47 protein-coding genes and 2 pseudogenes (1 of these 49 running past the window's edge) are annotated in these 57671 nt (G+C 50.9%); 43 read left to right on the top strand and 6 right to left on the bottom strand.

Annotated elements, in window-relative coordinates; all coding sequences use genetic code 11:
• From PXY01_RS17165 to PXY01_RS17050, 24 genes are all read left to right on the top strand, one after another.
• Positions 1 to 610: the 3' portion of a hypothetical protein gene (locus tag PXY01_RS17165; RefSeq protein WP_127571514.1), read on the top strand. 383 nt of this gene lie to the left of the window's left edge; the window shows 610 of its 993 coding nt (coding positions 384-993); its start codon lies off the left edge, out of view; the stop codon is at positions 608 to 610.
• The gene (locus tag PXY01_RS17160) at positions 600 to 830 is read left to right on the top strand and encodes an acyl carrier protein (RefSeq protein ID WP_127571575.1); all 231 of its coding nucleotides are present in this window, start codon (positions 600 to 602) and stop codon (positions 828 to 830) included. Before PXY01_RS17165 ends, PXY01_RS17160 begins: the two co-directional genes overlap by 11 nt.
• Entirely contained in the window at positions 827 to 2077 is a 1251-nt protein-coding gene (locus tag PXY01_RS17155) for an ANL family adenylate-forming protein (protein ID WP_127571512.1), read from the top strand. The genes PXY01_RS17160 and PXY01_RS17155 overlap by 4 nt, the downstream gene beginning before the upstream one ends.
• Positions 2074 to 2799, top strand: a complete 726-nt coding sequence (locus PXY01_RS17150) for an SDR family NAD(P)-dependent oxidoreductase (RefSeq protein WP_127571510.1) — start codon at positions 2074 to 2076, stop codon at positions 2797 to 2799. The genes PXY01_RS17155 and PXY01_RS17150 overlap by 4 nt, the downstream gene beginning before the upstream one ends.
• Before the next feature lie 16 nt (positions 2800 to 2815).
• Positions 2816 to 3658 (top strand): hypothetical protein, encoded by an 843-nt coding sequence (locus tag PXY01_RS17145; protein ID WP_127571508.1) that lies wholly within the window; start codon positions 2816 to 2818, stop codon positions 3656 to 3658.
• Positions 3659 to 3670: 12 nt separating this feature from the next.
• A complete protein-coding gene (locus PXY01_RS17140) occupies positions 3671 to 3922 on the top strand; it encodes an acyl carrier protein (RefSeq protein ID WP_127571506.1) in 252 nt (83 codons plus the stop codon).
• Between the two features lie 25 nt (positions 3923 to 3947).
• A complete protein-coding gene (locus tag PXY01_RS17135) occupies positions 3948 to 4211 on the top strand; it encodes an acyl carrier protein (protein WP_127571504.1) in 264 nt (87 codons plus the stop codon).
• A gap of 24 nt (positions 4212 to 4235) precedes the next feature.
• A complete protein-coding gene (locus PXY01_RS17130) occupies positions 4236 to 5123 on the top strand; it encodes a glycosyltransferase (protein ID WP_127571502.1) in 888 nt (295 codons plus the stop codon).
• Positions 5124 to 5160: 37 nt separating this feature from the next.
• Positions 5161 to 6828, top strand: coding sequence for an alpha/beta fold hydrolase (locus PXY01_RS17125; RefSeq protein ID WP_127571499.1), 1668 nt, complete (start codon positions 5161 to 5163; stop codon positions 6826 to 6828).
• Positions 6818 to 7090 (top strand): acyl carrier protein, encoded by a 273-nt coding sequence (locus PXY01_RS17120; RefSeq protein ID WP_127571497.1) that lies wholly within the window; start codon positions 6818 to 6820, stop codon positions 7088 to 7090. Before PXY01_RS17125 ends, PXY01_RS17120 begins: the two co-directional genes overlap by 11 nt.
• The gene (locus PXY01_RS17115) at positions 7090 to 8931 is read left to right on the top strand and encodes an HAD-IIIC family phosphatase (protein ID WP_127571495.1); all 1842 of its coding nucleotides are present in this window, start codon (positions 7090 to 7092) and stop codon (positions 8929 to 8931) included. The genes PXY01_RS17120 and PXY01_RS17115 overlap by 1 nt, the downstream gene beginning before the upstream one ends.
• Complete coding sequence (gene pabB / locus PXY01_RS17110; RefSeq protein WP_127571493.1) at positions 8912 to 11062, top strand: aminodeoxychorismate synthase component I; 2151 nt, start codon at positions 8912 to 8914, stop codon at positions 11060 to 11062. The genes PXY01_RS17115 and pabB overlap by 20 nt, the downstream gene beginning before the upstream one ends.
• 12 nt (positions 11063 to 11074) lie before the next feature.
• A complete protein-coding gene (locus PXY01_RS17105; protein WP_246027990.1) occupies positions 11075 to 11806 on the top strand; it encodes a class II aldolase/adducin family protein in 732 nt (243 codons plus the stop codon).
• Positions 11803 to 14754 carry an AMP-binding protein gene (locus tag PXY01_RS17100; RefSeq protein ID WP_246027989.1) on the top strand — a complete coding sequence of 984 codons (2952 nt, stop codon included), beginning with the start codon at positions 11803 to 11805 and terminating at the stop codon, positions 14752 to 14754. The genes PXY01_RS17105 and PXY01_RS17100 overlap by 4 nt, the downstream gene beginning before the upstream one ends.
• Positions 14754 to 15998 carry an LL-diaminopimelate aminotransferase gene (locus PXY01_RS17095; protein WP_127571491.1) on the top strand — a complete coding sequence of 415 codons (1245 nt, stop codon included), beginning with the start codon at positions 14754 to 14756 and terminating at the stop codon, positions 15996 to 15998. Before PXY01_RS17100 ends, PXY01_RS17095 begins: the two co-directional genes overlap by 1 nt.
• Before the next feature lie 13 nt (positions 15999 to 16011).
• On the top strand, positions 16012 to 16977 hold the full coding sequence (locus PXY01_RS17090; RefSeq protein WP_127571489.1) for an MBL fold metallo-hydrolase: 966 nt from the start codon (positions 16012 to 16014) through the stop codon (positions 16975 to 16977).
• Positions 16978 to 16990: 13 nt separating this feature from the next.
• Entirely contained in the window at positions 16991 to 18811 is a 1821-nt protein-coding gene (locus PXY01_RS17085; protein ID WP_127571487.1) for a sialidase/neuraminidase family protein, read from the top strand.
• Between the two features lie 25 nt (positions 18812 to 18836).
• A complete protein-coding gene (locus PXY01_RS17080) occupies positions 18837 to 19853 on the top strand; it encodes a hypothetical protein (protein WP_127571485.1) in 1017 nt (338 codons plus the stop codon).
• Complete coding sequence (locus PXY01_RS17075) at positions 19853 to 20116, top strand: acyl carrier protein (protein ID WP_164744475.1); 264 nt, start codon at positions 19853 to 19855, stop codon at positions 20114 to 20116. The genes PXY01_RS17080 and PXY01_RS17075 overlap by 1 nt, the downstream gene beginning before the upstream one ends.
• A gap of 88 nt (positions 20117 to 20204) precedes the next feature.
• Positions 20205 to 21209, top strand: coding sequence for a hypothetical protein (locus PXY01_RS17070; protein WP_127571481.1), 1005 nt, complete (start codon positions 20205 to 20207; stop codon positions 21207 to 21209).
• Positions 21203 to 21913, top strand: coding sequence for a 4'-phosphopantetheinyl transferase family protein (locus PXY01_RS17065; protein ID WP_127571479.1), 711 nt, complete (start codon positions 21203 to 21205; stop codon positions 21911 to 21913). Before PXY01_RS17070 ends, PXY01_RS17065 begins: the two co-directional genes overlap by 7 nt.
• A gap of 155 nt (positions 21914 to 22068) precedes the next feature.
• Entirely contained in the window at positions 22069 to 24099 is a 2031-nt protein-coding gene (locus PXY01_RS17060; RefSeq protein WP_246027988.1) for a serine hydrolase domain-containing protein, read from the top strand.
• Between the two features lie 72 nt (positions 24100 to 24171).
• Positions 24172 to 24864: a response regulator transcription factor gene (locus PXY01_RS17055; RefSeq protein ID WP_127571477.1), complete on the top strand. Its 693-nt coding sequence runs from the start codon at positions 24172 to 24174 to the stop codon at positions 24862 to 24864.
• Positions 24851 to 26239: a HAMP domain-containing sensor histidine kinase gene (locus tag PXY01_RS17050; protein WP_246027986.1), complete on the top strand. Its 1389-nt coding sequence runs from the start codon at positions 24851 to 24853 to the stop codon at positions 26237 to 26239. The genes PXY01_RS17055 and PXY01_RS17050 overlap by 14 nt, the downstream gene beginning before the upstream one ends.
• Positions 26240 to 26545: 306 nt before the next feature.
• Here PXY01_RS17050 and PXY01_RS17045 read toward each other — a convergent pair whose 3' ends face one another.
• Positions 26546 to 28066, bottom strand: coding sequence for a DHA2 family efflux MFS transporter permease subunit (locus tag PXY01_RS17045; RefSeq protein WP_127571475.1), 1521 nt, complete (start codon positions 28064 to 28066; stop codon positions 26546 to 26548).
• Between the two features lie 206 nt (positions 28067 to 28272).
• Between PXY01_RS17045 and PXY01_RS17040 the strand changes: the two genes are divergently transcribed.
• From PXY01_RS17040 to PXY01_RS17010, 7 genes are all read left to right on the top strand, one after another.
• On the top strand, positions 28273 to 28872 hold the full coding sequence (locus tag PXY01_RS17040; RefSeq protein ID WP_127571473.1) for a TetR/AcrR family transcriptional regulator: 600 nt from the start codon (positions 28273 to 28275) through the stop codon (positions 28870 to 28872).
• 169 nt (positions 28873 to 29041) lie between these two features.
• Complete coding sequence (locus PXY01_RS17035) at positions 29042 to 29284, top strand: hypothetical protein (protein WP_127571471.1); 243 nt, start codon at positions 29042 to 29044, stop codon at positions 29282 to 29284.
• A gap of 132 nt (positions 29285 to 29416) precedes the next feature.
• Positions 29417 to 31150: an endo-1,4-beta-xylanase gene (locus tag PXY01_RS23460; protein WP_307719392.1), complete on the top strand. Its 1734-nt coding sequence runs from the start codon at positions 29417 to 29419 to the stop codon at positions 31148 to 31150.
• Between the two features lie 175 nt (positions 31151 to 31325).
• Positions 31326 to 31934, top strand: coding sequence for a molybdenum cofactor guanylyltransferase (gene mobA / locus PXY01_RS17025; protein WP_127571469.1), 609 nt, complete (start codon positions 31326 to 31328; stop codon positions 31932 to 31934).
• 204 nt (positions 31935 to 32138) lie between these two features.
• On the top strand, positions 32139 to 32486 hold the full coding sequence (locus PXY01_RS17020) for a PadR family transcriptional regulator (RefSeq protein WP_127571467.1): 348 nt from the start codon (positions 32139 to 32141) through the stop codon (positions 32484 to 32486).
• On the top strand, positions 32487 to 33059 hold the full coding sequence (locus tag PXY01_RS17015) for a DUF2812 domain-containing protein (RefSeq protein WP_127571465.1): 573 nt from the start codon (positions 32487 to 32489) through the stop codon (positions 33057 to 33059).
• A gap of 124 nt (positions 33060 to 33183) precedes the next feature.
• Positions 33184 to 35259, top strand: a complete 2076-nt coding sequence (locus PXY01_RS17010) for a serine hydrolase domain-containing protein (RefSeq protein WP_127571463.1) — start codon at positions 33184 to 33186, stop codon at positions 35257 to 35259.
• A gap of 89 nt (positions 35260 to 35348) precedes the next feature.
• Here the strand turns inward: PXY01_RS17010 and PXY01_RS17005 are convergent, their stop codons facing one another.
• Positions 35349 to 35960: a TetR/AcrR family transcriptional regulator gene (locus PXY01_RS17005; protein ID WP_127571461.1), complete on the bottom strand. Its 612-nt coding sequence runs from the start codon at positions 35958 to 35960 to the stop codon at positions 35349 to 35351.
• Positions 35961 to 36207: 247 nt separating this feature from the next.
• Here PXY01_RS17005 and PXY01_RS17000 point away from each other — a divergent pair, with 247 nt between their 5' ends.
• The 5 genes from PXY01_RS17000 to PXY01_RS16980 all read left to right on the top strand — a co-directional run bounded on the left by PXY01_RS17000 (position 36208) and on the right by PXY01_RS16980 (position 43343).
• Positions 36208 to 37668 carry a 4-hydroxyphenylacetate 3-hydroxylase family protein gene (locus PXY01_RS17000; protein ID WP_127571459.1) on the top strand — a complete coding sequence of 487 codons (1461 nt, stop codon included), beginning with the start codon at positions 36208 to 36210 and terminating at the stop codon, positions 37666 to 37668.
• Positions 37669 to 37762: 94 nt separating this feature from the next.
• Positions 37763 to 38923 (top strand): FMNH2-dependent alkanesulfonate monooxygenase, encoded by a 1161-nt coding sequence (gene ssuD, locus PXY01_RS16995; protein ID WP_127571457.1) that lies wholly within the window; start codon positions 37763 to 37765, stop codon positions 38921 to 38923.
• 74 nt (positions 38924 to 38997) lie between these two features.
• Positions 38998 to 40071 carry a dimethylsulfone monooxygenase SfnG gene (gene sfnG, locus PXY01_RS16990; protein ID WP_127571455.1) on the top strand — a complete coding sequence of 358 codons (1074 nt, stop codon included), beginning with the start codon at positions 38998 to 39000 and terminating at the stop codon, positions 40069 to 40071.
• Positions 40072 to 40246: 175 nt separating this feature from the next.
• Complete coding sequence (locus tag PXY01_RS16985; RefSeq protein ID WP_164744474.1) at positions 40247 to 42184, top strand: AAA family ATPase; 1938 nt, start codon at positions 40247 to 40249, stop codon at positions 42182 to 42184.
• A complete protein-coding gene (locus PXY01_RS16980; RefSeq protein ID WP_127571451.1) occupies positions 42171 to 43343 on the top strand; it encodes a hypothetical protein in 1173 nt (390 codons plus the stop codon). Before PXY01_RS16985 ends, PXY01_RS16980 begins: the two co-directional genes overlap by 14 nt.
• A gap of 41 nt (positions 43344 to 43384) precedes the next feature.
• On the opposite strand, the gene PXY01_RS16975 is transcribed toward PXY01_RS16980, so the two are convergent.
• Positions 43385 to 44143, bottom strand: coding sequence for a CAP domain-containing protein (locus tag PXY01_RS16975; RefSeq protein WP_127571449.1), 759 nt, complete (start codon positions 44141 to 44143; stop codon positions 43385 to 43387).
• Positions 44144 to 44311: 168 nt separating this feature from the next.
• Here PXY01_RS16975 and PXY01_RS16970 point away from each other — a divergent pair, with 168 nt between their 5' ends.
• Positions 44312 to 45355 (top strand): lactonase family protein, encoded by a 1044-nt coding sequence (locus PXY01_RS16970; RefSeq protein ID WP_127571447.1) that lies wholly within the window; start codon positions 44312 to 44314, stop codon positions 45353 to 45355.
• A gap of 126 nt (positions 45356 to 45481) precedes the next feature.
• Positions 45482 to 46432, top strand: a complete 951-nt coding sequence (locus PXY01_RS16965) for a CapA family protein (protein ID WP_127571445.1) — start codon at positions 45482 to 45484, stop codon at positions 46430 to 46432.
• A 172-nt stretch (positions 46433 to 46604) separates the two neighbouring features.
• Here PXY01_RS16965 and PXY01_RS16960 read toward each other — a convergent pair whose 3' ends face one another.
• Both PXY01_RS16960 and PXY01_RS16955 read right to left on the bottom strand, forming a co-directional pair.
• Positions 46605 to 48128 carry a sensor histidine kinase gene (locus PXY01_RS16960; RefSeq protein WP_127571443.1) on the bottom strand — a complete coding sequence of 508 codons (1524 nt, stop codon included), beginning with the start codon at positions 48126 to 48128 and terminating at the stop codon, positions 46605 to 46607.
• Positions 48125 to 48811 (bottom strand): response regulator transcription factor, encoded by a 687-nt coding sequence (locus PXY01_RS16955; RefSeq protein ID WP_127571441.1) that lies wholly within the window; start codon positions 48809 to 48811, stop codon positions 48125 to 48127. Before PXY01_RS16955 ends, PXY01_RS16960 begins: the two co-directional genes overlap by 4 nt.
• Positions 48812 to 49219: 408 nt before the next feature.
• Here PXY01_RS16955 and PXY01_RS16950 point away from each other — a divergent pair, with 408 nt between their 5' ends.
• The 5 genes and pseudogenes from PXY01_RS16950 (at position 49220) to PXY01_RS23355 (ending at position 56738) form a co-directional block, all read left to right on the top strand.
• Positions 49220 to 52930, top strand: a complete 3711-nt coding sequence (locus PXY01_RS16950) for a fibronectin type III domain-containing protein (protein ID WP_164744473.1) — start codon at positions 49220 to 49222, stop codon at positions 52928 to 52930.
• A gap of 24 nt (positions 52931 to 52954) precedes the next feature.
• Positions 52955 to 54088, top strand: coding sequence for a vWA domain-containing protein (locus PXY01_RS16945; protein ID WP_127571437.1), 1134 nt, complete (start codon positions 52955 to 52957; stop codon positions 54086 to 54088).
• 491 nt (positions 54089 to 54579) lie between these two features.
• Positions 54580 to 54996: pseudogene (locus tag PXY01_RS16940) on the top strand (polymorphic toxin-type HINT domain-containing protein); the annotation flags it as partial.
• Between the two features lie 306 nt (positions 54997 to 55302).
• Positions 55303 to 55656, top strand: a complete 354-nt coding sequence (locus PXY01_RS16935; protein ID WP_127571435.1) for a histidine kinase — start codon at positions 55303 to 55305, stop codon at positions 55654 to 55656.
• A 788-nt stretch (positions 55657 to 56444) separates the two neighbouring features.
• Entirely contained in the window at positions 56445 to 56738 is a 294-nt protein-coding gene (locus tag PXY01_RS23355; RefSeq protein ID WP_127571433.1) for a DUF2247 family protein, read from the top strand.
• Between the two features lie 240 nt (positions 56739 to 56978).
• Here PXY01_RS23355 and PXY01_RS16925 read toward each other — a convergent pair.
• Positions 56979 to 57671 (bottom strand): annotated as a pseudogene (locus PXY01_RS16925) (IS3 family transposase); the annotation flags it as partial.

Below are 57671 nucleotides of genomic sequence, written 5' to 3'. Positions count from 1 at the left end.
TGCGGGCCGGGAGCAGCAGGGAGGAGCGGCGACACATTACGTGCTGGATGATAACGCCAGCGCAATGGGCGACTTTATTGTACAACCGTTACCTGATCATCTGCTGAAGCAGACGTTCGAGAACTCGGATAAGAGAGTATTCTGGCTTCTATTTCGACAGCCCCCGGAAGAAGCGGTTATTCGGGACCAAATTAGCAGACGGCTTCATGACCGGATTAAGGAATTCCCGGACGATCATCGCTTCTATCTAGAGGTGGACAGCTTGCTGGATGACAGAGAGGATGCTTTGTTCGAGCCAGGCGGAATGATCGATCGCTTGGTGAATGCTTTTACATTGCTTGCTGGCTCCCGTTATGTATTTTCTCGTTTTCTTCAATATTATGGGGGCTTTGAGGTTCAGGCGTCACGGTTTAGCGATTGTTCGCTGCAGGCTGAGATTATTACGAATACGCTCGTCAAATTTAAATTGTCCCGGAGAGTAAATCGGCCGTCGATTAGAGACAAGTGCATCCATCTTCAACAAGCGGAGCTGGCGGCCCAAACAAGCTTAAGACAAGCTATATTCGAATCCATAGAGGGGAGGGAATTACGTGGAAGCAATGCTGTTTGACATTCTAAGGGAGATTTCCAGCCGCAAGGGGCTTACGGTCAGAGAAACCTATGCGGAAGACTTATCCCTTCGCGGTCATCTGGGCATGGATTCCTTCGATCTGGCAGAATTAACGGTTAAATTGGAGGATCAGGTCGGTATCGATATATTTGTGGAAAATATGCAGGTGAACACGGTTGGGGACGTGCTGAGCATTCTTGGCAGAGGAAGGGTGCAATGATGAGCTTCTATGCCGATTATGCGCAAGAGATGATCTGGTCGTATGAAGATTTGTTATCCGATCTTAATACTTTGGAGACAACGGGCCGCTATATCTATGAACGAAGCACCTACCGTCTGCTGCTAAGGCTGATCCATAGCATGGCTGTTGGCTGCCCGGTCACCGTATTGGATGGGGATCTTTCACCGGAGGAGCTGGCGAGCCTGGGGATCGGCTGCACGGATGAGCTGTATCAGACGGTGCCGACGCCGTGTCTGGCATTGAAAAGTGTCTCCGAGCTGATGGAGCGAATCCGATCTGGTCAAGACAGCTGGTCCTTAGGACTGTTCACGTCAGGGACGACAGGACGGCCAAAGCTGGTGCACCAAACCTTTGAGAGCTTGACCCGCAATGTGAGGTACGGCACCAAATACGCCCAGGATGTATGGGGACTCGCATACAGTCCGACTCATATCGCAGGGATACAGGTGTTTCTGCAAGCCTTTCTGAATGGGAACCTGATTGTGGACCTGTTCAGCAAACCGAACAAGCTTGCGGCGGCCGAGATTGTGCGTCGCTACGGGGTTAATCGCATTTCAGCGACTCCAACTTATTACCGGACGCTGATTAGTCAGCTGAAGGAGCCTCTGACGCAGGTGGCTAACCTGACGTTTGGCGGAGAGCGGTTCGATTCGCAGCTGGTTGAGCAGCTTCGGACTTATTTCCCGAATGCGGTCATTCGGAACACTTATGCGTCAACGGAGCTGGGCACGCTGCTTCAAACCGAAGGGGAGACGTTTACGATCCCGTCTTGGCTGCAGAACGATATTCGGATAAGTGAGGATATGGAGCTGCTCATTCACCGTCGGTTTCTAGGAAAGGTAGCGGGCGGCGGGGAGCTGTCGCTTATTGATGATGTGTGGTACCCAACAGGGGATGTAGTGGAGCGAGCGGACAATGGACAGTTCCGATTCGTACACCGTAAGTCCGAGCTGATTAGCGTTGGGGGATACAAAGTCAATCCGAATGAAGTGGAGGATGAAATTAAGAGGCTGGACGGAGTGACGGATGCGGTCATTAAGGGCAGGAGCAATAAAATGGTCGGCCATATTTTGGTCGCAGAGATCGTGTTACGAGAGGATGTGTCGAGAGAGACGATGGCAAGAAAGATTAGTGAGCTTCCTTTGCAGCCTTGGAAAATACCGCGCCAAGTCTATTTTGTGGACGAGCTGTACCGTAACCGTTCCGGAAAGAAGAGCCGCTTATGAGGTGGGTCATTGTAACGGGCGACACAGGCCGACTAGGCGCATGTATCGTCGAGACGATTCTGAAGCTTCCCGAATATAGAGTCATTGGATTAAGCCGAGGCTCAACGCCATGGACTCAGCAGATGGAAGAGGCCTCCGCCGGTAGATATATACGCTTCGCTTGCGATCTATCCGATCCGGACAGACTTGAGACCTTCTTCAAGTCGAGCATTCAGCCGCTAGGAGCAGTCTACGGGCTCGTCAATAACTCCGCGCACGCTTATGACGATATTGTAACGAACGCTAATCTGGAAGAGCTTAAGACGATGTTCAATGTCAACGTATTCTCCCCTATGATGCTGACGAAATTATGTATTCGCAATATGCTTCTGCATCGAACAGCCGGCTCCATTGTACATATTACCTCTGTCAGCGCTTCAACGGGCTACAAGGGACTAAGTATGTATGCGGCAACCAAAGGGGCGCTGGAATCCTTCTCGAAGGGTGTGGCAAGAGAGTGGGGAGGATGGGGAATCCGCTCCAATTGTATTGCGCCAGGCTTTATGGACACGGCGATGACAGCCTCTCTATCCGGGGAACTGAAGGAGAAAATATACAGCCGCACATCATTAAAGAAGGAAACCGACCCGTATTGTGTGGCAGAAAGCGTCTCCTTCCTGCTTCAAGACCGTTCGAACTCGGTTACAGGCACGGTCATTCATGCGGATAATGGTTCCCTATAAGTGTGGAGGAATGAGTATGGGTGACAATTGGACTCCAATCTATGGCGATTTTGATTGCGAGGCGAATGCGGTTGCGTATTGGCTTCATGAGAACGGCTTATCTCAGGAGGCATTCATTCAGTATAACTGGGATTTTTATTATGACGAGGATGAAGAACTATTAAGAGGCTGTATTCAAGTTCCACAGCTGATCGAATTTCTAAGAGCAAAGTATGAGTTAAGCGTCACGGAGCTCACCTTTGATGACCTGCCGGTCCACGAGCTGGTCATCATTCCAGGGAATGCGTACTGGCTTCCATATGCTGCCGATTATTACTTGACTCAGCGGCTGGTCCATTATTACCCCGCCTGTAAGGCAAGCGACGGCACGATTAAGGTGTGGGACCCGATCTTCAGCAATATGGGAGGGGAGGTGAAAGAATATGTGCTGCGCAAGGCCTTTGAGGAGCTGGATCGCACCGCCTTACGGCTTCAGCGAAAGCAGCTTGTCGTGCCGAAGGAGCAGCTGGTCCCGCATATTCTATCGACGGACTATGAAGCTTCGTATCGCAGGGCGGTAGAGCAGGTGCTTCCTCGAGTCTATGAACTGCTGGGTAGACAAGGAGACTTGAGGAAGGACCTCGATTATAAGCGGTATTTCGGAAACCTACAAAGCATTCTTATTGGACGCGAGAGATACTTTCAGACTGTTTCTTCCTCTCTTGCGGACAGCATTCTAAATGCTTGGAGAAACGTTGTTAAACGGTGTATGCGTCTCTCCTATTTGAGGCAAGAAGGCTGGGAGGCCTTCGTCAATTCGATCACACAAGCGATAAAGACAGAGATTATTTTTTTAAGGGGCTTAACCAACTCGAATTAAGGAGGGCATCACATGCATCAGGAACATTTAAAGGATGAGATTGTTGCCATGCTGACCGAAATTTTAGAGACGCCTGTTGACGATTCGCATGTCGACCTAAGCAGCCTCGGGATGAACTCGATGAAGGCCATTCAGTTGATCGTAGAGCTGGAAACACGCTATGACATTGAATTTGAAGATTCAGAGCTGCTGTTGAAAAACTTTAATACGATTAACAGCATTCTTACGAAAGTGGAGGAGAAGCGCAGTAATTTAGCTGTTTAAAGACGAATAGGGGAGGAAAATGAGAATGAGTGCGATTGATTTGAAGGGGATACATGCATTGATTAAGGAAGCGGCGGATGGAGCGGTGACCGACGAGGATCTTGAGCAAATCGGAACGCAGTTTAAGGATCTGGGCATGGACTCGTTAACGCAAATGCAGCTGATGGTGCTGTTAGAGGAAAAATATAAATTCGAAGTGGATTTCGAGGAAGCGATTAATGATGGTGTACTTGACAGCTACGATAATTTGGCCGCATTCATCGAGAAATATGCGGTTAACATCCCATAAGAGAGGCAGGTTATAGAGAAAACGATGAGCGTTGATATTATTGTGCCTCACTATAATCAAACCCAGTCTCTGCTGATGACGCTGGAAGGGTTCACTAGACAAGAGGAAGTTAGCGGCCTTCATATTATTGTGGTGGATGACGGCTCGACGGATTCTCCTGATTCGATCGTGGAGAAGCTGCAGGGGCGGCTGGATATTAGCTATGTCAAGCAGCCGAACCGCGGCAGAGCCGGCGCTCGCAATGCAGCCTTCCAAGCTTTACGACATGATTATGTCATCTTTAACGATTGCGACCGAATACCGCATCCGCTGTTTGCAGCCAGGCATCTGCAACGGCTGAAGAACAATCCGCAGGCTGTGAGCATCGGCTCTATTAAGGAGCTTTATTTCAAGAACCCAGCTGCAAATGAAGCTAGAATCAATCAAATCGTCGCAACGGACAGCAAAATCGCTAAGGAAACCTACTATTCCAAGCTGGTCGATCATCTGTATGACGTGGAGGGCCGCAGTCGAAGCGGCATCCCTTGGATCTCGACATTCAGCGGCAATATGGCTATGCATGTTGAAGCTATTGAGGCGACGAAGGGCTTCGATGAGCAGTTTACGGGCTGGGGCTTTGAGCATTTTGAGTTCGGCTACCGGCTTCATCGTCATGGCTTCTTATTCGAGAGGGAAAGAAAGGCGATCAATTATCATCTTGCTCACCCTAGAGAAAGCAACTTTTATGAATCTTCGATTCGAGCTAGCCATGATTATTTCTACAATAAATTTCCCGAGCGCGAGGTGGAGCTGTTAAAGCCGTTTGTGCTAGGCGAGCTGTCGCTGCAGGATTACGAGAAATCGGCAGGCGGCGGGCCAATAAGATGGCTGGAGGATGCAGCGCTGACGCCGCTGTTCAATAAACTGGTGTGATGATGCTTGACTACTTGTTGATAGGGGAGAGGAAGAGATGGAGGCTACTTATCGAGTTCATGTTCCAGAGGGGATTCTGCATGGCGTATTGACTCAGCCCATCAGTGCCGGTCCTGTGCCCATCGTCGTCATGTGCGCAGGCTTTCAATCGAATCGGATCGTTGAGAATAAATTTTTTGTGACAGCGGCGAGAAGGCTGCGAGATATCGGAATTGCGAGCTTAAGGTTCGATTTCCTCGGCTGCGGAGTGAGCTCCGGATTAAGCCATGCCTTTACCTATCAGGATAAGGTTAGGCAGCTTCGCGCTGTAGTGAATCGATTGCTGGACGAGCCCGGCATTGATGGGGAGCGCATCGGGTTCATCGGATTTTCGGAGGGGTGCAGATTAATCGTCGATTATTTATCAGGCGAGCAGGGAGCAGCGCTTCATACAGAAATTGCTTTCTGGTCACCGTCGCTGCTGGATCCGGATCCGGACAACGACCCGCGCGTTGCCAAGGGGAAGAAAGTCAACAACGATTTGAAGCGGACAGGTACAGATAAGAAATTCGCTTTGGATATGTACGGATCATGGACGCACCCGAGATATTTTAATTATGACATCGGAGAGCAATCGTACGTAGACAAGCTGATGCTGCTCAAGAATAAACTGAAGATTTTGTATATTTTCGGAGAAGAAGATCATTTGATCGGCGATACGGTTCCTGAACTTCGACGGAGGCTGTCAGAGGAGGAATTAAAGCTGTTCCACATCATTCCGAACGCTGATCATTTGTATGAGCTTGAGCCTCAACGGGATAAGGTCATGGACATCACTTCCGGGTTCTTTCGGGATCAATGGGGCGAGACGGACCAATATAAAGCGCCTATGCGACAGACGATCATTCCCGTTCCTAACGGACATCTGTTTGCGGTTATTCATGAGCCGGTCCAGGAGGCAAAGGGGGAGGTTTTCTTATTCCTTCACGGGTATGGGATGTTCAAGGAGGAGCATCTATCTCTCTACAATCGGGTGGGTCAGCATTTGTCGGCAGAAGGGTATCCTTGCATTTTGTTTGACTACCGCGGCTGCGGAGACAGCTCGGGAGATTTGCGGGACGTTACGGTGCAGACAATGGGGGAAGATATTCTGTCCATGATTGCCTATATAAGAGAAGCCTTCCCTAACGCTCTCCTTTCTCTGGTAGCCAAGGGTGTAAGTATACCGATCGCTGCGAAGCTGTCGGGTAAGGTGCCGATTCATCGTATGATCTGTCTGGGCTCTGCCGGCTCCTGTGCTCCTGCCTTTGAAGTGGCTGAGAACGAGGACGAGTGGACGGGACATGATTTCGTCTATGCCGACGCTGCACAAACAGACCAAAGAATCCAATGGCTGAACCAGCTAGGCTGCATCCCATTCTATATTTCAGCGGAAAGGATCAGTCGTGTGTTCTGTGACGGGGTGTCTCAATTGGCGTCACAGTCTATCGAGCCGAAGGCGGCAGGCGGCATCTTATGGTTTATTGGCTGTCAGTCTGCTTGGAATGAGAGCTATTCCTCTGTTACCTGGCACTCCTTGAAGGTTGACATGGAGTCGAAGGCGCCGCGATTTAACCCTACGAATCATGCCGGAATAGGGGATGAGATCATCAATGCTTCATTAGAATGGCTCGCAGGCAAGCACTCTGTTCTGGTGGGGGGAAAGCAAACGACGAATGGAGCTTGAAGAGAAGGTAGTAGACATTATTGCTGCGGTATTGAATCAAGAGGCTGCCTGGATATCCAGTCCGAAGGTTCGCGACAATCTGGAGCTGGCTGGTATGGACTCGATTAACGCCATTCAAGTGATGGTTGTGTTGGAGGAGGAGTACGGGATCGCCTTCGGGGAAGAGGAGCTGCTGGAGGAAAACTTTTTGCGTCTGGATTCGATCATCGGCCTCATACGGAATCGGCAGAACAGCGCGAATCGGGCGGCGGAGGGGTCGTGATGACGAACGGCTGGTCGGCGAGCTACTTGGAAGTCGTGAAGAGCGTCCGTCAGTCGGGGCAGCTGGACGGGCCGGAATGGAACGTTGTCATCTTGCGTGACATCGTTCTAGAGCCGGTGCTGACAACCTATTTGACTTACTTTGCGATGCAAAGAGGCGTTCGCCTAAACGTTCACTATAGCCCGTACAACAATATTCTCCAGTACGTAGAGGAGCCCGCCAATCAGTCGTTGCTTAAGCAGGCGGACTGCTTGATCGGTTTCCCCCGGCTTGAGACTGTCTCCCGGAGGCTTAGCAGCGGGCTTCCTGATTTGACCGAGAAGCAAATAGCGGAGGAAAAGGCATACGTTCGACAGTATACGGAGTCGGTCTTGGCAGCCGTGAGGAAGCGAACAGACGCGATGATTCTATGGAGCGGCTTCGTCCCGTTGACGCATTCGTATAGCGGGATCTTGGATTCCTATGTCGGTGTAGCACCAGCTGAGCTCATTGCGGACATGAATCGGGAAACAGCCGCTATGCTGAAGGAGCTGCCTTATGCTTATTATTTCGATCTCCCTCAGCTGGTGATGAGAACAGGAGCAAGTCAATTTTATGATCCGCGAGGCTGGCATATTCATCAGGCTCCGTACTCTAAGGTCGGATGCCGGGAGATTGCTTCTTCGATCGTTAGATTTATCGCCGCAGGCAAAGGAATGAGCAAAAAATGCTTGGTCCTTGATTGTGACCAGACGCTGTGGGGAGGAATTGTCGCCGAGGATGGGCTCGCTGGAATCCGTATCGGCACAGGCCGCGGAGAATCTGCGTATTTGGAGTTTCAGCAGGAAATTTTGAACCTGCACCGCCGCGGGGTCATTCTGGCCTTATGCAGCAAGAACAATGAGGAGGATGTATGGGGCGTATTTGACCGGCATCCAGGTATGCTGCTGAAGCGTCATCATTTTGCAAGCTATCAGATAAATTGGGAGCCTAAGATCGTCAATTTGGAGCGAATTGCGAAGGAGCTGTGCATCGATTTGTCGAGTATGGTGATGGCCGATGACAGTCCGTTCGAAATCGAACAAATCCGCACGATGCTGCCCCAAGTCGCAACGATTGCATTGAATGCTGAGCAGCCTTATCGGTACGCGATTCAGTTATCTTCAAGCGGACTGTTCGATACGTTAGCTCTTTCGCAAGAGGACCGGAGGCGAGGGGAAATGTACAGGGCGAGCTTGGAGAGAGAGAAAATGCGACCTTTGTTCCGCAGCGTACAGGAGTATTTGAGCTCATTGGGTATGCGGGCCGTTGTACAACGGGTAGCCGATCAAGAGCTTGCCCGTGTGGCGCAGCTAAGCCAGAGGACGAACCAATTCAATCTCCATACGACAAGATACAGCGTGTACGATATTGAAACGCTTGGGCGCCGCCCGGATACAGATATTCTTGTGCTGAGCTTGCAGGATCGATTCGGAGAATACGGCCTAGTAGGCGTTTGTATTCTAAGCCAAGCAGCAGAGTCGGCCTGGATCGACACGTTCCTGCTGTCCTGCCGTGCCATCGGGCGCGGTGCTGAGGACGTGCTTCTTGATGCAGCAGTCCAAGCGGCCGCTGCCCGCGGCTGCACCAAGCTGATAGGCATCTATAAGGAAACGGGCAAGAATGCGGCGTTTGCCTCCTTTTATGACAAGAAAGGCTTTCATCCATTGCAAGCTGCGGACGGAAGGAGCTATTGGGAGCTCGAGCTAACCCAATATGTATTCCAGACGCCGCCTTATATAGCAGCCGAAGTGAGGATCGATACGGACAATACTGCTCGCCAGGGGCGTAAGGGGGGCTTACATGAAAACGTTAATCATTGATAACTATGATTCATACACCTATAACCTGTTCCAGATGGTTGCCGTGATCAATGGGGAGGAGCCGACCGTTGTGTACAACAATGCGTACGACTGGAACCAGCTGAAACGGGAAATTCCTTTCGACAACATTATTATTTCTCCAGGACCGGGCAGCGCGGACGTGCCGGCCGACTTCGGCATTTGTTCGCAGGCGCTCATGGAAGACGATATTCCGATACTCGGTGTATGTCTAGGCCATCAGGGGATGGGACATATCCATGGGGCCCAAATTATTCATTCGCCAGAGGTCATGCATGGAAAGATCAGCCGAGTCTATCACAATGGGGATGAGCTGTTTGCGGATATCCCGGAATCGTTCTCTGTTGTGCGCTATCATTCCCTGTTATTAGCGAATCCACTGCCGAGCCAGCTTCGCGCTATCGCTTGGACGGGCGATGGCTTGAATATGGGCATACGCCGCGTGAATAAGCCTCACTGGGGCGTGCAGTTCCATCCGGAGTCGATTGCCAGCGAGTACGGGGCAACGATTCTGAAAAATTTTCACCGCTTGTCCGCTGCGTCCAAGCTGTATTCGATACCGAGGGCTCAAGGCTTGCAGGAAACCCGAGGCTCAGAGCGTGTAAGGGCAGGCAAGTCTGACAAGGCAGGTCAAGCCTCGTATCAGGTCATGTCCCGTCGATTAACCGATTATTTGGACCCGGCTCAAGTATTTGGTTCATTGTTCGCAGGCGCTTCCCATTCCTTCTGGCTGGATAGCAACCGCTCGGATGGAAATATGTCCCGCTTCTCCTTCATGGGGGATACGACTGGACCGCTTAGCTTTACCGTTTACTATGATGCGGATAAGAGGTGTGTAACGGAAGAGAAAGGCTCGCAGCGCAAGAAGTTGAATATGGACATCTTTCAATATCTAGATGAGAAGCTTGCGCAATTTGCTTGGCAATCGCCTGAGCTGCCTTTCGATTTTAACACCGGCTTTGTTGGATATTTTGGCTATGAAACCAGGGGGCGCCTAACTGAACATCCGGCACCTGCGAACGGGGAGCCAGACGCCATGTTCATGTTCGCGGATCGGCTTATCGTCTTCGATTCGCTGGAGCAGCAGATGTACCTGCTCTGCTTGACCGAATATGCGGAGGAGGCTCAAGGCTGGTTCGAGGAAATAGAGAGACGTCTTGCTCATTTGGATGATTTCGTTATTCCGCAAGCTTACATTGAAGAACCGATTACCTTTAACTTGCATCAGTCCTACGAGAAATATAAGGAACGGATTCAAGAGGTGAAGCGGTGCCTGATTGACGGCGAAAGCTATGAGATTAACTTGACCAACTCCATCTCGACAGAGCTTGAGGTCAATCCGCTGTCGCTATATTTGAATTTGCGCATCATTAATCCGGCGCCATATTCCGCTTTTATCCGCGCTAATGATCTTCATATCTTATGCTCTTCGCCGGAGCGTTTCGTCAAGATCGATACGGAGGGGAACATTGAGGCGAAGCCGATTAAGGGGACGATCGCCAGAGGAAGTACGCCGCTGGAAGATGAGCAGATGAAAGAGCGGCTGCGCACAAGCGGCAAGGATTTCTCCGAAAATCTAATGGTGGTTGACTTATTGCGTAACGATCTCGGCATGGTGTGCGAGGTCGGAAGCGTGCATGTTCCGAAGCTTATGGAGATCGAAACGTTTGAGACGGTCCATCAGCTTGTATCGACGGTTCGAGGAAAGCGCAAGTCGACGGCAACGTTAAATGAATGCATCAAGGCGGTGTTTCCCGGCGGCTCGATGACAGGGGCGCCTAAGAAGCGCAGCATGGAAATTATTGAGCGGCTGGAGGAGAGAAGAAGAGGCATCTATTCAGGTGCCATCGGCTTCCTTGGCGTAAACAATGCGGCGGATTTGAACATAGTAATTCGAACCATTGTACAGCAGGGAAACCAGCTGACGCTTGGTGTTGGAGGAGCTATTGTGATCGATTCGGACCCGGATCAGGAGTTCGACGAAATATTGCTGAAAGCCAATGCGCTGCTGCGTGCCATCACCTATACGGCCAAAGGCAACAGCTGGAGCGAACAATATACGATCAACGGCGGAAGAGAGCATAAGCCTCTGTCTCTTCCCGTTGCGGAGTAGGGGGCAGTTGAAGTGGAGACGGTTGAGTCAGTAGCTGCGGCAGATCCAATCTCCTTGGCGAAGACCTTAACGTACGCGGCCAAAATATTGTATTTGAATGGACACGTTGATATCAATAATGGACAAATCTCTTACCGTGACGATGATGGCTTGATCTGGATTAAGAAGGCGTTCCTGGGGTGGGAAGAAACGACGGAAGCGGACTTCCTGCGAATCGATCAGGAAGGGAACGCGCTCGATGAGGGACCGATTCCTGCCGAGTGGCCCTTGCATACGCAAATCTATAAAGCGCGGCCGGATGTGCGCTGCATCATACACTCCCATCCTCCCTATGCGATGGTGTTCAGCGCTACTGAGCTGCCGCTTCGCCCGATTACGCATGATGCCACGCCTATTATGAATACAGCCCGCTTCGATTTAACAACGAATACGGTCACGAATATGAAAGTCGGAGATCAAGTGGCGAAGGCGCTCTCTAATTCCAACACGATGCTGCTCAAAAACCACGGGATAGTCGCAGCAGGAAGGACGATACCGGAGACGGTGACATGGGCTGTCGTATTGGAGAATGCATGCAGGCTGCAGCTTATTGCACAATCAGCGGGCATCCCGTATTCGTGGACTGAGGATCGGGAAGCCAAGATTAAGAGCAAAATTATATTCGGATCAACAGCGGTTAGGGAGTATTGGGCTTACTGGTGCCGCATGGTCGATCGATCATTTGCGATGGAGGGAAAGGAATGAAAGATGCGCCGTCCTCATTAACGAAGGAAATGCCGATTCAGGCTCAAGACTGTGCTTTATACTCGTTGACCCGCAACCGTAAGGGCAACGAGTATTCGGGAAGCCGTTTCCAGACGCCCCCCCGTCCAGAGCGATTCAAGCGATATGAGGGAACGTATCAAAGGCTAAAAACAAGGCTTCTGACAGAGGGGCAATGGAATGAGACGGATGCAGTCGATTTGCAGTTAGTCGAGAGAATACTCATGATGGCCTACGGGATTACATCGGTAAAGTTCTACGGCTATCAGTCGGAGATGGTGTGGACCGTGCCGTCGGCGGGAGCCTGTTATCCGTTCGAGGTATACCTGGTCATACGCCATGTAGAAGGTATGCGTCCTGGTGTGTATTACTACTCTGCTACGAGTGCTTCATTGTTTTATATTTCCGGGAACGAGAACCTTTACTTGCTGGACCAGTCTTTGCTGCCGGAAGATCGCAATGCCGACTTCTACATTGTGAGCACCATTATTCCGTGGAGAAGCTGCTGGAAGTACTCGAACCGGGGATACCGATTTACCTATATCGATACGGGCCATTTGCTGTGCAACTTTCAGACGGTTATGAAAGCGCTGAAGCTTTCCTCCACGACGTATACCCAGCTGCGCACAGACTATCTTCGGTCGCTGCTTCATACGGATGAGAGCGAAGAAGCTGTGAGCATTATTTGCGTCACAAGAGAAGGCGCCGGACAAGCTGCAGGGCATGAGCGGGCTTACAAGCAGGAGCAAATATCGTATTGCCGTCATCTGAGAGAACCTGACGATAACGAGGCATCCTTTGATTGGTCGGCTATCCATCAGATCAGGCAGCAAATGAATGAGGACGCGGGAGAGCCGGATGCGAATTGGATTCATCCGTTCCGTATGAGGAAGCCTTGGGAAGAGGCGGACAAGCTTAGCTCGCTGCTATTTCAACGCCGATCCTGCTCCGCCTTTCTGCGTACCTCGATCTCTGAAGGACAATTTAATTCAATCGCTTCTATTATATATGACTACGAGGATGCGATAACCTGCTACGCCGTTGTCCATGGGGTTGAACATCTTGAGCCGGGCCTGTATCAGTTGAACGGCAGGTCAATGGTACTGCTGCGGCAAGGAGATTTCCGGCAGCAGTCTACCGAGCTGTGCCTGGATCAGGCGTTTGTCTACGACAGCGCGATCCTGCTGTTCTACGCTGTGAATCTCGATTCCATCCGAACGCAACCGGCATGGACGATGCGGCAGCGGTTAATAGATGCGGGCAATCTGTCGCAGCTGCTGTATCTCAAGTGCGAGGAGATTGGCCTGGGTTATTCAGCGATTGGCGGCTATTACGATACGGAGGCAAGAGAGCTGTTCGGAGCCGATGAGAATATCGAATTTGTGTATGCCGGAGTATTGGGCAAGGAAGACCGGAACGCCAATTTTCAAATCAAGCTTGACCGCTACTATCTGAACAAGCCGAAGCATAAGGAAGGCTCAAGTATACCCAAGGGGGGAGTTCAATTGATTCTTGACCGAATGGAGGAAAGTGCATCCAAATATTCGGACCATACAGCAATCGTGTATGACGGGGTGTCCTATACCTATCAGGAAATGATGGAGCAAATAGAAGTATACGGGCAGCAAGCGGCAGCGGCTATTACGAACCGTTACCCGGTTGGTATTTGCATGAAGAACCACCCTAACTATTTGTTCGTCTACTACGGGCTCTTGCAGCAAGGATTTATTCCGATGCTGATCGACGCGACCCTTACGCAGGAGGAGATTAAGGTCATTCGGGAGAGCTATCATCTGGGCTCCTTAATTACGATGGACAGCAAGGGGGTTGTTCGTTATGAGCTCTATGAGGATGAGCATCCGGACTACGATCCAGATGAATTTATCGATGTTGCGGTATGCCGCTTCTCCTCCGGGACGACGGGTAAGCCGAAATGTTTAATGTTTACGGCTGAAGCGATTATGAACGCGGCGGCCAATTGGGCCGCCGCAACCGGAATGACGGCAGAGGACAAAGTGCTGTGTACGGCGCTGTTCCATAACGGATTAGCGTTCAACACCTCGCTGTTATCCGTCTTTATGTCCGGCGCTTGCTTAATCATTCACAAAAATATTAGTCCTAAGTCGATCTGGGAGCTCGTCACCCGCCATAACGCTTCTGTCCTCGTCGCGTTCCCTGTCGTTTTCGACATGCTCAACAAGTCGCATTATTTGAACCACGATCATCCGCTGCGGCTGTGCGTGTCCTCCTCTGCTCCGCTGCATTACAACATCAAGCAGTCGTTCGAGGAGCAGACCGGCATCAAAATATGTGATTACTACGGCATTGTCGAAGCGGGTCCGGCTACCTTCAACGACGGGACGGCTCCGGATTCGTTAGGCAAGCCGATTGATGGCGTGCACATTCGGATCGTGGATGAGGACGGTCGAGAGGTGGCTGGTGATGAGGTCGGCACGCTGCAAATTAAAACTGCCTCTATGGCGAAGGGCTACTACAATTATCCATCCTCATACGCCAGCATGGTAACGCCAGACGGCTATTATCAGACGACCGATCGCGGCTTCATTCGCAACGGCTGCCTGTACGTTGTCGGAAGGAACAGCGATATGATTAACGTCGCCGGCAAGAAGCTAGATCCGACGGAGGTGGAAAACTCCATTCTGAGCATTGAAGGGGTCGAGGAGGTTGCCGTGATTGGAGTTTCGAACCAAAGCCTGACCTCTGAATATCCGGTGGCATTCGTAGTATGCACGCCGGAGGTTACACCGACAGCGATTATTCACCACTGCCAGGAGAGACTCGCCCCGTACAAGCATCCTCAGAAGGTGATTCTTATCCCATCCATTCCGCGAAGCGGTGTAGGGAAGGTCAAGCGTCGCGAGCTGGTCGATCTCTATTATTCGATTCACTCGGAACAGGAGAGAGTCTAATGAGCAGGGGGTTATTCTCCATCCAGAACGTGTTTGCTGAACGAATTGGCGGGGTACAATTCGGACAAGCAACGGAGGTTTATAAATTTGAGAAGATCAGGCAAGCCAGAGAACAGGCGAGGGCCGCTAATCCAGACACGCTTCTCATTGATATGGGATTAGGCGAACCGGACTGGATGGCGGATCGGGAAGCCGTAGAAGTATTGTACCGGGAAGCTCAGCGTAAGGAGAATCGGTTCTACTCCGATAACGGCACGATGGCGTTCAATCGGGCGGCTGCCGACTATATGGAGCAAGTGTTTCAGGTCAAAGGGCTGGACCCTGCCAAGGAAATTAACCATGCTATCGGCTCTAAGGCTGCGCTCTCGCAAATCCCGGCCGCCTTCATTAATCCGGGGGATATTACGCTGATGACCGTTCCTGGCTATCCGGTGCTGGGCACGCATACCAAGTGGCTTGGCGGCTCGGTCTACCCGCTGCCGCTGACCCGGGATAACGGGTTTCTGCCTAATCTCGACCTCATTCCGGAAGAGATCAGGAAGAAGGCTAAGCTATTATACATCAACTACCCCAATAACCCGACAGGTGCTTCGGCAACCCGGGAGTTTTACGAGCAAGTGGTTCGATTCTGTTATGACAATGAAGTCATAGCAATTTCGGATGAGGCGTATGCAGCGCTAACCTTTGACGGACATCCTCCGCTTTCCTTCCTAAGCGTATCCGGTGCCAAGGAAGTCGGTCTGGCTATTCAATCTCTGTCCAAGTCGTTTAATATGACCGGCTGGCGGCTCGGCTTCGTGGCCGGGAACGAGCGATTGGTGAAGGCGTACGCTGCGGTTAAGGATAACTGCGATTCCGGTCAATTTATGGCGATTCAGCACGCAGGTATTTACTGTCTTCGTCATCCGGAAATTACGGAGAAGACCGCTCAGAAATATAGCAGAAGACACGATATGCTGGTGGAAGCGCTGCGGGAATGCGGGTTTACGGCTCATAAACCGAAGGGCTCGTTCTATCTTTATGTGGAATGCCCGAAGGGAATCGTCGACGGTCCAGCTTTTCAAACTGCGGAGGAATTCTCTCAATATCTCATTCTGAACAAGCTGATTTCGACCGTTCCTTGGGATGAGGCGGGGCGGTTCGTCCGGTTCTCGGTGACCTTCGAAGCGAAGAACGAAGCGGAAGAGGCGAGTATTATCGCCGAGATCAAAAAGCGGCTGTCCGATACGAGGTTTGTATGGTAAGGATGGACGTGAAATGAATGGCATACGTACGGTCGCACCGGGCATATATCGGATTCCGGTTCCGTTCATCAGCTCCTCCCAGACGACGAACTGTTATCTGGTGGAGGAGGCGGACGGATTTACCGTAATCGACTGCGGCTTTTCTACGAAATCTACGCAGTCGCTCTGGATGAAGGCGTTAGCCTCATTAGAAATAAGTCCACGGCATATTAACCGGATTATCGTCACTCATCATCATATCGATCATTTCGGGTTAGCGGGCTGGATGCAGCACCTAACGGATGCCCCGGTGTTCATGTCGGAGAAAGCTTATCGGCAGGCGCATTATGTATGGGGGGAGGACTCCCCCTATGCCGAGCATATCCGGGATTTGTACTTAGCCTGCGGCATACCGGATGCCATTCTATTCCGGCTGATGATATCGGTGAAGCAATACCAGTCTCTGGTGACAGAGCTTCCTCAAGTAGTTACCCTATCGGATCATGCCATTGAACTGGGAGAACAGCGTTATACGGTATACGAAACACAAGGACATGCGGAGGGCCATCTTGTATTGTACGGCGAGCGAAGCGGCATTCTTCTGGCGGGGGATCATATTCTGGCGGATACGGTCCCCAATCTGAACTTCACTTGCAGCTTTGATGTGTATCCGCTAAGGAGCTACTTGCCTAGCCTTGAGATGCTCTCCCAGCTGCCCGCAACACTTGTATTGCCGGGTCACGGCGAGCCGTTTACCGAGCTGGCTGCGGTATGCGGACGAATTGCAGCTCATTACCGATCCAGACTGAAGCAGCTGCTGCATGTTTGCTCGGCTCCCAAAACCTTGTACGAAATTTACTCCGAGCTGCATGGGGGAACCGTAATTCCGTCACGGCTGCGCTACGAGATCATCGAATGGAAAGCGTTAGCGGACCACCTTGTCGAGCTGGGGCAATTAGTCGAAGCCGAGAGGGGGATGTATGGCGTCTGTCATCAATAGAGGGGGGAATGATTTGGTCGGTAAACCCGAAGCTGCTGCTGTTAACGGTTTCCCTCGTTATGTGGGAGCTAACGCTGATGTAGGTTATTCAGATGGACGATTGCGGCCTGTGAAAGGGGTGCACCATTATCAGATCGTCCGGGCCCATAGAGAACGCACGGGTGCAGGTGGCTGGACCTTCCACCATAACCCGCTGCTTGCTTACTGGAACCATATGTTCCTGCTGCAGTACATTACTTGTCCGGTTGAGGAGAATCGTCCGCCAAGCCAGACGATGCTGATCCGCTCGCACAACGGTATCGATTGGACGGAGCCGGTCACTCTCTTTCCACCTTATCCGATTGTTATCGAAGGGGTGTACCGGGATGAGGCAGGCCGTGCTGCGGATGCCGGAAGCTTCGCCATGATGCATCAGCGTACTGGATTTTATACGACACAAGCGGAGCGAATGCTCTGTCTAGGCTTCTACGGCATTACGCCTCGTCCGGAGGTGATGCCCAACGATGGCAAAGGCATTGGCAGAGTTGTCCGGGAGCTCTATCGGGATGGAAGGCTGGGACCTATTTATTTTATTCGGTATAATCGCCACGCTGGCTGGAACGAAACGAATACGAGCTACCCGCACTATACGGAGTCGGATGACAAAGGCTTTATTGAGGCCTGTGAAGAGCTGCTTGCCGACCGTCTAGCCACGCTTGCCTGGTGGGAGGAGGATCGCAGTCAGGACGGAATGTACACATTGGTCAACGTGAAAGCTCCGGTCCACTATCAATTGCCGAGCGGGAAGGTGGTCGTATTCGGCAAGTGGTCCCAGGTCGCGGTCTCCGATGATGACGGAATGAGCTGGAATGGGCCGCGGACCGAGACGTCCATCGTGATGGCCGGGTCCAAGCTGTGGGCGCAGCGGCTTCGGAACGGGAAGTATATTGCGGCCTACAATCCGAATCCATCGAACGAGCAGCGATGGCCGCTGGCCATCTCGGTAAGCGACGATGGACTTGTTTTCCGGGGAATCGATTTGCTGTGCGGCGACGTGCCTGTAAGGAGATATGCGGGACAGCATAAGTATCGGGGAATGAACTACGTAAGCGGGATTACAGAAGGGAATGGAGATCCGCCCGGGGATTCGATCTGGCTGACCTTCAGCATGAACAAGGAGGATCTATGGGTCAGTAAAATTCCGCTTGTCATGGAGACGGAGGAAACAGAGCCTCTAGACGAGCGATTCTGCTTGCCGCCAGAGCAGGTCCTGTCCAATTGGCAGCTCTACCGTCCTCTATGGGCGCAGTTCCTGCTTGCAGCTTCTCCCGACGAGCAGAATCAGAGCTTACAAATGTCGAACGCAGACCCTTACTGCCATGCGACAGCAGAACGAGCTTTTCCTAAGTGTACGAAAGGGCGAGTGAAGCTCGGCTTACTGGCAGCCCAAGACACCTTCGGCCAGCTTCAAGTCGTGTTAATGGCAGGCAATGGCGCTGAAATAGGCAGACTTAGGTTCAATCCGGACGGACGGCTTATCGCTTACCACGCCAGCGGCCAAGCGGAGCTTATGAGGTATGCGGCCAATCAATGGTACAACCTGGTCATCACCTTTGACCTTGGTAGAGGGAGCTATGGAGTTGAAGTTGCGGAAGCGGAGGGATGCAGCATTGTTGAGCTTGCTTGCCTTGCCAGCGCCCATGCCGCAGAAAGAATCGCCTTCCAGGTCGGCGGCCAATGGCATGACATGCAGCTAGTCGATGATGGGGCGGATGTACCGGACGACCGTAGAGAGCGGGAATGCACGTATTATCTCCATTACGTGAAGGTCGTTCCGGATATTGAATACACTTAGTCATTCAAGGGAGGCGGTGAGTGAAATGAAGCTTAGCTTGGGGGAGCCGCCCATCCGGGGGCGTCTGCATCACGCTTATCCGTTATCGATATTGGCGAACCATCCGGATTTTTCGCAATGGTTTTATACGCAGTACATTCAAGTGGCTTGGCAGAATCAAGTGATTGGGAGAAATTTGCTGGAGCTGTCTCTATTCGATTTCTATCAGCAGCCTTCAAGGGGTGTGAATTGTTCGCTGCTGGATACAAGGGAGATCCCGATGGAGCAGCTCGCTGCGTTGGAGGACCCTCTCTCCTATGTCATGGACCATCTACATCAGGGCTACGCGGTCTATCTCTACGCCGACGATTATTACATTCCCGGAAGGTTCTCGTACGGCAAAATGCATTTTGTTCATGACCTTATGGTCTATGGATATGAACAATCGGTAGACCGGTTTCACATTGTCGGCTATAACGAAAGAATGATTTATACGAAGGGAACGGTCTCTTCGCAATCGCTTCGTGAGGCGATAAGAAATTCGACCTTGGAGGAAGGGCTGAAGCACACTCCTTATCCAGAGGAGCTGTCCTTGTGTACTTTGCTCAGAACGAATCCGGAGCAGAGCTGTACGTTTCAGCCAGAACGGTTAATCGAACAGCTTTCAGATTATTTGAACGCGGGACATCATACGGAGCGGTATACGATTGGGAAGCAGGGGGCAGTTAAGCTGGGACAATATTTGGAGGCAGTAGGCCAGCTGAGGACGCTGTTCGATGTAAGGCCGTTCTATCTGATCTGGGAGCATAAGAAGCATTTGCGAGAGGCTGTGGAATTTGCTGAGAAGCAGACAGGAACGGGCAGCGCTTGGTCGGAGCGTCTGGCCCCTATCGAGAAGCGGATGCTCCATAACCGCAATCTCGCTGTTAAGTACTCCATTAGCCGTCAGCAATCTCTGCTCCAAGAGATGCATGACAACTTTTACGAGGCAGAGGACATGGAAGCTGCCATATTAGAGCAATTTCTAAACGATCATTTTGCTGGAAAGCTGGGAGGGTCATGATGAGCATTTCTACGATTCAGGAGAAGGTCGAGGCCATTATTAAGGAAACGTTGAAGCATACCGGGCAGCTGGAGGAGCATACAAGCCTGCTGAGCCGTATTCATTTGGACTCGATGAGCTTTATGACGATTGTACTCCGGCTTGAGAATGAGTTCGGATTCGAGTTCGGAGAGGAACAATTAATTATTGATAATTTTCAGAACATCGCGTCTCTCGTTACGTATGTCCAGAACCGGCTTGGTTCGCTAGGCATTGGCGACTAGAGAGTCGTCTATTAAACGATAAAGGAGTTGTCCTATGCTAAGACGCAACATTCAACTTCCTATATTTTCTCCGAGGATCAAAGGACGAATGCATTACGCCTTGCCGATGTCCATCGTACCGGAGGAGGATGATAAATTCGATGAATGGTTTTACAGCAATTTTATTCAGTTAACGTGCAGCAAAGATACTCCGGGGCCGAATGAGATTACCTACCACGAGCTGTTTATTTGGGATCATATGTTTCCGCATTTTCGTACAACCAATATGATTCGCAGCGATTTCACGTCCCATGATGAGCTAATGGAGACGATTGTACGAGGGATTAGCAAAGGCTACTATTTCCACGGCTATATGGATGAGTATTTTCTCCCGCCTCTAGAATTTCACCAGCGTATACACCTCATTCGAGACATTCTCATTTATGGCTTTGATTTGGATGAACAGGTCCTGCATGTACTGGGATATGATCATGCTAGACAGCTAGTTCCAACGGCGGTTAAGATACAGGACTTCTTGCGGGCTTATGATGCGGTTACGGACCAGATCGATTGGGCGCAAAGCTTATACCTGTATAAGAGAAGAGAGGACCGGGAATATAAGTTCGACATGGTCAATGTCATCATGAATCTCGAAGAATATTTGGAGTCCAAATGCTCTGCCGAACATATGAGAGGAATCCGAAATCCGGGGGCTTCTATTTATGATGTATATGGACTAGACATTATAGACGTATACTGCGATGTGCTGGCGAAGCATAATCCGGAGAAAGAGCTGCGCCATGTAGCCATTTCGGTCCTTCATGAACATAAAGAGTTAATGAAGAAACGAATGAACTATATGGTAGAGAAGCAGTTGATAACCGATCGTGACGGGCTGGACAAAATTATTACAGCTTATGAGGAGGTTGTGGAACGCTACGATATATTAAGAATGGTTCTATTCAAATTTAATGCGACCTTTCAGCCTAAGCTGCTGGCGAAGATGGCCGAGGAGCTGCAAGCATTGAAAGAGGTGGAGTACGCCATTTTGTCAGATCTGGTAGCCTTGTTGAAGCAGGATGTGCTTGAGGCTGAGGAGATTACGATTTGTTGAGCTTCGAGGAAGAGGGGCAAAGGGGCAGCGGACTTGAGATCTATTGGGTGAGAACGGACGATTATAAGGTATCGGATATCGAGCCGCGCTGGCTCCACCTTCTGGACGAGGAAGAGAAGGGAGTCTACGCTTCCTATCTAGTTGAATCTAAGAAATTAGAGTTTATAATTGGTCGCATTCTAATTAAGACGGTAATGAGTACAAGTATGGGCTGTCGTCCGGAGGAAATCGTCCTTAAGAAGAATGCTTACGGCAAGCCGTTCGTAGAAGGGGCAAAGATGAACTTTAATGTATCGCATACTTCGGGAATTGTAGCTTGTGCGTTTTCCAAGTGGCCAATAGGTCTTGATGTGGAAAGAATGGTGCCGCCGCCATATATGGTTATGGATAAAGCTTTTGTGTCGGACGAGATGGATTATGTGGATAGACAGCCGACCGAGCAATTAAAGCGCGAAGCCTTTTACTCCATATGGACTCGTAAAGAAGCGATATTGAAAGCGTTGGGCAAAGGCTTTGCCATTTCCCCGACGACGGTCAAGGTGCCGGTCGATGGGAGCGACAATTGGAGAGGCGAGTACCAATTGATGAGCTTCCAGTTTCACACGGAGTACATGCTTTCTTGGGCGTTGAAAGCCGCAAGCCCGAGTAGTTCTTTTCGATTCCAAGAGTATAGTCTACTGCTGCATTCCAATTCAGCGCTTTGATACCGTATAGCGAAGATGAAGTCCCTCTGGATTCTAACAAGACAGAGGGACTTTATTTTTCACATTACATTAAGGTTGTATCGAATCCGCATTAAGCTCTCTCAGCTATTCTAACGATGGATAATAAATCGTTAGGAGAGAGGGAGATCAATATTATGAGTAAATGGAAAGCGTGGCGTACGAGTACGGCATTAGGAATGGCGCTTGTGCTGTCGGGAGGTGTCTTGGGAGGCGGTGCGCTGGGACAACAGACATTCGCTGCATCGGTGCAAGGACAAGAGGGCCATCCGCTGCAGGCGGAGGACGTTCAGCAGTTTCTCGATACGTTCATGGCACAGCCTGATATACGCGACAATATCGCAGGAGCCGTCGCTGTCGTCGTCCAAGGCGATGAAGTGTTAGCGAGCAAGGGGTATGGCTATGCCGATGTGGAGCGCAAGATTGCCGTTGATCCGGATACGACCGTGTTCCGAATTGCATCGGTCTCGAAGGTCGTGACGTCTACCGCTGTTATGCAGCTGGCGGAGCAAGGGAAGCTGGATTTGAACACCGACCTGTCTGCTTACATGAGCAGGCTGAACATCCCGAACAAGACCAATACGCCGCTGACAATGCGAGACTTGCTAATGAACAGTACCGGGTTCGAATACGGGGACACGTCTGAGATGGGGACGAACGACCTGGAACGAGATATCCCTCTGCAATCGTTCGTGGAAAGTCATGTTCCAACGATTATCCGGGAGCCTGGACAATATTATCGCTATGACAATTTTGGCTTTACGCTGCAGGGCTATGTTGTCGAGCAAGTATCAGGCCAGCCGTTCGAGCAGTATGTACGCGAACATATCTACAAGCCGCTGGGAATGGTGAACAGCGAGTTCCGATTAACGCCGCGCATGATGGAGAATTTGGCGGTTCCATATAACGTGGAGGGCGAGCCCATTCCAGCCTACACGACCGTGCCGTCCGTATTGCCTGCGGGGGGAATGCTCTCGACCGGAGCGGACATGGCTCGGTTCATGATGGCGCACTTAGGAGGCGGCAAGCTTGGCGATGCGGTCATTCTGAAGGAAGAGACGACAGCCGAGATGCATAAGCCGCAGCTTGCCATCCATTCGAAGCTGCCGAATATGGCATACGGCTTCGAATACTCGAACCGGCAAGTATATAACGGGCATTACGTTGTGGAGAAAGGCGGAGACGAATCCGGCTACCACAGCGGCATGTGGCTGCTGCCTGAGCAGAAGGTTGGCGTATATTTGAATGTGAACAAAGATTTTGAATTCCGCCTGCCGTTCTTCGAGGCGTTCATGGATCGTTATTTTCCAGAAGAGGAGGCTGACTTGACTCAATCCGTGAAGCCGGCCGCTTCCGCTGCGTCATCTCTGAGTCGATTCGAAGGTGTATACGGCGACCTGCGTAACCGGATGTGGACGACTCGTATTCGCGTCGAGGATGGACAATTGATCGCAGCCGATCCGCTTGGCGAGCATAAGCTTACAGAGCTCGAACCGCTGCTGTACCAGGATGAGAACGGGGTTAAGGCGGCGTTCATATTAAACTCGGACGGCTCGGTGCGCGCATTCTATTATGACGTGAAGTCAGACAGCTGGGCGCAAAAGCTGCCGGAGCCTCATCGTTATCCCGATATCGCCGCCGATGATCTCTATTCCGAAAACATTCACCACCTGCGCCAGCTTGGCGTCATCAGTCAAGATAACGAAGATGAGCTGTTCCATCCGAAACAGAAGATAACGAGGGGCGAGTTCGTCCAATGGTTTATTCGCTGGTCCGGCATTTCGCCATCTGTGCAGCAGCCAGCATTTGCCGATATTGTTGACAGTCCGTATAAGCAAGAGATTCAAGCGGCTTATGAATTCGGTATTATTAAAGGAGCGGGAGACGGTAAATTCCATCCGCTGAGACCGATCACGAGAGCGGAGGCGGCATCCATCGTCTATAATTTGGCAGTGGCCTACCTGCATGCCGCGCCGCTTGATGCCAAGCTTGAAGGAAGCGTTGCTCCATGGGCGGCAGGAGGGGTTAAGTACGTTGTGGCGAAAAGATTATATGGGCCCGACGTGACAGAGTCTCCGAACGGTGCGGTACAGTACCGGCCGAATGATCCGATGTTAAGAGAAGAAGCAGCTGCTCTTCTGTCGAAGTTCGCAGACCATTTATATTAAAACTAGTGAGCCCTCCTGCAGCCGGATCGCCGTGCGGCAGGAGGGATACGTGTAGATTAGGAGGGTTAACTCATCAAATCGATTCTTGTTATTGACGATGATAAAGAAATCCGCGAGCTGCTCGTCATATACTTGCGCAACTATGGATACGGCTGCTTTGAAGCCGGTAACGGCAAGGAAGCGTATGCGATCTTTCAGAAGGAGCGGATTGATCTTGTCCTAGCCGATGTGATGATGCCGGAGATGGACGGGATCGAGCTGCTCAAGACGATGCGGCAGCAGTCGCAGGTGCCTTTCTTGTTCTTATCCGCCAAGTCGGACGCGATGGATCGCATTAACGGCCTGCAGCTCGGAGCGGACGATTATATTGGCAAGCCGTTCAATCCGATTGAAGTTGTCAGTCGTATTCAAGCTTTGTTCAGACGAGCGGAATCGTATGCTCAGATGAGCCATCAGCGCCGCGAGCAGATCGAAATTGCCGGTATTAAGCTCGATTTGGAGAGCTGCCAGCTGTACGTCCATGGCGAGAAGAAGGATATGACGTCGTATGAATTCCGCATACTCGCTTTATTGATGAGTAACGCAGGCCGCGTCTATACGAAGGCACAAATCTATGAGCAAGTATGGGGCGAGGAGTATATGGGGGACGAGAATCTCGTCATGGTCTACATCAGCAAGCTGCGGGACAAAATCGAGGATAATCCGAGGAAGCCCGTCCATCTTATTACGATCAGGGGGCTCGGCTACCGATTTGAGAAACGATAACTACCGCTTAGGCAGGCGGCCGCTCATCCGGCTGTTTCTGCGGAACTATTTAGCCATCATAGGAATATTGATCCTCGTGACATTCATTTCTCTATTGGTGATGGACTTCGTTATGGATCGGTTTATTGCGAAGGAGCCTAACTTCCAACGAATTGATGCTAGCCAGCTTTATAATGAAGCAACGGGTACGTTAAGAGGAGAGCTGCTTGAACCGTACGGCGGATGGCTGGAGCTTGTCGATGAATCAGGCAGCATCGTCGCTGTTGAAGGGCTGAAGCGAGACGAGATCGTGTCGTATGGGGAAGGCGGGCTGTACACTCAAATGGATTTGCAACGCAACGGCGGCTCGCTTATTTATCATGCTTATCTGGTCGAAGGACCGAATGGGGAGCGGTACACGCTGCTGTGGAAAATAGAAGAGCCGCTCAAGATGACGCTTATTGCGTTATCGATACTCGCAGGCTGTATGCTCATGCTGCTCAGTGTCGCTCTTTATTACTATACGGCATATTCAGTCCGCAAGGTGAAGAGACCGCTTCAGTTAATTGTTGCCGGGATTAAAGAAATGGAACAATTGCAATATGCAACGCGGCTTGATTTCTATGCGGAGAAGGAATTGGCCGAAATTCGTGACGCCTTCAACGACATGGCGGAGCGGCTGCAATCGGCTGCGGTATATAAGGAGAAAGCAGAGCTTAATCGGCAAAATTTGCTGCTCCATCTGTCCCACGATTTGAAGACGCCGATCACCTCGATCATGGGTTACTCGCAGCTTCTGCTGGAGCAGTATGAACTGGATGAAAGCCATAAGCAGAGGTACGTCCGGCATATCCATAATAAAGCGGCGTATATGAGCCAGCTGGTGCATGACCTATTCGAGCTGGCGAAGCTGGACGATCCTCACCTGAAGCTGGAGCTGGAGCGGGTCAACGTCACGAAGTGGCTGCAGCAAAATATTGCAGAGCGTTACACCGACATCGAGCAGCGTCAATTCGAGCTGCAGATCGATATTGAAGAGGCGCCCCTGTACGTCCTGATGGATCGGATGCAAATGAACCGCGTCGTCGACAACTTGATCGGCAACGCGCTGAAATATAATCCTCCGGGTACGACGCTGTATGCCGCATGCCGAGAGGAAGAAGGGCGTGTGCTGCTCTGGATCGGAGATAACGGCGTCGGGCTTCCGCAGGAGAACCGCGAGCAGCTGTTCGAAGAATTCGTGCGCGGAACCGCGCCATCGGAGGATGGCACCGGGCTCGGATTGGCCATTTGCCGCAAAATTGTTACCCGTCACGGAGGAACGATCGAGCTGCTGGAGGATACGCAGTATTCTTCGTTGTTTCGGATCGAGCTGCCGGTTCATTTTTTTAACTAATATAGATATTTCGGCGGAAAAGCCTGCATTTTATGCATACTTGCGTGCGACCTAGGAGGTACGCTGAGAAATTACTGCACTAGATGCAGAAACAGTGGTGTTCGAGCGCTAGCAGGGGGCAAGCGGCGGCAATTGGCTAGGGCAAGCGGGCAGCGAAAGACGAGAGCTAGCGGCGGCGAGTCTGAGGAAGCGGGGAGCAGCAAATTGCGAGTATCTACAGAGCCCTCGCCCAGGCGGGTGCGTAATTTCTGCAGCAGCAATAAAATAGCGGTGCTCAAGAGTAACCTCTTGGCACCGCTATTTCTTTTAGGCTTCTTGCACGGATGCTTTCTTCAAAGGTGCTGTAACAGGGCCGTCTTCGGCCTGCTTGACGCGCTTAATGAAGAACGAGAGCAGCAGCCCGATAACTCCGATCCCGATAATGACGAGGTAAGCGTCGTTGATGCCTTCGATCGCAGCATTCGTAGTGAGCTGTTCCTTCGTCCAGCCCTGAGCTGCGCCGGAAGTCATGAATTCTTTGGCATGCGTCGTAGCGCGGTTGGTCATGATCGTTACGAGCAGTGCTGTACCGATAGCACCAGCTACTTGACGGATTGTGTTGGAGATCGCTGTACCGTGTGCATTCAGCCTGTTCGGCAGCTGGTTCAAGCCAGCTGTCTGGATCGGCATCATGAACAATGCCATGCCGATACGACGGCCTGTTGACATGAGCACGAGATAAGTAAAGCTAGTGGAATCCGTCAGATTGATGAATCCGAGAGTTGTAACAATTGTAATGGCGAGACCGGCGACCGCCAGCCATTTCGCGCCGAACTTATCGAACAATTTGCCGGCTACCGGCATCATGAAGCCCATGATGAGTGCGCCAGGGAGCATGAGCAGGCCGGATTCGATCGCGGAGTAGCCGCGGGCGCTTTGCAGATACAATGGAAGCAGCATCATGTCCGCGTACATCACCATTGTGACGGCAATATTAATAATTGTCGTCAAAGTAAACATATTATACTTGAAAGCTCTAAGATCAAGCAGCGGATTGTTCGACGTAAGCTGACGCAGCGTGAACAGAGCAAGCGCGACTACGCCCACGATAATGCCTACAATAACTTCAGTGCTAGACCAGCCTTTGGAGCCGGCGCTGCTAAATCCGTACAGTACGGCACCGAAGCCAACGGTGGACAAGATAACGCTGAGGATGTCGATCTTCGTAACCACCGTTTCCGATACGTTGCGCAAATAAATAAATCCAAGCGCAATAACAATAATGGCAAGCGGAATCATGCCATAGAACATCATTTCCCATTCGTAATTCTCAAGAATGTACCCAGCAAGCGTAGGACCGATAGCCGGAGCGAAAATAATTGCGAGCCCGACCATCCCCATTGCGCCGCCCCTCTTCTCAGGCGGGAAGAGTGTTAGAATGACGTTCATCAACAGCGGCATAATGATGCCAGCTCCGGCCGCTTGAATCATCCGGCCCGTCAGAAGAACAGGGAACCCGGTTGCGATAGCCGATACGACGGTGCCGATGAAGAATGTCAGCATCGAGGTGAGGAATAGCTGCCGTGTCGTAAAGCGCTGCATAAGGTAAGCTGTAATGGGAATCAGTACGCCATTCACCAGCAAGTAGCCTGTTGTCAGCCATTGTGCGGTCGCAGCCGTAATGTCCAAATCAATCATTAATTCCGGCGTAGCTACGCTCATGATGGTCTGATTAAGCGTCGCAAGAAAAGCGCCAATGATCATAATGAATAAGATCGTGCCGCGTTTGATTGCACCGCTCGGTGTTGCTTTTCTCTCTGTCAAATCCACTCCATCCTTTCCTTTCATGTTGCCGTAGACTTAATTTACATTCTGTTGTATAGTCAACAATGTATGAAATAGATTATATACTGATCCCAAAGGTTTACAAGCGACGTTTTTGTTGGATATGTATATTAATCAACAGAACAATGATAAAATGCAAATTAAGTAAACGATATACGACACACATAGATGGAATTGTCGTATATTTCGAGTGAAAGGATTGGAACGGTATGGAGAATCGAAAGCAGGCGACTGATCCTCGGATTATTCGGACACGTCAGCTGATCCGGGACGCCTTCGTTGAACTGCTGCAAGAGATGGAGATTGAGAAAATAACGGTCAATCGGATCGCGGAGCGCGCAACGATCAATCGAGTCACCTTCTATCTGCATTACCGTGACATTCCGGATATGATGGACAAGATGGCGGACGAGATGACGGACAAACTATCGCAGTTATTGAATGGAGCCGCTGATATAGGTTATATTCATCAACACGAAGGGGAATGGCCGCTGCTAGAGAAGCTGTTGGAGCATATAGCCGAGAACTCAAAATTTTATAAGGTTGTGCTAGGCTCGCGGCGAACGCCGATTTTTACGGAGCGGCTGCTTCGGCTGCTGACAGAAAATATTACAGACCGGATCGAGCGCCTTGGAGGCGACAAATTGACCAAGGCCGGCATACAGAAAGATATTGCGATTTGGTATACTTCCTCCGCTTTAATTGGCACGATTGTTTCTTGGCTGCGTAAGGATATGCCGTATTCCCCGCGCTATTTGGCCGAGCAGTTTAAGTTAATTCGGACGAATGGCGCTTTTAGAACTAAATAAGAAGCGATTAATAGAAGGCCAGTAGATCCCTTGTTCGATCTGCTGGTTTTTTGTTGTTCTATCGGACATTACTCCTGGCGGCTGTTGGGAGTTCATTTTTTGTTAATCTTTTTATTCGTTTCTTTTAGATGATCGGGACGATCCAGAGCTGCAGCAAGGCTTGGAGTAGGTGATCGATGCTCTTGTCGGCAATATCAAAAATAACGTTACGCTGAGCGAATCGTCAGGAGGAGAGAAATCAGTTGATGTGACGCTGACCGGTGCACAAGTTCCGACGGCCGCTAGTGTGATCGGCTCGCTCATTGTGAAGGAGGTGCTTAGCGGCAAGGATGCTCCTGATTCATTATTCTATAATTTATGGAGAAATGTCTATATTTTACTAAGTGCATTTTGGAGAAGGAGACTCTTATAATATTAGAATGTAAGCGCTATCTTAAAGTGATAGAGGAAAGGGGGACCGATGGCAAAGTTGTTTCAGCAGGCTGACAGATGATGAGCTCACAGGTCAGACATAATATTTTCCACTAAGGATTGGAGGAGAATTATGTTAAACGTGAAGTCCAAGTCAGTGAATTTATTACTTGCCTTTGCTCTGATTGCATCCGTATTCGCATTCCAGGCGCAGAAGGCGGACGCTGCCCTTACATCGGGCTCTAAGTTCCTAGGCAACATTATCGCCAGCAGCGTTCCTTCTAACTTCGGTACCTATTGGAATCAGGTTACGCCGGAGAACGCGACGAAGTGGGGCTCTGTCGAGGGCAGCCGGAACTCGATGAACTGGTCGCAGGCAGACCTTGCATACAACTATGCCAAGACTAACGGTTTACCTTTCAAATTTCATACCCTCGTATGGGGAAGCCAAGAGCCAGGCTGGATCTCTGGATTGTCCGCAGCAGACCAGAGGGCAGAGGTCATTCAATGGATTCAAGCTGCAGCTGCTCGTTACGGCGACTCCGAATTCGTAGACGTCGTCAACGAGCCGCTTCACGCCAAGCCTTCGTACCGCAACGCTATCGGCGGCGACGGCTCGACGGGCTGGGACTGGGTAATCTGGTCGTTCGAGCAAGCTAGACAAGCATTCCCGAACTCCAAGCTGCTCATTAACGAGTATGGCATCATCAGCGATCCGAACGCTACGGCTCAATATGTAAATATCATTAATCTGTTGAAAGCTAGAGGGCTGGTTGACGGTATCGGTATTCAAGCCCACTACTTCAATATGGATCAGGTATCCGTCAGCACGATGAACAGCATTCTGAACACGCTGTCTGCGACGGGTCTTCCAATCTACGTTTCGGAGCTCGATATGACGGGCGACGATGCAACGCAATTGTCGCGTTATCAGACGAAGTTCCCTGTACTGTGGGAGCATCCTAACGTTAAAGGCATTACGCTGTGGGGCTATATCCAAGGACAAACGTGGGCGGACAATACGCATCTGATCACGAGCTCCGGCGCGGAGCGTCCTGCGCTGACATGGCTGAAACAGTACCTCGGCGGCAGCACGAATCCGACGGCTCCTGCAGCGCCTACGGGCTTGACAGCGACAGCGGGCAACGGTCAAGTAACGATTAGCTGGTCGGCGTCGAGCGGCGCGACGAGCTATACAGTCAGACGGTCTGAGTTCAGCGGCGGCCCTTACACGAACATCGCGACAAATGTTACATCGACGAGCTATACGGATACGAATGTAACGAATGGCAGACCGTATTATTATGTCGTCAGTGCATCCAATAGTGCAGGCTCCAGCGTGAACTCATCGCAAGTAAGCGCAACGCCTACGGGTACGAACGGCGGCGGTGGCGGCGGTACGACTCCTCCTCCGACGGGCTCGCTGGTTGCACAGTACAAAGTAAATAACGGCAACGCGAACGATAACCAAATCTATGCGACGTTCAACATTAAGAATACGGGCAATACTGCCGTTAACTTGAGCGACGTGAAGCTGCGTTATTACTTCACGAAGGATTCCTCAGCAACGTTGAACTCGTATGTAGATTGGGCTCAGATTGGTGCTTCGAACGTGAACCGGACATTCGTCAACACGTCTGGTACGAACGCCGATACGTATCTCGAGCTGTCGTTCAGTTCCAGCGCGGGATCCATTCCAGCTGGCGGACAAACGGGCGAGATTCAAATCCGCATTTCGAAGTCTGACTGGTCGAACTTCAACGAATCGAACGACTATTCGTTCGACGGCACGAAAACGTCCTTCGTCGATTGGAACAAAATTACGCTGCTGCAAGGCGGCACGATTGTATGGGGCGTAGCTCCTTAATCTATATGTGAGACCATGCAGTAACAGTAGACTATAGATATTCGTATCAGGGTGGGGCAGATGAAGATCTGCTTCATCCTGATTTTTTTTGGGAGGGTGTGACATGCTTCACTTACAGACCGCCTGAATCCCGCTAAAGTAGAGACTAGATGATGCGGAAAGGTGGAGGGACAGAATGCTATCGGGAGTCATATTGGCTGGCGGCGCGAGCCGCCGGATGGGGGGAGAGCGAAAAGCGCTGCTCCCATTTGGCGGGAAGCCGCTAATTGTACGGCAGCTGGAGCGGATGGCGAAGCTGTGCGATGAGTGTATTATTGTAACAGATGACCCGAAGCCATACTTACCGGTGGTTGATCGCTCGGTTCGGATTATTACCGATTTCTACGAAGAAGTTGGACCGCTTGGCGGCCTGCATGCAGCGCTGTCGCTGGCGAAGCATTCCTCGGTGTGGGCAGTAGGCTGCGACATGCCGTTCATTTCCGACGAAGCAGCCCGATTGCTGTTCAACCGGAAGAAGGATGGCTTTGAAGCCGTCGTACCGCTCGTGAACGGCGAGCTTCATCCGCTGCATGGAATCTACGATCGAGCGGCTGCGCCGCATATCGAGACCGTTCTGAAGCAAGGGGAGTCAGAACTGACGGAGCTGCTGAAGCTGCTCTTATGGAGCGAGATCAGCGAGACGGAGCTGGCGGAGAACGGAATTGATCCGATATGCGTTGCAGCGTTCAAAACACCGGACGAGTATGAGACGATGCTGCAGCAGGCGGAACAGCTTCAACCGTAAGGCTGCTGATCCCGCCAAACGAAAGCTGGCGCAAGGCCTCGAACAGGAGGCATCTTGCGCCAGCTTTTGTTAGGATTCCGTGTTTACACTATATTGAAAGTTGATATAATAAAAAATATTATATCGATATTCTATATATTGAGTGTCGATATATTACGTGTTACATAAATAGAAATAGCCAATAGCGGCAGAAGAGGTAGAACGATGAAAGAGGGCGTACACGAGTGGCTGCCGTTGACCGAAGCCTTTTATTACATACTGGTCGCGCTGTATCCAGCAGAAGCTCATGGGTATGCGATTATGCAGGACGTCGAGCGAATGAGCGGGGGACGGGTTCGGATTGGTGCGGGAACATTGTACACAGCGCTCAGTGCACTGCAGAAGAAGGGGCTTATCGCCAATGCTCCGGATATAGACAGCGCCGATTCGAGACGTAAGCATTACACCATTACGGACAGCGGCCGACTCGTGCTTCAGGCTGAGATGGAACGGATGGAGGAGCTGCTGCAGAGCGGTAGAGCAGCGATGGAGCAATCTAGAGGAGGAGAGTAGATGAAGCAGGTGACAGAAGGCAAGACCGAGTATCGTACTCGAATATCATTTGTATGGAACTATGAGAAGGATGAGGCATGGTTGACGGAACTGTCGGCGCAGGGGCTTCATTTGGTCAGACCAGGACTATTCCGCAATCGATTTGAGACAGATGTCAACCAACGATATGTCTATAAACTGGACTATCATCAACTGAAGAGCCGTAAGGAGCTGGACGCTTATCTAGTTCTATTCGAGGACTTGGGCTGGGAGCATACGAGCTCGTTCTTGGGCTGGCATTATTTCCGAAAGCCGTATGTTGAAGGCCAGTCGTATAACATTTATACCGACAGAACTTCATTGATCCACTTGTGGAAAAGAGTACAGCTTATGTTATTTGGGATTGCACTGGCCAATATCCCAATGCTTGTCCTTAACCTAATGAATTTGTTCCGTTATGAACGCGCATCCGAGATTATTTCAAGCGTCATCTTCTCCGTCACTATTCTGCAAGCCGTCGTACTGCTCTTGCTTTTGTACGGCTGTCTCCGATTCCAGAACAAAATGAAACGGCTGACAGCCTGCCCGAAATAATAATAATAATAATTACCTAGACTAAAGGCGGGAGCTATTTTCGTTCCGGGGACGGTTCATCAACTTCACTGTATTTACTACCATTAAGTGGTACATAGACCTAATCGTAGTGAGGAGTGAGACGATGAGAAACAATAAACGATCCCGTCTAAGGACGACGAAAATTACACTCGCGGCCATTACAGCAAGCGCACTACTGCTTGTTCCGGCAGTCGTCAGCGCGGAAGCCGCGCTTGCTGCTGGCCAGACTTCAACATCCATGCGGTCGCAGCTTACTGTACAAGATAACGCTCTGGCAGCGGCTGCAGCTCCGTCCTCTGCCGACGCTTTCGATCCTGCGGAGGTGCGCTCGTTCGTGGACAGCTATTTCGCGAAGCCAGAGGTAGCAAGTAAGCTTGCTGGCGCGCTCGTTGTCATCGTGAAGGATGGACAAGTACTGCTCAATCAAGGCTATGGGTACGCAGATATCGCAGCCAAGAAGCCGATCGATCCGGAAACGACGCTGTTTCGGATGGCCTCCATAACGAAGGCCGTCACTGCGACTGCGGCTATGCAGCTTGCTGAGCAAGGGAAGCTCGATCTGCATCAGGATGTAGCTGCCTATATGCCGGATATTCGGATCAAGAATGATACCGGTACTCCGGTGACCGTCGAGCATTTTCTTACCCATACAGCTGGCTTCGACTATACGGACGCAAGTGGACAAGGCGAAGAAATTGGGCTCGAGGATTATTTGAAGCAAAATGAACCGACGGTTGTGTACAAGCCCGGTGAAGCTTACCGTTATGACAATCTCGGCTACACGATGCTCGGTTATATCGTTCAGAACGTATCCGGCGAGCCGTTCGAGCAGTATGTGGACCGCCATATTTTTGCTCCGCTTGGGATGAAGCACACGACGATGCTGGTGAATGGACAGACTGCGGCACAGCTTGCAACCGGGTACACATTCGATCAGGAGCCGTATCCGGTCTATCCGAACGTACCGACGATCGCGCCGGAGGGCGGAATGCTGTCTACCGGTGCAGATATGGCCAATTTTATTATCGCGCATTTGAATGGCGGGAAGCTGGGCGACGCCCGCATTCTGGAGGAGAAGACGGAGAAGCTGATGCAGCAGACCCATTACGAGGCAGCGCCAGGCATCCCGATCATGTCTTATGGCTTCGAGACGTTTCTCCATCAAGTGCATAACGGACAATTCGTTATCGGTAAAGGCGGAGATCTGGCGGGTTATCATTCCTGGATGTGGCTGCTTCCGGAGCAGCAGGTCGGCGGAATGGTTATTGTGAACAGTGATGCCAGCGCAAGCGTGAGGGAAGATTTTTTTGCCGCATTCATGAATCACTATTATCCGGCAAAGCCTGAGACGAAGCCTTCTATTGCGCTTACGAGCGATGAACTAGCCCGATTTACGGGGATTTACCGCAATTTGAGAACCCCGCTGTTCGCATCGCAAGTAGAGGTGCAAGACGGCATACTGACCGTGCGCGACAGCTATGGTACTCATACCTTAAGACCGGTCGGTTCTCTGGTGTTCGAGGATGAGAATGGCGCCGCGGCAGTCTTCAAAGCGGATGAGGATGGGGATATCAAGTATCTCTATTACAACATGCCGGACAGTCTGTCGGAGAAGATGGGGACGCCGGGTGTCTACGATGATTTGGCAGCAGACAGCCCTTATGCGGCTTCGATTTACTTCCTGCGCGCACTTGAAGTATTCGACGATGCAGGCAAGAGCTTGTTCCAGCCGCAATCGGCCGTTACGAGAGCCGATTTCGTCAGCATGATCGCTAGACTTTCCGGCATGAAGCTGTCGAATAATCCGGTCGTCTTCGCTGATTTGCAAGGGCATCCGCAGGCGGCATTGGTTCAGACGATTACCGAGCTTGGCATACTGAACGGAACGCCAGGCATGATGTTCGAGCCAGACCGCGCAATTACGCGCCAAGAGGCGGCATCGATTATATGGCGCATCGCGCACGATGTGCTCGGTGCGCCGGCGCTTCAGGCGAAGCTGAGCACATCGCCGTCTCCGTGGGCGAACGAGGCCGTCCAGTTCGTCGTCGCAGCCGGCTTGTATGGACCAGAGGTGCAGGTTGATGCCAGCGGCGCTGCTGATTATATGCCGGGCAATACGCTTCTGCGGCAGGAGGCGGCTGTATTGCTCGCCAAGCTGATCGAGAATTTGATGATCTAATCGAAGGAAAGCCGGCATCACCGTCATCCGTAAGCGGATGAGGATGGTGCCGGCTTATTCGCGTTTGTATTTGGAAGTATGGTGAGAGTCTATGACTGCGCGGAGACAGCCCCCATCGCTGGAAAAACGCCGAGCACGGCAAGCCGTGTCAGCTGAAGTCCCATATGATCAGGAGAGTACACCCGTTCGTTCGTCAGCCATTTGTCCAGCATCCCGGCTGTTGAGAAGCTGACATAATCGAGCAGGAGCTCCAGCGGAACCTGCAGCTGCTGATCCAGTCCAAGCTTGGAGATGCGAACGAAGAAGCTGTCTTTGATCAGGGTGGTCAGCATCGATCGGAACTGCCCGTTGGGGTAACGGGTTAACATTAACGAATAGAAGCGGTGCTGCTCCATCACATGCTGGAAAAGAGTTGTAAAGATTGGATCGGCGGAATCGCGGCTGGGCGTTGTTGTCGAAGCAGCAGCATCGTAGAGCAGCGTCTTCAGCACATCCAGCTTCTCCGAGACGAGCTGGCTGAGCAGGTCATCCTTATCAATAAAATGAGCATAGAACGTCGACCGGTTAATATCCGCTTGCTCCGCGATGTCTGTAATGCTGATTTCGTCGTACGTTTTTTGTTGCAAAATTTCCATCAATGCGTCTGCTATCATCGACCGCGTGCGCGCGACACGTCGGTCTTTTCCCCGATTGTCACTCATCGAATCCCTCCTCAGTATCCGACATCATGATCGTTGTTGTTGGTTATCCAACAGACTCCTAACAGCCACTTGTTCATAGATTGTTGGTTATTCGCTAGATTGCGAACATAACTGGTCGAAGTGTCGGATAACCGCCAAAGTAAAAAATATTGATTGTTGATATAAATTGGATATGAGCTATCATAATCTACATAGCAGACAAAATCAATCGGATTAATTTAGATTATAAGTGTGGAGGTAGAACAGCATGAGCTCAAGGGGAGAACGATTCAAGGCAAGCTTAGACGACGGGCGCAGCGTATGGCTGGAAGGCAAACCGATCAAGAGCGTATCCGAACATGCCGAGTTTCAAGGGACATTGAATACGATCAGCGGTTTGTTCAACATGCTGGACGATCCGCAGGAACGCGATAAAGTAGGATTTTACGTACCCGAGACCGGCAAATACGCGCACAGTTCCTTCCTCGTGCCGTACTCGCCGGAGGAGCTGGCGCAGCGCAGCCGCTCGTTCGCCCATTGGTCCTCGGCGACGAACGGGATGATGAGCCGGTTGTCCGACTATGCGCGGTCAATGGTAACCGGCTGGTATGCGGCAAGACATCAGCTGCGTGAGCTTGACCCGCAGTTCACGGATAAAATATCCGCTTATTACGAGCAGGCAAGGGATAACGATTTATTCCTGACGACGGCAATCATCGACCCGCAGATCGACCGCTCGAGCGGACTTGATGATAAGCGGATAGCTGAACGATTCCTGCATGTCGTTCGCGAGACCTCGGAGGGCATCATCGTCCGGGGAGCCAAAATGATCGCGACAGGAGCTCCTTATACGCATGATTTTGTTATTTTTTCTTTCCTGCAGTTTCAGTCCGAGCACCGCAAGCATGCCCATGTGCTGATCGTGCCGGCTAATTCGCCGGGACTGCACATCGTCTGCCGTGAGTCGTTCCAGCATCCGAACGAGAGAAATCATCCGCTCAGTTCGCGTTATGACGAGATGGATGCCGTGCTGTTCTTCGACGATGTGCTTATTCCGTGGGAGCGGGTGCTGCTGTATGGTGATGCCGACAAGGTGCTCAAGCTTAGAGCGAACAAGACGGCTAACGGGCTGGCGTTCCATCAGAATGTCGTTCGTTTCGTAGCGAAGCTCGAATTTATTACTGGCGTCACCTTCGCGGTGGCGGAGGCGATCGGCGTAACCGGTTTCCTGCATATTCAAGAGAAGCTTGGCGAGCTGCTGACGCAGATCGACGTGATTAAGGCACTCGTCATTGCAGCCGAGACGCAGGCGAAGGCTGACGCGTCGGGTGTGCTGGTGCCGGATCTGCAGTACGTCGAGACGGCGCGCAGCCTCGGTACGAAATATTATCCGAGGGCGGTCGAAATATTGCAGCAGGTCGGCGCAGGCGGCTTCGTCCAGACGCCTTCGGATACCGAAGATTTCTACGGACCGATCTCGAAGTTGATGCATCTGTATTTCGAAGGGGCAGCTGTCAGCGCAGAGAAGAAGGTCGAGCTGTTCAAGCTCGCCTGGGATCTGATCGGCAGTCCGCTGGGGGCGCGGCACCTGCTGTATGAGAAATTTTATGCAGGTGATCCGATTCGGGGACTCGCGGCCCATTATAACCGGTTCGATCAGGCCTCGCTGACCGACCCGATCTGGAAGCTGCTGAAGGAGAACAGCAAAGGTAAACCGGCTCCGCTCTAATCGAGCGTTAAGCGAATAGAAGATTGCGCATGATCCATCGAACGTTAACTAACAAATATTAATCAAACGTTAAGCATAGGGAGGCTGAACAAATATGGAACTATTCTGGTTTATTCCAACACACGGCGACGGACGTTATCTAGGTACGAGCGAAGGAGCTAGGGCGGTATCGCATCACTATTGCAAGCAAATCGCGCAGGCAGCCGATGAGCTTGGCTTCGAAGGCGTGCTGCTGCCAACGGGCAAATCGTGCGAGGATTCGTGGATCGTAGCTTCATCGCTGATCCCGGTCACAGAGCGGCTGAAATTTCTCGTTGCAGCCCGTCCAGGCTTGATGCTGCCGACGACGGCGGCCCGCATGGCGGCGACGCTCGATCGGTTCTCCGGCGGTCGGCTGCTGATTAACGTCGTAGCGGGAGGCGATCCGGTCGAGCTGGAGGGCGATGGCTTATTCCTCGGACATGATGAGCGGTATGAGCTAACCGACGAATTTCTTACGATCTGGCGTAAGGAGCTGGAAGGCGGCGATCCGGTCGACTTTGAAGGCAAATATTTGAAGGTGCGCGGAGGTACAGTGTTGTATCCGACGATTCAGAAGCCGTATCCGCCACTCTACTTCGGCGGCTCGTCCGATGCGGCGATGGAGGTCGCTGCCGATCATGTCGATGTGTACTTGACATGGGGTGAGCCTCCGGCGGCAGTCGAACGCAAAATTAAGCAAATGCGCGAGCTCGCTGAAAGCCGCGGCCGGAAGATGAAGTTCGGCATTCGGCTGCATGTCATCGTCCGTCCGACAGAGGAGGAGGCTTGGCGCGCGGCCGACAGCCTGATCGAGCATTTGGACGAGGAGACGATTGCGTCTGCTCAGCAAGTATATGCTCGTATGGATTCGGTTGGTCAGCAGCGGATGTCCAGCCTGCATAATGGAGACCGCTCCAAGCTGGTCGTCAGCCCGAACCTATGGGCGGGCATCGGATTAGTAAGAGGCGGCGCGGGCACGGCGCTCGTCGGCGATCCGGATCAGGTGGCGGCGAGAATTCGGGAATATGAAGCGCTTGGCATCGAGACGTTCATTTTGTCCGGCTATCCTCATCTGGAGGAAGCGTATCGGACAGCAGAGCTGCTGTTTCCGAAGCTCGGGTACAGCGGCAGCAAGCGCGAGGAGGACCGCGCGTTCATTAGTCCGTTCGGTGAAGTCATTGCGAACAATCTGGTACCGGAGCATCGCGTGAAAGAGAAAGTAAGCGCAAAGTAACAAATGTATCACATGGCCGACTAGTCAACTAAAGGCCCCATTGGATTTATACATTCAATAATGAGGTGAAAGCCATGTCATTGAAATTTGCTTATTGGGTGCCGAACGTCAGCGGCGGCCTGGTCATATCGAAAATTCCGCAGCGTACCGGATGGTCCTTCCAGGAAAATGCCAAATATGCGAAGCTGGCCGAGGAGGTCGGCTTCGAATACGCGCTGCTGCAGACACGGTTCATCGCCAGCTATGGCGCAGAGAATCAGCTGGAGGCGATCGGCTTGGCGTCCGCTCTCGCTGCCGTGACGAACAAGCTGAACCTTATCGCCGCTGTGCTGCCGGGGCTGTGGCATCCGGGTACGATTGCGAAAGCGATCACCACGCTCGATCATATTAGCCAAGGGCGTGCCGCGATTAATATCGTCAGCGGCTGGTTCAAGGGCGAGTTTCACGGGTTCGGCGAGCCGTGGCTCGATCATAACGAGCGATACCGCCGCTCGGAGGAATTTATTCGAGTGCTGAAGCAGCTGTGGACAGAAGAAGAAACGAATTTCCGCGGCGACTTCTACCGCATTAACGCCGCACCGCACAAGCCGAAGCCGGTTTCAGTTCCGCCTGTATTCCAAGGCGGCAACTCGGCAGCTGCGCGCGAGATGGCGGCGCGGGTGTCCGATTGGTATTTCATGAACGGCAATACGGTTGACGGCTTCCGCGCGCAGATCGAAGAGGTCAGCAAGCTCGCGGCCGATCAAGGGCGCAAGCTGAAGTTCGGCGCGAACGCCTTCGTCATCGTACGGGATACGGAGGAGGAAGCGCGGCAGGTGCTCCGAGACATTATTCACTATGCCGACCCGGAAGCGGTCGAAGGGTTCCGCAGCCAAGTCCAGTTCGCGGGCAAAGCGTCGCCGGAGCGTGAGGGCATGTGGGCGAATTCGAACTACGAGGATCTCGTTCAATACAATGACGGCTTCAAGACAGGCTTGATCGGCACGGCTGAGCAGGTCGCGGACCGCATTATCGAGCTGAAACGGATCGGCGTCGATCTGATCTTAACCGGATTCCTTCATTATGAAGAGGATTTGAAAGCGTTCGGCGAGAAGGTTATTCCGCTCGTTCGCGAGAAAGAAGCGGCTCTGACCGTTGCCGCACGATAAGCAATAATATCAGATTATAAGAGCCTCCTGCAGCTGCGGGAGGCTCTTGCTGTCTAGATGCTCATGTTATTGCCTGAGCTTACAGTCGTATGCTACAGTTGAGAATATATTGTAAATTATTACATTAATAACGGATTGCTGACGACGAATGAATTTGAAGCATGAGGAGAAACCAATGAACCCGCAGCTTGTCTATTTGTATATCCATGATATAGGTCGATGCTTTTACAGTCAGGAGTTCAGCTTCACGAACGATTTTAACATTACCTACACTCCTGGAGATAAGGTGAAGTCCGCCCGTTTGCATATCGAGCGGCTTCGGAATCCTTATCGGAACTTATGGGGACCGAATATATCTACCATTAATATGATCGTCGGCAAGAACGGTGCAGGCAAGACGACGTTGCTCGATCTGTTCGGCTCTCAAAAAATGCGCCGCGATCAGCTGTTCGAGAATGCCTCCTGGTTCGCGCTTTATTATTTGGGGGACGCAAGCTTTGTAGTGGAAGGCAATGATCGGGAGCTGATCAGCTTTATTACCGATCTCCCACAATTTACGAGTCAAGAATTCAGCCTTACCTTCCATTACCATTACGAGAAGCAGACAGCCGAATACCAGGACTATATCCAGTTCGTAAAGCACACCAACGGCAAGAAAAAATACAGTCTAAGAGAGCAGCTCGTCTCGCTCTACATGCCTAAGCAATCAGACCGTCGCTGGTATACGAGTCCTGTATATCAGGATACGGACGATTTGTCTGTAAGCTATCAGCGAATTTATATAACGAAGCCGCTGTACGCGCATCTGTATCGGTTTATGGCCAGCGAATTTAAGCTTCTGGAGCAGGTATTCACCATCGGAGAAGCCGTATGCGAGGTCAAGCTGGCAAGCAGCTTGTTCCCTGGCTTTGCAGCTCGGCAGGAGCTGCGTCGGCTGTTCGATCTCCGGCTCTATTGGAAGCCGGAAGAGATTCTCTATTTTAACGAGCGGGACACAAGAATTCATATCTACGACGATTTAGAGGAACGATCATCAGACGACGGCATATCGGAGAAGCAAAAGTTTATTATTGTTTTTCTAGAGGCGGTCATCATTGATTTATGGCTTAATCGTGCACAGCAGCTGTTGAACCAAGATGAGCAGAATGCTTGCAAGACTAGAATTGAGAACATCGTTCCGTTATCCGATAAGACTGCCTACCTGTTAGAAGTGATCCATGAGATTTGCCGCACTTTGGAGCCTGAATGGATGAAGCGGTTAGAAGCGACGATCCATCCGGATTTTTATGGATTAGCGGTAAATGCATTAATGAGGGCAAACGAAGCGCATTTTGTATCTTCTACGGAGATTCGCGCCTACGCGTGGGCAAGCTTCGATCAAGGCCTTTATGAGCTGTTGGCGCTGTTTGAACGAGAAGATTCGAGCAGCCGCAGCTTAGTGGAGATTACGATCCGGAATTTAAGCGCAGGGGAGCTTGAGTTTATTCACGGCTTTGCCGGACTTCATGCCGCCGTGCAGCTCGGCTTTAATCATCCCGAGGTTGATACGGTGCTGCTGCTGCTCGATGAGCCGGACGCCTCATTTCATCCGGAATGGTCTAGAAGGTACGTTTATTATTTGACGGAGTTTATTAGCCTCGCGAAATTCGACCGGCCGATTCAATTTCAAATTGTGCTGACGACGCATTCTCCGTTCATGGTCTCTGACATTCCGAGCGAGCATATTACCTGCATTGACGTGAAGGAGAAAGAAGGACGGCTGGAGCGGATCGTGAAGAAAGCGGACTTCGGACTGATGAGTAATTTCTACGATATTATAAAGAAAGATTTCTTCATTGAATCGCCGATCGGACAGTTCGCGGCGAACTTATTCAATAATCTGCTTACTGAGATTAATGAGTGGACGACTTACGATCCTGAAGCAATCGAACGTGTGAGCGGCATTATTGATTCGATTGGGGAGGACATCATCCGTTCCAAGCTGCAGGAGCATATGCGCGCCAAAGTGCGAACGTTCACAGAGCATTCAGAACTGCAAGCACGAATCCGGGAGATGGAGAAGGAGCTGGAACGATTAAAGAGACAAGCCGAGGGCCGTTATGATCCAAATTAATCCGCAATTATTAGCGCAAGTGGCCCCCTATTATTGGAATGAAATGAAAGCAGGGCTGAAGTTACGGTATGCAGCTGCTTCTGGCTCAGGAGCTCCTGTTCAAGTGTTCACGATTCATAGGGCGACGGAGCTGTTCGAGAATGGAGGCGGTCAGCTGGATGAAGCGTTCGTCGAGCAGCTTATTGCCGGGGATTTGCATCACTTAATAAGCAGGAATCCTATCATCGAGAATTATTGGAAGACAGGCCTGCTTGTCCATTATAGCTCGTTTCAGGTGAATCGGGAGCTGGAGCGGCTGGGGAGACCGAGGAACAGGCTTCATCAGCAGCAGTACAGAGTGGAATTCGTCGACCGTTTCCGAAATCCGTGGGTTGAGCCGTATATCCAACAATATCGGGATTACGCTCAATCGAACGAGAAGTTTAAAGCTTTCATCACCGGAGTGAGCCAAGCTCTGGATCAATTGAACGAAAGCATAAAAGCAATCGTCAGTTACGAGAGGGATCTGCCGGACGAGCTTCGACACGAGCTGCTGCACCGAATGGGGACCGACGTCTGCCCTTACTGTAACCGGCAATTTATAACGTACTATTGGAAAAATAAAAAGCAGAGATATCACACGACGGCGGATTTGGACCACTTCTATCCGAAATCCCAATTTCCGTTGTTCTCATTGTCGCTATATAATTTTGTCCCTTCGTGTCAAATATGTAATTCCAGATTCAAGCTCGACAAAGGCGTAGAGCTGTTATATCCGTATGAAGAAGGCTTTGAGGCGGATGCTTATTTCAAGGTCAATTACAACTCCGGCTCTACAATCGGTTCAATCTTGGGAGATAATACGAGCTTCAATATCGAAATTGTCCTGACGGCATCAGGCAGTAAGCGTGAACGAATTCAGAACAACATCGAGACGTTCGAGCTAACGAGCGTATATCAAAGTCATAAGGACTACGCGCGGGAGCTGCTGTATAAGCGGAAGAAATATGCCGACCTGCTGAAAGCGGATTTGAAAAAACTGTTCGAAGATGCTGGTACAGGACTTACGCTTACCGATCGGGAAATCGCGCTCTTCCAATATGGTTTCTCCATGGAGCCGGAAGAATTCAGCCGAAGGCCATTATCTAAATTCGCGTATGATATTGTGCATCGCAATTAACATCACACAGGAGGACGACAGATCGTCCTCCTGTTTTATTGTTAGCCGGTAAACTCCTGCACCCAGGCGTTGTTGTAGAAGCCGACGCCAAGCTTCGTGTAGCCGCTGTTCAGAATGTTGGCGCGGTGGCCGGAGCTGTTCATCCAGTCGTTCATGACCTGCTGAGCGGTCTTCTGCCCCTTCGCGATGTTCTCTCCTGCCGTCCGGTACGAAATGCCGAATTTCTTCATCATATCGAACGGCGAGCCGTATGTCGGAGAGTTGTGGGAGAAATAATTGTTATTGATCATATCTTTAGCTTTCACGAGCGCCATGTTCGACAATGCATTATCGAGCGTCAATGCGTTAAGACCGTTATTCTTACGCTGCGCGTTGACTAGATCGAGCACCTGCTTCGCCTGAGTCGATGGAGCTCCCGTTCCCGTCGTATCGCCGCCTCCTGTTGGAGTAGATGGAGTGGTTGGCGTTGATGGCGTCGAAGGCTGCGACGGCGTAGACGGCGTGGCCGGATTTGACGGATTGGTCGTCGGGTATTGAGGGACCACCCGGAATCCGGCAGGCAGCTTAATGTTGTCCCAGTTGAAATTGCCGGCGTTGCCCCCAATGACGATCCAACGCTGCGTCGTATTAGGCGTAGATTGTGCCGTGAAATTTTCTTTCGTCGATTTTGCAGAAATTTTGCCATAATTCATTTGCTTCACGCCATGGTCGCCATTATTACCATTGTTGTCGTTGTTTCCGGCTCCGCAGCCTGTAAGCAGAGCAGCGAGGACGACGGCTGTGGCTACAACCTTCTTCATGCTGTTGACAGCACCCCTTTTCTTATGAGATACAAATAATTTTTCCTTCAAGGACGGCCATTATGCTGTGAGATGATGTACGTAAAGGGTGAGAATGGCTGTTGGAGGTTGACTAAGGCGGAGTACACAAGTATGCTGGCAGAAAACGACTGAAGGAGAGGCGGCATCATGCAGCATATGAATAAGGTCTTATTATGGGCAGGCTCATATAATACAGCGAATAATAACGGCATTCGTGCTCTTGCGTTCGATACCGAAACGGGCATACTAAGCGAAGGTGAAGGTCTGACGTGTGTAGACAATCCTTCGTTTCTGGCTTATGTGAAGGAAGCGGACAGGCTATTCGCCGTCAGCGAGACGTCCAATGGAGCGATCGTTGCTTTCGGCCGTGAGGGCGAAGCGTTGGCGGAAACAAATCGGCAGTCCTCTAATGGTGATGATCCTTGCCATTTGACGATTGATGAGTCGGGCCAATGGCTGCTGCTCGTCAATTACAGCGGCGGTCCGGTAAGCGTCTACCCGATTGCCAAGGATGGCTCGATCGGCCCGGCTTCAGATACGATCAAGCATGAAGGAAGCAGCGTCAATCCGAATCGTCAAGAGTGCTCGCATCCCCATTCGATCTATGCGGTTCCTGGAACAGCACTCTATCTGGTGAACGATCTTGGCACGGATACGATCTATACCTATCGGCTGGATCGGAAGGAGGGCAAGCTTGCGCTGCTGCACGAGACGAAGGCTGCGCCAGGCGCTGGTCCGCGTCATCTTGCGTTCCATCCGACGCTGTCGCTTGTCTATGTAATTGAGGAATTGTCGAATACGATTTCGGTGTACGAGCTTGACCGTGCAGAAGGTCTATTAACCCATCGTCAGACAGTACCTGCACTGCCTGCTGATTTCGACGGCTTCAATCTATGTGCAGAAATTGCGGTATCGGAGGATGGCCGTTACGTATATGGTTCGAATCGGGGCCACGACAGCATCGTCTCATTTCGCGTTGGCGAAGAGGGTCTGCTGGAGCTGATCGGGCATACGCCGTCAGGCGGCAAGGCGCCGCGTCACTTCCTGCTCGTGCCGGGCGGCCGCTGGCTGCTTACGGCGAATCAAGATTCAGATCGCATTGCTGTTCTGTCCATTGGGGAGGACGGTTATCCAGCACTGACGGAACAAGGCTATGATATGGTTAAGCCTGTATGTATTCGGCTTCGTTAAGCTTAGGGCATAGACTTGGTGAAACGGATCGGATCGTCTTCCTTGCTTGAATGCCTACGCATGTCTTGTGCGGTGTGAATATGGTATAGCACTTCATAAGATAAGCAGGAGGCAGGAGGCGATCCTTTGGCTTCGATTACGATTGCCGCAGTCGGCGATCTATTAATGAAAGGCCGGATAATCGAATCGGCTCGCCGCGCAGGCTCGAAGAGCTACGACTTCGATCCGCTGTTCGCAGCCGTGAAACCGTATCTTCGCAGCCCCGATCTAACGATCGGCAACCTGGAGACGACGTTCTCCGGCCCGCCGGGGCCGTCCGGCAAATATGAGCTGCGCAAAGCGCATACCGGCTGGCCGTCATTTAACTGTCCCGACTCCTTCGCCGGCACGCTGAAGCGGCTTGGCTTCGATCTGTTGACTACGGCGAACAATCATTGCGTAGACCGCGGCGCCGCAGGCTTAAAACGGACGCTCCAAATATTGGATCAGTATGGTCTGCGCCATACCGGCACTTCCCGTACGCTGGCAGAGTCAAGACGATACACGGTCATTCCGGTGAAAGGCATTCGAGTTGGTATTCTGTCGTATACGACGGGGACGAATCGCAATCCGGTGGCGCAGCCATATCTCGTCAACAAAATCCGTCTTCCCCGAATCGCCGCTGACGTTAGAGCGCTCAAGAAGCGGGCGGATATCATAATCGCCTGCCTGCATTTCGGCGTGGAATATAAGCGGACGCCAAGCGCGAAGCAGCGTAGAATTGTACAGGCGCTGTTCCGTTACGGAGTTAACGCGGTGATTGGCGCCCATCCTCACGTTCTGCAGCCGATTACATTCGGTAAGGTGAAGGACGCAAGCGGAATCGTGAAGCATCGGGTGGCGGCTTATTCGCTGGGCAATTTTATATCGACCAAGCTGTATAACAATGAGCATACGGTTCGCGGCCTTATTTTACGAATGAAAGTGACAAAGGACAGCAGCGGAAAAACCGACATTACGAGCATCTCCCGAATCCATACAAGAGTGAAGCGAAGCCGCGTGAATGGGAGAGCGGTGTATCGGGTCGTACCGAGTTAGAAGGCGGGAACGTACGGCCTCCCGTTCGAACGCATCGCTCGTAGACTCCGACAACGGACGAAAGGCTGCACGGAGTGCATAAATTCTACTCTTTAACCTCGTCCGAGAAGAAATGGCGGTACAAGGACTACCTTGACACCGCCATTTCTTTTTTATGTTTCATCCAACTAAGCTAACTGCCGCTTATCGGCAGCGTAAACGTGAAGGTCGAGCCAGCGCCGAGCGTGCTGTCGACGAAGATGGAGCCGCCATGTGCCTCGACGATTGAGCGAGAGATCGACAGCCCGAGCCCGGAGCCGCCGAGCTTGCGGGTGCGCGAGACGTCGCTCCGATAGAACCGATTGAATACGTGCGGCAGATGGTCTGCTGCAATGCCGCTGCCGTTATCGCGGATGGAGACGGCTGCCCGCCCCCCTGTGGAATAGACCGACACATCAATTTCGCCAAGCTGCGGATCGGTATGCTGCACCGCATTGTGGAACAGATTTAGAATGACTTGCTTGATTTTATCTGCGTCACAGACCGCTTGAATGTTCGGCTCCACATCGAATCGGACGAGCCTGCTCTCCGCGAGCATGTGCAAATGTGGCTCCATCTCTTCCATCAGTCGATCCAACCGAGCTGTCGTTAGCTGCAGCTGCGGCGCACGGTCCAGCTTAGCCAGCGTTAGCAGGTCCTCGACGAGCTTCTTAATTCTCGTTGACTCGCCGTGCATGCTGTTCAGCGCCATATAGAGCTGTTCCGGTCGTTCCGCCGCGCCGCGAAGCAGCACCTCGATAAAGCCGTGAATAGATGTCAGCGGCGTGCGCAGCTCATGGGAGGCATCTGCGATAAACTGGCGCATCTGCTCCTTCGCTTCCCGCTCGGATTGGAACGACCGTTCCAGCCGTTCGAGCATGCCATTGAACGAATCAGCGAGCCGGTCGATTTCGAGCTGACCTTGTTCGACCGGAGACCGTTCGTTCAAGCTGCCGGCGTCGATACGCTCTACCGTTTCTACCATTTTGTTCAGCGGACGAAGCGTTCTTTTGAGAATGGGCAAATAGAGTAGAAGACCGCCTGCCAGCGCAAGAATGGACAGTATACCGAAGATGAGTAACTGGCTGAGCAGCTGTTCCTTGAGCGGCCTCGTCGTCTGCCCGAGCTGGATCATTTCCTCTGAGTCGGGAGTCAGCTTCAGAAATACGAGCAGCTGCTCGGTCCCGTCGCTGGAGGCGGCCACCTCATAGCGCGGTTGCCCGTTGTTCGAACGAATCTCATCATACTTAGCCTTGGTCAACTGCGGCGGCGTGACGCCTCTATCCGCTGTTACGTCGATGAAGGAGTCGGTTCTTACGATAGCAAGCGATTTGTTCTGCATGAACAGGAACGAGTTATCGGGCGGCTTGCTCACGTAGCTTTCGTCCATTCCGCTTCCTGCAGCTCCGGCAGCACGACCTTCTCTCGGATAGGGCCTCGTCGCTCCGCCGAATGGTCCGCCGCGGTCGAACAGCTCGTGCGGCACATTGCGCAGCTCCGCCATCATCGAATTTGCCTGATTACGATAGAGGAAATCTCTCATAATGACATATTGAAACGTACCGATCAGCAAGAGTAGGGCGGCTAGAACGATAAGCGATCTGGCGAGCAGCTGAGACCGGAGTGAGTGCGGAGACAGGAGCAGCTTCAGCCTCGCAGTGAACGATGACCACCTCATGGCAGATCGATCCGGTATCCGGCGCCGCGCAGCGTTCGAATCAGCTTATGCTCCTTGTCTCGGAGCTTGTCCCGCAGCGAGCGGACGTATACCTCAACGATATTTTCTTCCCCGCCGAAATCGTACCCCCACACCTTGTCCAGAATCGTCGATTTGCTCAGCACAATGCCGTGATTGGCAATCATATATTTCAGCAGCTCATACTCGGTTGGGGACAGCTCCAGCGGCTCGCCCTCGTACGAAATTTCTTTGCGGCGGTCGTCGACGCGGAACGGGCCGACCGTCACCTCTCCGAACAGCATCGGGAACTGATTGCGCAGTCTAGCCCGGATACGGGCAAGCAGCTCCTCGAAGCTGAACGGCTTTATAAGGTAGTCGTCGGCGCCGAGCGTCAATCCTTTCACTCGGTCTTCCACCTCATCCTTGGCGGTCAGCATAATGACAGCGATCTCGCTGCCGCTCTTCTTCAGCATCCGGCACGTCTCGAAGCCGTCCATGCCTGGCATCATCACATCGAGAATAACGACATGCGGCATAAACTGCTGCGCCACGTTAATCGCCGTCATACCGTCAGGCGCAGTCCGCACCTCGAAGCCCTCGTTCACTAATCCTAACTCAAGAAATTGCACAATATGAGGCTCGTCGTCGACGAGCAATATTTTGATGCCGGGTATCGGCTTCATAGACGTCCCTCCATTCAACGAATGCGACATGTACGTTTTGCAGTTCGTTCTACAGCCCTATTATAGCCTTTATTGGCGAAGTACAGGCTGAAGCTTTGCTGAATGCGGGGGGGATGAGAGTTGATATGTTATGTTAAACACAAGAGTGACTTTTGTACTATTTTGACGAAATGAGGAGAAATCTATCGAAACGTTAGAGAATCACAATATTAACATAGAATGAATTTTTTGTGTCTAATGGATTTTGTCTTAGTCCATTTGACCTGTTCGTGGCTGAGTGTGACGATCTTCTTTCCCTAACGGACAATGACTTTCATAGTTCAGTCGAGCCATTGGTAATGACCGCCTTATGGAGAAGGGATGGGTTGATCAGCCTACATTTTGTACAGACAGGAGATGGGTTTACGAATGAAGAGAGGCTTTAGAGAGTATGCTCGACTGATAAGCTTGATCCTCTCGTTGATCCTCGCTTGGCCGAGTGTTGATGCCGCTTATGCATCCGGTTCAGCGGCCATTAGCGGTGCGGGGGGCAACTCAGCTGTGCCGCAAACGTTAGCGCCGCGTATTCCGAGCTCGCCGGTCATCAGTATTCCTTCGGAGCAGAATTTGATGGCAGGTAATCATGTGTTAATTTCGGGAGCGCAAAAAAATGAGCATCAAGCGATTGCAAGCTATTCACTTCCCGGGTTAGGAGCGGAAATTCATCGTTACATGCAAGCAGAGCTTGCAGCGCTGGAGCAGCAATGGCAAACCTATCGGCATGATGCTATCGACTGCAGCCACTGTGATGCAACGGGTATAACAAATGCGATCCAGACCAGTACGTCAACGGTAACGTACATAAAGGCTGGACAATTGAATCTGGACTATTCCGTTACGTTCGGTTCTCCAGATAAGCCTGTCGTTGTTGAGACGAGCGGGATTAACACGAACCGAAAGCTGACGCTGACTGTCTACGGTACGCTGATCGTTAACGGCGGTCTGAATGCGAATCAGGGAGCTGAAATATTTGTACGAGGCTTGAATCAGTCGGATCTAGGCGTCGGCTCTGACTTGAGAGTGACGGGAACGATTCATCTCAATAATGATTCGACAGTTCAAGTGGACGGAAATCTGGTCGCGGGCAGCTTGATATATAACAACGGTCAGTTAAATGTATCAGCGGACCGGATGATCGTCGAGAACAGTCTGCACATTAATACGAAGGTCGATATGACGGTACGTGAGGAAATGCTCCTCGGGGAGCTTGTATCGAATAACGAAACGGCCAATATTCGGATTTCGGATGGTGACCTGTTTATTCACGGCGACGTCCATGTCAACAACCACCTGAATATTGAGACTGGCGGCGTATGGGAGATGGGGGGGGACCTGACATCCAACTCGAAGCCGACCGTACGTACTGGAGCAGGCGGTATGGGACATACGAAGCTCAAATATTCGTTGTCAGGATTGAAGGCTGAATATTTTGAAGAGCGTGATTTGAATGGCAATTCAACAACGCTGTTGGATCCAACCATTGATCTCAGAAATAAATTTCCAGTCACATCAACAGGCTTAACCGACGGCGGCTATTCGGTTCGCTGGAGCGGACAAGTCGAAGTGTACAGCTCAGGTATGTATACGTTCGCCGCGTCAGTGCGAGGCGGCGTCCGGCTGTGGATTGACGGAGTTAAGCTGATCGACAACTGGACCGCGTCGGGCGATATTCGGGAGGAGGGCAAGATCGAGCTGGAAGGCGGCAGACGTTACGACATTCGGATGGAGTACGTCGGAAGCAGCAATCAGCCGAGAGCGAATTTGTCTTGGTCCAGCCCGACGATCAGCGAGGAGACGGTGCCATCACCGCAGCTGATTCCTTTGGCGCAGCCGACCTTGACGCCGCTGCCTTCTGACTCCGACATGACGCTAGTCTGGACGGAAGCTTTCAACGCGAACGGTTATGAGCTGGAGCTTGACGGCAAGATCGTTGCGCTTGGCGCGCTGACGCAGTACGTTCACGGTCCGCTGGAGTCTGGAAGCGTTCACCGCTACCGGGTACGCGCGAACAGCGGGTCGCTGCGCGGAGATTGGTCTGTTCTGCACGAGGTATGGACGCTCCCTGGTGTTCCCGGTCCGATAAGACTACAGTCGACGAGCGATTCGATCGTACTGGATTGGGACCCGGTCCGTGGCGCGGTGTTCTACGAGATCGAGGCAGATAATTCGATTATCGATAACGGAGCGGCCGTCACTTACACCGAGTCGAACCTTAATCCGAATTTGCAGCGGTCTTTCCGCGTTCGGGCGGTTAACAGCAGCGGTCCAGGCAAATGGAGTGAAGTTGTCGCCAAGGCGACTCTGCCAGGTGTACCTGGCGCGCTTAAAGCAGTTGCGACCGATGTATCCGTATCCGTCTCGTGGGACCCGGTATCCGGTGCGAAATGGTACGAGCTGGAGATCGACGGGACGATAGAGCGTGTGACGACAAGCACCTATCTGCACGAGAAATTAGCACCGAATACGGAGCACAGCTACCGGGTGCGTGCGGGCAACGATGAAGGTACGAGTCTATGGAGCGATGCTGTGACGACGACGACGCTTCCATCAGTGCCGGAGGGACTTCAAGCCGTTGTCGATATGAACAGCATTCAAGTGAGCTGGAGACTCGTTCCAGGTGCAACAGGATATGATATCGAAGCTGACGGCGTTGTGATCGATAATGGGACGAGCACGACGTACATCGCGCAAGGATTGGAATCGAATACGGAGCATTCGTATCGTGTTCGTGCCAAGAACGGAAGCATTACGAGCGGCTGGAGTGCGCTGCTGACGAGAACGACACTGTCGAATGTCCCGGTCAATCTGCGTACTGCATCATCCGGAACGTCGGTGACGTTGACTTGGGACCCTGTACCGGGAGCATCCGGTTATGAGGTCGAAGCGGACGGCGTCGTCTACAGCACCGGACTGGAGCTGTTGTTCGAGCATACTGGACTGAAACCGAATACGGAGCATCATTATCGCGTTCGGGCGATCAACGCCGGCGGGACGGGAATGTGGAGCGATTGGGTTACGGCCGTAACGGAGTTAGCTAAGGTGGAGAACGTTTCTCTAGCCCCGACGGCCACGTCCATCATCGTAAGCTGGGACGCTGTGCCGGGAGCTGCATCATATGAGGTCGCTGCAGATGGCGTAGTTATCGAGGTTGTAGGCACAACGAGCTGGGAGCATACCGATTTAACACCATCGACGGTGCATGTGTACCGTGTACGGGCGAAGAGCGGCAGCCTTACGGGACAATGGAGCCAGGCGGTGACGGGGACTACGATGCTGGGCGTGCCTGTGTTCACGAACGTTTATGCCTCCAGCCAGTTCATTCATCTAGGCTGGGAAGCTGTTGAAGGCGCGGACAGCTATGAAATCGAGATAGACGGCCAGATCGTACCGACAGGCTTAGGCACCGAGTATATGCACGCGGGGCTTGCGCCGAACACCTATCATACTTATCGCGTCCGAGCGCTGAACGGCTCGACTGCCGGCAACTGGAGTGCGCTAATTAGGGAAATCACATTGCCGGAGATTTTGACCTTCAAGACGGTTAAGGCCACATCAGATTCGATCGCGTTGACCTGGACGGAAGCGGCATCAGGATATTTTTACGATCTGGAGGTCGACGGAGAGATTGTGCCGGGTCTGACGACCAACAGTTATATTCATAAGTCGCTTGAGCCGAACACGATTCATACCTATCGAGTACGTGCACGATCGGGAATCAGCGGAGCAGGCGTCTGGTCAATGCTGCTCGAGAAGAAAACAGCTTCTGCCATGGTCGCGAATCCGGGTAAGGACAATATGTTTAACTTCGTTGTCGTGGCTCCGCCGACAGTTGGCGTGGTTGACCGGACGATTACTGTAACGTATGACCCTGATGCGCTGGAAGTGCTGGATCTTAGCGCGGTAACGCCGGACGTTGAGCTATCAGCAGGGCCGATCGTGAAGGCGGGCATGACGATTACGTCGTTCAAGCCGGGCGAAATCATAATTGTGGTACACAATCCGAACAAGACGTTCGTGAATGGCATTCGTCTGCTGGCTAAGACGAACGATCAGACGAAAATCACCTATACCGTGGAATAGGTTGGCGACAAAGGAGTGGGGTTATTGAAACGGTTTGTCTCGTTTTTGATTTGTATTGCTGTCATCGTTTCATCCGTGATGTTAAATCCGTCGCCGGCGCTTGCGAAAAGCAGCGTCGATATCGTGTTCATTATCGACCGTTCGGAAAGCATGGATTCGTCGATTAACGCGGTTAAAAATAACGTCAACCATTTCGCTGACCTGCTTGCCGCAAGAGGTGTGTCCTATCGGCTCGGATTGGTATCTTATGAATATATTCCAATAAGATACGATCTGACCAGCGATGTGAACACGTTCAAAAATCAGGTTGGACAAATCTATACGGAAGGCGGAATAGAGAACGGTCTAGATGCAATTATGGATGCCGCGCAAAATTATCCGTTCGATGTTAATGCCTCCAAGTATTTTATCTTGATCGGCGACGAGAACATCTATAGCGCGCGAGGCCATACGGATGCCAGTGTTATTCAATATTTGAAGGACAATCGGATCACGATGACCGTTATCGGTACAAGCGGAATTCAATCGCAATTGATCAATTTCACTAACCAGACTGGCGGTCAATATTTGGACCTATATACCGATTTCAGTACGTCCCTGACGAGTATTTTCGATCAGATCCAACGGATTCCGACGCTGGAAATTATATCGCCGACAGCAGGACAGACGGTAAGCAAACTAAAAACGTTCATCCCATCTGCCAAAGTAACCGATCCGGATAGTGATACCCTGCATCTGGCCTACTACATTGATGGGGAAGCACTGCCGCGAGATACGAAGAGTGTCACGAATACGACGATCGCATCGGATAAATATCTGAGTGTAGAAGCACAGGCCAAAATTATCGCTTTAACGGGTGCATATTATAAAGCCACATCTTCCGAAGAAAGAAAAGCAATTCAACAATTGGCTGAAGATGTGCGACAAGCAGAAAAAACGAATAATGCCCGGGGTAAGCAGACTGATACCGTAACTCCACTTATTGCGTTCCAAGACGACATATATGCAGCGGTTGACAAAGGTGTAAAAGCACGGGGCTATATGAATGAGGCGGAGTGGAACAAGATAACGACCAGCGTCGGCATCAAAACGGAGAGAGTAGATAGTAAAATCGATTACACGTACGGCAATACGTCCATACGTCCACCAAGACCGTAACGACAATTGGACGGACCGAAATTGCGGTGAACTCGAGTTATACGAATACGAATCCGGCAACTAAAGCAATCGTGAATACGGCCTCGGCTAGCCTAGGGATCTCCTACAAGCTATCGGAAGAAGATAAGAGGTTCTTTCTTAACTTAAACGAGTGGGGAAATCTGTCCGTAGAACAGCATGTCTTAATGCTGGAGTACTTGGATCAGAACAAAGGAAAGATTACAAAGGAACAGCTTGCATTTGTGGACATTCCGAAAGCTAGTATCGACGGCATTGAAATGACCTATCATTTTAGTCATGTAGTGAAGATGACTTTTACCGAAGCTGAGCTGATGTATCAGCAGGAAATTGTTGATCCACAACGGCTACAGGCAGCAGGTCTCTCAGCGCTAGGGAAGCCAGGCACGAGTCGATTGCCTGGAAAGCAAGTTGCTCAATCTACCAATGTGAAAATTGATCCGAAGAAAGATAAGAAAACAGGCGCTTCAAACGGATGCAATTGCTTCACGGCTGGAACGAAGGTTCTAACAGACGAAGGGGAGAAACCTATCGAGGAAATCGAGGTAGGGGATAGGGTTCTTGCTAAATCTGATGAAACCGGAGAAGTGGCATATAAAGAAGTCGTGGGGCTGTTCCAAAAACAGGCTGACGAAATTTACTATGTCCACCTCGGCGATGAAATCATCGAAGTTACAGGTGAGCATCCATTCTGGCTCGATGGCAAGGGATGGACGCTTGTTAAAGACCTGAAAGTTGGCGACTTGCTTGTTTCGAGCGATGGTTCTAAACTGGCGATAGATAAGATTGAGAAAGAGCCACGTGAAGCAACGGTTTATAACTTTGAGGTTGCAGACTTTAGTTCGTATTTTGTATCTAACCTTGGTATTTGGGTTCACAATTGTGAAGTTGCAACTAAGAATAACTATCGTAAATTATTTGTGAAATCAAACCCAGGAATGCCAAGTAATTATCAGGTGCATCATACTCTACCTCAAAAGTATGAATCTATTATGAAAGATGCAGGTATCAATATTCATGAAACACAGTATTTACGAGGAGTTGACCCATCTATACATTCTAAGATAACTACTGCATGGACAAAATGGGAAAAATCATTGGGAAGAACACCGACGGCACGAGAGATACAGGATTTTGCGAAAGAAATAGATAAACAGTATGGTCAATATTGGTATAATCCATAAGGAGGTATTGCTTTGGAGAGACAAAAGATATTGTTTGAGCATTTGAAAGCTATAAAAGATTATTGGACAAGTCAGGCAACAAACAGTCTAAACCCAATAACGGATTTGATTTGGACAGAAAATGAATCAGAAATGAGATTATTGCAAGAGAAACTATCATCTACTCAAGACCAAGAAGCATTTCGGAAAGTGCAAGATGAAGTTATTAGGGGAGTAATTCATTCCATACTTGTTATGTTAGATGGTGGGGATGCTCTTGCAGACAAAATAAAACTTAATCTCGTTGATGAAAATTCTAAGGAATCATTAAACGAAGATATAGCTTTACATGAGGAATTTGTAAGCTACCTTATTGATGTTGAGTAATTGTACTACATTTCATCCTTTGACCTTGGGGTGTAATCCCCAAGGTCTTTTTTATCCCCTACCCAGTTCCGAATCAAACGGGCGGTTTTATCATAAGGAACCTAATCCACATCTCTCCCGTATGACATTCCTCTAAAATGTTTGTACGCACATAAATGCTTGAAAATTATATTCTAAATAATAGGGAGGCTTTTACGTTGAGCAGGTCGATAATGGTCAGATAACACCATGATTGACCTGTTTTTTGTTATCTTCGTTTTTTCCCGGTTTTTCAAATATTTTGTAACTGTAAAATATCCTGCTTCGATAGAGAAGGTGAAGGAAGTTGCAACTTCTTGAGTAGGTTTCACGACAACTAGAAGTATAAGTACTGATATCAAATTGTATCATTGTCTGCAACTTATTTTGAGGTTGCAGCAATGGATAGGGTGTAACGATAATCTGTTGACGAGCAGTTGATATATACAGGTAACGGGTAAACCCCTTAATATTTGAGTCGTAGTCACTTAAACTAACGAAATCTTACTCTTACTGATTTTTTCACACTTTAACTACTTTAGCTTGTACTTGTTTCAGAGCTACCGCTTGTCGAAATTGCTTCGGAGCTAGATCTTACAGACTTCCGTGTATTCGTCGTTGTTGTAGAAACGAATGTAGTTTGTAACGATCTCGTAAGCTTCCTGGTAGCTGATGAACTCATGCCTCTGAAACATTAACTTTCCAGCAGTTTCAAGCACATGGAATTCTTGTGGTGATGGCGTTTAGGAGTTGATCACTTTGGATGATGAATGGGTTGTTTTCCAATCCATATGCTCTGCTTGGTTCATCCAACGGTAAAGCATCTTTGGATCTATCTGATGGCGGCGCGCTACTTGTACAGCATTTTCGACAAATTTCCAGACCCTCTTGAAATGGTCGAAGCTATTTATGCTGATTTCGATTATCCTGAGGAAATATCTAATTTTGTCCGATATATGCCAGTTCAACAACCCATATCTAATTCGATAGAAACGAATGTTCAGAGTCTCTACAAAAACTGGGAAATGTTTTTGAAGGAAGAAAAGATGAAATACTCTAAGTAAGGTTCAGAAGGAATGAGTATTTTATTCAATGTGACCTTGGGGGCGGCAATCCTCAAGGTCTTTCTTTTACCCCCCCACCCAGTGCCGAATGAATCGGGCGGCAAGTCTCGAAAGAACTTAACCCTCACTACCCCTGTATAAATATTCACCTAATATGACTGTACGCACATAAATGCTTGAATTTTATAACCTATTTAACGGTTCGGCGTTACATCTAACAAGTTCATTATGGTCAGATTGTCGTAGGTCACCTTTAACGGTTGCAAAGGCACGGGTAATCAGAGCAGCGTCCTTGTTCGGACCTGCACTATGACCAATGATCTCCCGATTAAACAGATCTACTAGCACACAAAGGTAATGCCAGCGGTTCTGGACATTCACATATGTTAAATCACTGACGACGAAGCGTTTCGCTTCCGTTTGATCAAACTCCCTTTTTAGAACATTTGCTGTTGTCGCTTCGTTATATGATGATTTATGAGGCTTATATTGTGCCACTGTGTAAGTGGAGACGAGCCCTTGTTCTTTCATGATGCGGCCAATGCGTCGTCTGGAAACGATGAGTCCGCGTTCGTGTAGCTTCACTTTGATCTTGCGCGTACCGTATGCCTTGCGATTCTTGTGGAAAATCTCCGCAATCGCTGCGGTTAATTCATCTTCCTTTGCTCGTTCTTTCGCTTCATAGTAGAACGTACTTCTTGCAATTTGCAGGACGTCGCACATTGCTGATACCGAGTATTTATCACGATTATTCTTTATGATAGCTACTTTCGTCCCATGATCAGCGCGGCTTGCTTTAAAATATCTACCTCCATTTTCAGACGCTGGTTCTCTTTTCGCAAGGCAATCAGTTCCTCTTCTTCTGATGAACGATTGTCCTTTTCCTTGAAAGAACCGGTTGCCTGTGCTTGCTTGATCCAGCGGTCTAGGGCA

This window comes from Paenibacillus xylaniclasticus, assembly GCF_004001065.1.
In the GTDB taxonomy this organism is placed as follows: Bacteria; Bacillota; Bacilli; order Paenibacillales; family Paenibacillaceae; genus Paenibacillus_T; species Paenibacillus_T xylaniclasticus.
The sequence above is the reverse complement of the archived record's forward strand: the minus strand, read 5'-3'. Positions and strand labels throughout refer to the sequence as shown.

Excerpts from the sequence above, each read along its gene's own strand:
- PXY01_RS17160 (WP_127571575.1), top strand. The coding sequence starts at position 600 with ATGCTGTTTGACATTCTAAGGGAGATTTCCAGCCGCAAGGGGCTTACG.
- PXY01_RS17155 (WP_127571512.1), top strand. The coding sequence starts at position 827 with ATGATGAGCTTCTATGCCGATTATGCGCAAGAGATGATCTGGTCGTAT.
- PXY01_RS17150 (WP_127571510.1), top strand. The coding sequence starts at position 2,074 with ATGAGGTGGGTCATTGTAACGGGCGACACAGGCCGACTAGGCGCATGT.
- PXY01_RS17145 (WP_127571508.1), top strand. The coding sequence starts at position 2,816 with ATGGGTGACAATTGGACTCCAATCTATGGCGATTTTGATTGCGAGGCG.
- PXY01_RS17140 (WP_127571506.1), top strand. The coding sequence starts at position 3,671 with ATGCATCAGGAACATTTAAAGGATGAGATTGTTGCCATGCTGACCGAA.
- PXY01_RS17135 (WP_127571504.1), top strand. The coding sequence starts at position 3,948 with ATGAGTGCGATTGATTTGAAGGGGATACATGCATTGATTAAGGAAGCG.
- PXY01_RS17130 (WP_127571502.1), top strand. The coding sequence starts at position 4,236 with ATGAGCGTTGATATTATTGTGCCTCACTATAATCAAACCCAGTCTCTG.
- PXY01_RS17125 (WP_127571499.1), top strand. The coding sequence starts at position 5,161 with ATGGAGGCTACTTATCGAGTTCATGTTCCAGAGGGGATTCTGCATGGC.
- PXY01_RS17120 (WP_127571497.1), top strand. The coding sequence starts at position 6,818 with ATGGAGCTTGAAGAGAAGGTAGTAGACATTATTGCTGCGGTATTGAAT.
- PXY01_RS17115 (WP_127571495.1), top strand. The coding sequence starts at position 7,090 with ATGACGAACGGCTGGTCGGCGAGCTACTTGGAAGTCGTGAAGAGCGTC.
- pabB (WP_127571493.1), top strand. The coding sequence starts at position 8,912 with ATGAAAACGTTAATCATTGATAACTATGATTCATACACCTATAACCTG.
- PXY01_RS17100 (WP_246027989.1), top strand. The coding sequence starts at position 11,803 with ATGAAAGATGCGCCGTCCTCATTAACGAAGGAAATGCCGATTCAGGCT.
- PXY01_RS17095 (WP_127571491.1), top strand. The coding sequence starts at position 14,754 with ATGAGCAGGGGGTTATTCTCCATCCAGAACGTGTTTGCTGAACGAATT.
- PXY01_RS17090 (WP_127571489.1), top strand. The coding sequence starts at position 16,012 with ATGAATGGCATACGTACGGTCGCACCGGGCATATATCGGATTCCGGTT.
- PXY01_RS17080 (WP_127571485.1), top strand. The coding sequence starts at position 18,837 with ATGAAGCTTAGCTTGGGGGAGCCGCCCATCCGGGGGCGTCTGCATCAC.
- PXY01_RS17075 (WP_164744475.1), top strand. The coding sequence starts at position 19,853 with ATGAGCATTTCTACGATTCAGGAGAAGGTCGAGGCCATTATTAAGGAA.
- PXY01_RS17070 (WP_127571481.1), top strand. The coding sequence starts at position 20,205 with ATGCATTACGCCTTGCCGATGTCCATCGTACCGGAGGAGGATGATAAA.
- PXY01_RS17060 (WP_246027988.1), top strand. The coding sequence starts at position 22,069 with ATGAGTAAATGGAAAGCGTGGCGTACGAGTACGGCATTAGGAATGGCG.
- PXY01_RS17045 (WP_127571475.1), bottom strand. The coding sequence starts at position 28,066 with ATGAAAGGAAAGGATGGAGTGGATTTGACAGAGAGAAAAGCAACACCG.
- PXY01_RS17040 (WP_127571473.1), top strand. The coding sequence starts at position 28,273 with ATGGAGAATCGAAAGCAGGCGACTGATCCTCGGATTATTCGGACACGT.
- PXY01_RS23460 (WP_307719392.1), top strand. The coding sequence starts at position 29,417 with ATGTTAAACGTGAAGTCCAAGTCAGTGAATTTATTACTTGCCTTTGCT.
- mobA (WP_127571469.1), top strand. The coding sequence starts at position 31,326 with ATGCTATCGGGAGTCATATTGGCTGGCGGCGCGAGCCGCCGGATGGGG.
- PXY01_RS17020 (WP_127571467.1), top strand. The coding sequence starts at position 32,139 with ATGAAAGAGGGCGTACACGAGTGGCTGCCGTTGACCGAAGCCTTTTAT.
- PXY01_RS17015 (WP_127571465.1), top strand. The coding sequence starts at position 32,487 with ATGAAGCAGGTGACAGAAGGCAAGACCGAGTATCGTACTCGAATATCA.
- PXY01_RS17010 (WP_127571463.1), top strand. The coding sequence starts at position 33,184 with ATGAGAAACAATAAACGATCCCGTCTAAGGACGACGAAAATTACACTC.
- PXY01_RS17005 (WP_127571461.1), bottom strand. The coding sequence starts at position 35,960 with ATGAGTGACAATCGGGGAAAAGACCGACGTGTCGCGCGCACGCGGTCG.
- PXY01_RS17000 (WP_127571459.1), top strand. The coding sequence starts at position 36,208 with ATGAGCTCAAGGGGAGAACGATTCAAGGCAAGCTTAGACGACGGGCGC.
- ssuD (WP_127571457.1), top strand. The coding sequence starts at position 37,763 with ATGGAACTATTCTGGTTTATTCCAACACACGGCGACGGACGTTATCTA.
- sfnG (WP_127571455.1), top strand. The coding sequence starts at position 38,998 with ATGTCATTGAAATTTGCTTATTGGGTGCCGAACGTCAGCGGCGGCCTG.
- PXY01_RS16985 (WP_164744474.1), top strand. The coding sequence starts at position 40,247 with ATGAACCCGCAGCTTGTCTATTTGTATATCCATGATATAGGTCGATGC.
- PXY01_RS16980 (WP_127571451.1), top strand. The coding sequence starts at position 42,171 with ATGATCCAAATTAATCCGCAATTATTAGCGCAAGTGGCCCCCTATTAT.
- PXY01_RS16975 (WP_127571449.1), bottom strand. The coding sequence starts at position 44,143 with ATGAAGAAGGTTGTAGCCACAGCCGTCGTCCTCGCTGCTCTGCTTACA.
- PXY01_RS16970 (WP_127571447.1), top strand. The coding sequence starts at position 44,312 with ATGCAGCATATGAATAAGGTCTTATTATGGGCAGGCTCATATAATACA.
- PXY01_RS16960 (WP_127571443.1), bottom strand. The coding sequence starts at position 48,128 with ATGAGGTGGTCATCGTTCACTGCGAGGCTGAAGCTGCTCCTGTCTCCG.
- PXY01_RS16955 (WP_127571441.1), bottom strand. The coding sequence starts at position 48,811 with ATGAAGCCGATACCCGGCATCAAAATATTGCTCGTCGACGACGAGCCT.
- PXY01_RS16950 (WP_164744473.1), top strand. The coding sequence starts at position 49,220 with ATGAAGAGAGGCTTTAGAGAGTATGCTCGACTGATAAGCTTGATCCTC.
- PXY01_RS23355 (WP_127571433.1), top strand. The coding sequence starts at position 56,445 with ATGGGTTGTTTTCCAATCCATATGCTCTGCTTGGTTCATCCAACGGTA.